Consider the following 49,918-nt stretch of genomic DNA (forward strand, 5'->3'; position numbering starts at 1 on the left):
CGGTCAACCACGCCTGGCGCATCTTCGTGGTCAGCCGCAAGCCGGCCGCCGCACGCAAGTCGGGCCGGGGCGTGCAGGCGCTGTGCGTTGTCATCACCTTCATTGCCGTGCTCATCGCCCAGACCTTCTTCCGCGCCCACGGCGTGGGCGACGCCATGCTGCTGCTCAAGGGCATGGCCGGCCTGCGCGGCGTGGAGGCGCTGGAATCGCTGTCGCACCTGCAGGGCCTGGCCGTGGGCGACGCGCTGCGGCTGGCCATAGGCCACCACATGCAGCTGGCCCTGGTCCTGCTGCTGCTGGCCATTGCCTGGTTCACGCCCAATGCCCACCAGATCCTGGGCCGCTTCTCGCCCGCCATGTTCAAGGTGCAGGAAGCGCCCCGCGCCTGGATGCGCTGGCGCCCCAGCGCAGGCTGGACGGCCGTGACCCTGGTCCTGCTCTTCCTGTGCCTGGTCAACCTGCACAAGGAAACCCGCTTCCTGTATTTCCAGTTCTGAAACACCTGTTGGAGAAAAACCATGTCCCTGAATGACATCGAAACCAAGATTGCCCAGATCATCGGCGCCATCATCCTGACCTCGGTCGAGCCCGATACGCTGCTGCTCGAATCGGGCCTGGTGGACTCGCTGTCCGCCGTGGACGTGGCACTGGCCATCGAAAAGGAGTTCGGTGTCAAGATACCGCCATCGGAGATCGACCTGCACCTGGAATCCGTGCACACGCTGGCGCAGTACGTGGCCGAGCAGCGCAAGGCCTGATGCAGCGCCTGCACGCCGCCGCCCTGTCCCTTTGTCCCTGCGCAACAAGGAGCCCGCATGCGATTCAGTTTTGACCGCTTCGACTTCACCGAGCCCGGCGCCGACACCGCGCGGCCCGCCGTGATCGATGCCGCCGGCACGCTGGACTGGCAGCAACTGGCCCAGGCCGTGGCGCAATGGGAGCAGCAGGCGCTGGCGCGCGGCGCGCGTCGTGACGAGCCGCTGCTGATCACGGGGCACAAGGAGACCGCGTTCCTCGTGGCCATCCTCGGCTGCCTGCGCCTGGGCGTGCCCTTCGTGCCGGTGGACGTGATCAACCCGCCCGAGCGCATGGCGCGCATCGCCACGCTGGTGCAGGCCGGCCTGCACTACGACGCGCAGGCCCGCAGCTTCCTGGACACCGGCATCGCCGCGCAGCCGCTGCAGGAAAAATCGCTGGCCTACATCATGTTCACCTCGGGCAGCACGGGCGATCCCAAGGGCGTGCAGATCGGACGGGAGAGCCTGGGCCTGTTCGCCGGCTGGATACGCGACTGCCTGGCCCTGGGCGAGGCGCCGGTCTTCATGGACCAGATGCTGTTCAGCTTCGACTTTTCGCTGTTCAACTGGATGGGCGCCCTGGTCACGGGCGGTGCCTGCGTGCTGTGCGCGCGCGAGACCATTGCCGACCGCCAGGCCTTTGCCGCCTACCTGGCGGGCACCCATGTGAACGTCTGGGCATCCACGCCCTCCTTCGTGCGCCAGCAGCTGCTGGATGCCGACTTCGACCAGCAGCACCTGCCCGACCTGCGCGTCTTCGTCTTCGGCGCCGAATCGCTCACGCCCACCGTGGCCGAGGCGCTGTGGAGCCGCTTCCCCCAGGCGCGCATCATCAACTCCTACGGCCCCACCGAGGCCACCTGCTCCACCACCTGGGTGGAGATCGACCCCGCGCTGCGCCAGCGCGCGCCGCTGCCCTTTCCCATCGGCCGGGCCAAGCCCTATGCCGATGTGTTCCTGGACGAAGGCGAGATCTGCGTGGCCGGCGACCACGTGATGCGCGGCTACCTGAACCGCCCCGACCTGCACGCCACACGCATGTTCATGCGCAACGGCAAGCGCGGCTACCGCACGGGCGACCTGGGCGAGATCGACGGCGAGGGCCTGGTCACCTTCCACGGCCGGCGCGACGACCAGATCAAGATGCACGGCTACCGCATCGAACTGGCCGAGGTCGATGCCGTGCTGGCCACCCTGCCTGGCGTGCGCGCAGGCGCGGCGGTGGCACTCAAGCGGCCCGATGGCTTCATCGTGCGCATGATCGGCTTCGTGGACCTGGACCGCAGCGGCCCGCCCGGCATGCAGCCCCTGCCCGAAGACCTGGCCGGATGGCGCGAACTGCTGGCCCAGCGCGTGCCGCCCTACATGATTCCGTCGGAACTGCTGGCCTGCCACGGCTTCCCGCTGACGCAGACTGACAAGGCCGACCGCAAGCAACTGGAGCGCATGTACCTTGATGCACGCATGCGCCCCGCCAAGGAAACCAAGGACCCGCAGGCATGACCTCCGCTTTTCCCCCCGTGATGCGTACCGTCGCCCTCGCCCTGGCCGGCCTGGCCGGGCTCTCCTGCCTGCCCGCCGCGCATGCCGAAGGCACGCTGGCCCAGCTCTATGCGGCGCGCCCGCCCGCAGGCTCGTCCTTCGTGCGCGTGGTCCACCCCGACGCGGGCAGCCTGCGCGTGAAGATAGGCGACGGCCCCGAGCAGACGCTGTCCGGCAGCAAGCCGGCCAGCAGCTACGCCATCGTCAAGGGCGACACGCCCTTTGCCATTCAGCTGGACGGCAAGAGCGCCGGCAGCATGAAGGTGGCGCCGGGCAGCTTCACCACCTTGGTGCCGCAGCGCCAGGGCAAGAACGCGGCCGCGCGCTTCACGGCCATCGACGACTCCGGCGGCAGCCAGGACGCGCTCAAGGCCGAGCTGCGCTTCTACAACCTGATCGACGATTGCACCGAAGGCGGGCTCAAGATCGCCGGCACGGGCACGCCGCTGTTCACGGGCGTGGCGCCCGCCAGGTCGGCCAGCCGCTCCATCAACCCGGTCAGCGCCCAGCTCGCCGCCACCTGCGCCACTGCGGCCAGCGCGCCGCTGGCACTGCCCCAGCTGCAGCCGGGCGACCACTACAGCCTGTTCATGACAGGTACGGCCGCCGCCCCCGTGCTGCGCGGCCAGGCCAGCGCCACCGACACCTACCGCCCCTGACCCAGCCCAAGGAGGCCGACACAGACATGCGCACCCGCTCCGTACTGCGTGAAGACCATCTGCTGTTCAAGGAACAGGTGGACCGATTCGTGGCCACCGAGATCCTGCCCCACATCAATGACTGGGAGGCCGAGGGCATCACGCCGCGCGCCCTGTGGCGCAAGGCCGGCGACAGCGGCCTGCTCAACTGCGACCTGCCCCCGCCCTACGGCCAGGGCGGCGACTTCGGCCACGCGGCCGTGGTCATCGAGGCGCTGGCGCGCGCCAACTGCCTGGGCATCGGCTTTTCCATCCATTCCGACATGGTGGCGCCCTATCTCTGGAACTTCGGCACGCAGGTGCAGAAGGACCGCTGGCTGCCGCGCATGGCCACGGGCGAGCTGATCGGTGCCATCGCCCTGACCGAGCCCGGCGCGGGCAGCGACCTCAAGGCCGTGCGCACGCGCGCCCGCCGCAAGAGCGAGGGCGAAGGCGGCGGCTACGTGCTCAACGGACAGAAAACCTTCATCACCAACGGCGTCAACGCCGGCCTGATGGTGGTGCTGGCCAGCACCGAGCCCGACCTGGGCGCGCGCGGCCTGTCGCTGTTCGTGGTGGAAGAAGGCATGAAGGGCCTGGGCAAGGGTGCCGCCCTGCGCAAGATAGGCCAGCACAGCCAGGACACCTGCGAGCTGTTCTTCGACGAACTGCACCTGCCGGCCGACCACCTGCTGGGGCGCGAAAACGCCGCCTTCGAGCATGTGACGCAGGAGCTGGCGCAGGAGCGGCTGGCGATCGCGCTGCGCGCGGCAGCCTCCACCGAAGGCATGCTGGACGAGGCCGCCGAGTTCGTGCGCAACCGCAAGGTCTTCGGGCGCCGCGTGCTCGACTACCAGAACACCCGCTTCAAGTTCGCCGACGCCCTGGCCAAGACCACCATGCTGCGCGTCTTCCTGGACGACTGCCTGGCCCGGCACATGGAAGGCTCACTGGACTCCGTCACCGCCGCCATGGCCAAGCTCAACGCCACCGAGCTGCAGGGCCAGGTGCTGGACGAGCTGCTGCAACTGCACGGCGGCTACGGCTACATGGCCGAATACGGCATTGGCCGCGCCTGGGCCGATGCACGGGCGCTGCGGATCTTCGGGGGCAGCAGCGAAATCCTCAGAGAGATCATCGGCAAGCGCTTCTGACCCGGCAGCCACCGCGCTCAGCGGGCAGCGGCCTTCCACTCGCGCAGCAGTTGCCGGGCCTCCGGCGTGTCGTTCAGCACCCAGGGGTCGATGGCGAAGGCGACGACGCGCTGGGCGCCGTAGTCGCGGGCCACGTCCCACTGGCGGCGCACGCGCTCGAAGCTGGCCGTGCGCGCCTGGAAGTCCGAACCATCGGGCCGCGTGGGCGGCAGTTGCTCGAACAGTTCCACGATGAGGTCGAACGGCGCCCTGCGCTCCAGCAGCATCTGCTGCAGCGGTGCCAGCGCCTCGTAGTTGCGCAGTCCCGCCACGCCCACGCCGTCCTGCACCATGGGGCGCAGGGACACGCGGTCCAGCAGGATGCTCCACAGCGTGGGCAGGCTGCCCAGCGTCTGCAGCTGGCTGAAATAGGTGGAGATGCCGGGCACCTGGCCGGACGTGGCCGCTGCCGCCTGCGCCAGGGGCTGCAGTGCGCTCACCAGCAGCTCGACGCGCTCGGGCGCGGCCCAGTGGTATTGCTCCAGCTCGTAGGGGATGTACCAGCCGCGAAACGCCGCATGGCGCGGCCAGGTGCTGGCGTACATATAGGCGGCGCCCTGCTCGGCAATATGCGCCAGGTAGGGCGCAGGGCCCGCGGCGTTGGAAAGGTTGATCTGCTTCCACCAGCGCTCGTCATAGGGCAGGCCCAGGTGCACGCCCATGCCCAGTTCGGTGCAGATGTCCAGCAGGTCGGCGATCTGCGCGTCGGCCAGCATCCAGCTGTCCGCCTCGGTATCGCCCAGCAGGCCGCTCCATTGCACGAACAGCTCCCGGCAGCCCAGCGCCTGGGTGGCGGCCAGGCGCTGGCGCCATTGATCGCGCGGCATCTCCAGATGGCTGCGCCACGGCTGCAGGAAACTGCCCGACACGGGCGCCGAGGCCGCGCAACCGACCAGCGAGGCACAGGCGGCGGCCGCGCCGGCGCCGAGGAATTCGCGTCTGGACAAATGCATGGTGGGAACGGCCGCAAGGCTGCGTGAAGCGAAGCACCAAGAATACAGCCAAGCGGCGCGGCAGCCGCCTTAAAAAGCAGCAGCCCAGCCAGGCTTGACCTGGCTGGGCTGAGGGTTGTCGCTTTCAGGGGCCGCGCAACATGCGTCGCCCCGGTATGGATCAGGAAACCTTGCCGACAGCGGCAGGTACCGCTGTTCCTGCCGGGGTCACCTCCATGGCGGGAGCACCATCCAGGGCGGCATTGAGCTTGCTGTAGTCCAGCTCGTTTTCCCAGCGCGAGACCACCACGGTGGCCACGGCGTTGCCCATGAAGTTGGTCAGCGAGCGGCACTCGCTCATGAAGCGGTCCACGCCAAGGATCAGGGCCATGCCGGCCACGGGCACTTCGGGCACCACGGCCAGCGTGGCGGCCAGGGTGATGAAGCCCGCGCCGGTCACGCCGGCAGCACCCTTGGAGCTGAGCATGGCCACCAGCAGCAGCGCGATCTCATGGCCCAGGGTCAGGTGGGTGTTGGTGGCCTGGGCGATGAACAGTGCGGCCAGCGTCATGTAGATGTTGGTGCCGTCCAGGTTGAAGGAGTAGCCCGTGGGCACGACCAGGCCCACGACGGACTTGCCGCAGCCGGCGCGCTCCATCTTCTGCATCAGCGAAGGCAGGGCCGATTCCGAGGACGAGGTGCCCAGCACCAGCAGCAGTTCCGCCTTCAGGTAGCGCGCCAGCTTGAGCACCGAGAAGCCGCACAGCCGCGCCACGAAGCCCAGCACCACGACCACGAAGAGCAGCGAGGTGATGTAGAACGAGCCTACCAGCCAGGCCAGGTTCACCAGCGAACCCAGGCCGAACTTGCCGATGGTGAAGGCAATGGCGCCAAAGGCTCCCAGCGGCGCGGCCTTCATCAGGATGCCGACCAGCTTGAACACGGGGGCCGTCAGCGCCTCCAGGAAGTTCAGCACGGGCTTGCCCGCATCACCGACCATGGCCAGCGAGATGCCGAACAGCACGGCCACGAACAGCACCTGCAGGATGTTGTCGCCCACGAAGGGGCTGACCAGCGTCTTGGGGATGATGTCCATGGCAAAGCCGGTGAGCGTCAGCTCGTGCGACTTGGCCACATAGCCCTTGACGGCGGCCTGGTCCAGGTCGGCCGGGTTGATGTTCATGCCCGCGCCCGGCTGCACCACGTGCGCCACCACCATGCCGACCACCAGGGCCAGCGTGGAGAAGAACAGGAAGTAGGCCATGGCCTTGAGGAACACGCGGCCCACGGTGCGCAGGTGCGTCATGCCCGCAATGCCGGTGACGATGGTCAGGAAGATCACCGGCGCAATGATCATCTTCACCAGCTTGATGAAGGCATCGCCCAGCGGCTTGAACTGCTCGGCGTACTGGGGCTCGAAGTGGCCGAGCAGCACGCCTGCCACGATGGCGACCACCACCTGGAAATACAGCTGGCGGTAGAAAGGCAGCCGCTCGGGGCTGGCGGCGTGGGTGGGGACGGCATGCATGGTGCGGCTCCGGCGGGACTGTGTGGGGTGGGCGCACCACCAAGGTGCGGCGAGGTCCAGTTTGTACCGCTGGCGTGCTCCGGCGCCGATAACCTATTGGTATTAGGCGCAGGTGCTCTCCCAGGGAGAATGCACGCAAAATCAGGGTAATCCCCAACCCCTTCCCGCCCCTGGAAGGCACCAAGCTGGCGCCCAATCGGGTCCAGACCACCATGCCCCAACCCGTTCGACGCCCTTCACGCCGTTCCTTCTGGACCCTGCTGCTGCTGTTCGGCGGCATGCTCGCCTGCATGCTGCTGGCCGGTGAGCTGGTCTACCACCGCGCCCTGCGCGGCGAGGCCGAAAGCGTGCAGCGCCAGCTCAGCCTCTACGCCCAGGCCCTGGGCCAGCGCATAGACCGCTACCGCACCCTGCCCGAGGTGCTGGCGCTGGACGCGCAGCTGCGCGCCGCCCTCACCCACCCGCTGTCTCCCGCCGAGGTCGATGCTCTCAACCGCAAGCTGGAGCAGGCCAACGGCGCCAGCCAGTCGTCCACGCTGACCCTGATCGACCGCCACGGCACGGCCCTGGCTGCCAGCAACTGGCGCGAGACGCGCAGCAACGTGGGCGTGGACTACAGCTTCAGGCCCTATGTCCAGCAGGCGCTGTCACGCGGCAGCGGGCGCTTCTACGGCATCGGCCTGACCACGGGCCTGCCGGGCTACTTCCTGTCGCAGGCCATCCTGGACGAACAGAACGCCGTCGCGGGCCTGGTGGTGATCAAGATCGCGCTGCTGGAGCTGGAGCGCGAATGGCTGCAGACGCCCGACGTGGTCATGGCCTCGGACGAGCACGGCGTGGTCTTCCTGGCCAGCCAGCCCGACTGGCGCTACCGCCTGCTGTCACCCCTGAGCCCCGCCGACGAGGCGGACCTGGCCGCCACGCGCCAGTACATCGACCAGGAACTGCACTCCATGCGCTACCGCGTGCGACAGGGCCTGGAGCAAGGCAGCCGCCTGGTGCAGATGCAGGAGCCCGCCCTGCCCGGCACCACGCTGTGGCAGACCCTGCCCCTGCCCGGCAGCGACTGGCAGTTGCACCTGCTGCACGACACGCAGGCCAGCACCGTGGCCAGCCGCTGGGCGGCGGCGGCCGCTGCGGGCGGCTGGCTGGCCCTGGGCCTGCTGGTGCTGTTCGTGCGCCAGCGCAGGCGGCTGGCTGCGCTGCGCCTGCGCAGCCGCCTGGAGCTGGAGACCGTGCTGCGCCAGCATGCCCAGGAGCTGCGCACGGCCCAGGACGGCATCGTCCAGGCCGCGCGCCAGGCCGACACGGGCCTGAGCCGCAGCCTGGAGCACCTGCCCCAGGGCGTGGTGGTGATCGATGCCGACCTCAACCTGGTGGCCTGGAACTCGCGCTACGTGGAGCTGTTCCGGTTTCCCTCCGAGCTGCTGCGCACGGGCCAGCCCATAGAGAACCTGTTCCGCTACAACGCCCGGCGCGGCCTGCTGGGGCCCGGCCCCATCGAGGAGGCCATCCACCGGCGGCTGCAGCATCTGCGCAGCGGCAGCCCGCACCTGCGCGAAAGCACCAAGGACGACGGCACGGTGCTGGAGATCCGCGGCAACCCGCTGCCCGATGGCGGCTTCGTCACCAGCTACGCCGACATCACCAGCTACAAGAATGCCGCGCGCGAGCTGCGCTCGCTGGCCGATGCGCTGGAGCAGCGCATTGCCGAGCGCACGCGCGACCTGGCCGAAGCCAAGCGCGAGGCCGAGCAGGCCAACCGCTACAAGACCCGCTTCGTGGCCGCCGCCGTGCACGACCTGCTGCAGCCGCTGAACGCCGCGCGCATGTTCAGCTCCCTGCTGCGCAGCCATCTGCATGACGACGCGGGCCGCCACGTGGCCGACAGCATCGACGGCGCACTGGCCGCGCAGGATGCCATCCTGGGCAGCCTGCTGGACATCTCGCGCATGGAATCGGGCCAGCTGGAGGTGCGCGTGCGCGACTTCGCGCTGGGGCCGCTGCTGCAGGTCATGCGCCACAACTTCGGCATCCTGGCCGAAAGCCGGGGCCTGCGCCTGAGCGCGGTGGACACGCGCTGCGTGGTGCGCAGCGACGAGGCGCTGCTGCGCCGCATCCTGCAGAACTTCCTGTCCAACGCCATACGCTATACGCGCCAGGGCCGCATCGTCATCGGCTGCCGGCGCCAGGGCCAGCAGTTGCGCATCGAGGTGCACGACCAGGGACCGGGCATTCCCGAAAGCCTGCAGCACGAGATCTTCGAGGAATTCCGCCGCCTGGACGAAGGCCATGGCGACGACCGTGGCGCCGGGCTGGGACTGGCCATCGTCGAGCGCCTGGGCCGCCTGCTGGGCCACGAGATCGGCCTGCGCTCGCACCTGGGCCGGGGCAGCGTGTTCTGGGTCTGCGTGCCGCTGGGCGATCCCGCAGCCGTGCCGCAGATCGCCGCGGCCACGCACTCCGGCGAGGCAGGCCAGGACGCACCGCTGCAGGGCATGAGCGCCTGGTACGTGGAAGACGATGCCCAGTCCTGCACCGCCATGCGCGCCCTGCTGCAGCGCTGGGGCTGCAACGTGCCGCTGGCCGGTGGCCCGGCCGAGGCGCTGGCGCTGGCCGCGCCCGGCGAAGCGCCGCAGCTGGTGCTGCTCGATGTGCGCCTGGGCCAGTTGCACGGCCCCGATGTCTACGCGCAGCTGTGCCAGCGCTGGGGCCAGTCGCCGCCCGTGATCCTGGTCACGGCCGAGCGCGACGGCATGGTGCGCCGCCAGGCGGCCGAGCGCGGCTGGGGCTTTCTGGCCAAGCCCGTGCGCCCGCCCGCGCTGCGCGCGCTCATGAGCCAGATGCTGCTGCGCCACCGATAGACGTGGCACGGCAGGGCCTGGCGCTCAGACCGTGCCGTCGTTCTCCAGGCTCTTGACCAGCACGGCCGCCTGCGTGCGGCTGTAGCACTCCAGCTTCTTGAGAATGGCCGTCACATGCACCTTGACGGTGTTCTCGGCCAGCCCCAGCTCGTGGGCGATCTGTTTGTTGAGCAGGCCGTCGGCCAGGCACAGCAGCACGCGGAACTGCTGGGGCGTGAGCTGGGCCAGCCGCGCGGCCAGCGCGGCGTCGGCCTCGGAGCGCTCGGCGGCCATGGGCGGGAACCAGCTGCCGCCGTCCAGCACCTCCTGCAGCGCCGTGCCTATGGCCTCGGCCGGCGCCGATTTCGGAATGAAGCCCGCGGCACCGAACTGCTGCGCACGGCGGATCACGCGCGGGTGGCCATTGGAAGAAATCACCACCACCGGAACATCGGGGTACTCGCCGCGCACATGCAGCAGCGCCGAAAAGCCGCGCGCGCCCGGCATGGCCAGGTCCAGCAGCACCAGCTCGATCTCGGGGTGCTGCTGCAGCGCCGCGCCCAGCGTGGCAGCGCTTGCGGCCTCCAGCACGGCGAACTGCGGCAGGGCCTCGCGCAGCACATGGATCACCGCGGCGCGGAACAGCGGGTGGTCATCGGCAACGAGCAGGGTGGATTCGGACATGGGCGCGAGTCTGACACGTCTGGAAGCACATGCCCGGCTCATGGGGCCCATGCCTGGTCCATGGCCGGGTTGCAAGCTGGCACGCTGTTTGCAATCAGTTGCAGCCAAAGGCCTGGCAACAGGCACAAATCCACCGCCCAACCGACGAACAAGGAGCCCTGAATTGACCTTTGAGCCCTCTTGCAAGGACCTGCTGCACAGCCCTGGTGCCCCGGCCCCATCCCAGTGCACGGCAGTGTTCAAGCCGCGAGAGTGCAAAACACAAATTAAGTTTCGTCATAACTGTGTCAAAGACACCACTTTATGGCCGGTGCAATGGCTGGGATGCGTTGTAATACGCGGCTTAGCCAGTCAAGACCGCCTTGAACACAGGCCGCAAAGACGTGCCGACGCCAGCCCGCCCCTGATGCGAAAACGCCACTGTCCCAGGTTTGCCACGTAGCCCAGCCCGGGCGATTGGTTCATCGTCTGCCCCGGTCACAGCACTGGCCACCCGTTTCCACTCTCCAACAATGAAAGACTCCTCAACATGAAACGTTCCTTCATCGCACTGGCCGCTGCACTGGCCTGCGCCGGCGCTGCACACGCCCAAAGCTCGGTCCAGCTGACTGGCCTGGTGGACGCCTATGCCGGCTCCATGCGCATGGCTGGCGACGCCAGCGGCAAGGGTGTCGTGGGTTCGGGCGGCATGACCACCTCCTGGTGGGGCATGAAGGGCCAGGAAGACCTGGGCGGCGGCCTGAAGGTCGATTTCCAGCTGACGGCCTTCATGCGTGTGGACACTGGCAGCCCCGGCCGTTTCGATGGTGACCCGTACTTCTCGCGCGATGCCAACGTCGGCCTGTCCGGCGGCTTCGGCACGGTGCGCCTGGGCCGCGGCATGGCGCCCAACTTCCTGCCCACCATCCTGACCAACCCCTTCGGCGACTCCTTCACCATCTCCCCGCTGGTGCTGCACGCCAACGTGGGCACGACAGCCTGGGGCTCGGCCAACCTGACCACGCCGTCCGACACCGGCTGGAGCAACCAGGTCGTCTACACCACGCCCAAGTTCGGCGGCCTGCAGGCCAACGTCCACTACCAGTTCGGTGAAAAGGGCGGCGATTCCGGCAAGAAGAACATCGGCGTGAACGCCATGTACTTCGGCGGCCCCCTGAGCCTGGTGGCCTTCTACGAGCGCGCCCAGATCAGCAACCCCGTGAGCCTGGCCGTGATGCCCACCAAGACCGACTGGATGCTGGGCGGCACCTACAACTTCGAAGTGGCCAAGCTGTACGCAACCTACGGCCAGGCCAAGGTCAAGGATCTGGACCGCAAGAACAGCACCTACTCGCTGGGCCTGGACGTGCCCGTGACCAGCGCCGGCACCATCAAGGCAGCCCTGGCCCGCACCAAGGCCGAGATCGGCGCCGTGGACTCCACGCGCACCACGGCCAGCCTGGGCTACGACCACTACCTGTCCAAGCGCACCGATGTGTACACCGTGCTGATGCACGACCGCATCACGGACCTGAAGTCGGGCACCAGCCTGATCGCGGGTATCCGCCACCGTTTCTAAGGCGACGCCTGGCCTGCCAGCACGGGCCAGGGACTTACGTCCCGAACTTTCAGCGAGGCTCTGCCTCGCTTTTTTTCGGCCTCTTGAAAGTCGATAGAAATTTTCTCTCAGTACTTTTTTATAAACGTCAAGAGAGAAAGCGATTGTCCGACAGCCGCGCTGCGCAATCCGGTGTGCAATGGAGTCCAGGCCCAGCCCAATGCTCTGCCTGCGCTGTCAGACAGGAGGTCCACCATGCGCAGACCCAGCCCCTTCGGACGTCATCCCTTCATCGCCTTCACCGCCACGGTCGTGCTTGCCGTAGCCGCCAGCGTTGCCACCTTCTGGCTGGACAGCGCCGCCCCGGCCGCAGACACCTTGCTGCAAAAAGACCCGGGCGCCCTGCTGTCTTCGATGTGAGCCCCTGCAAACGCCTGCAAATGCCTGCCCAGCGCCATCCCTTTCGGACTGGCGCTGTTTTCATTTGCCGGCCGATGTGCCCCCACCGCTGGCCGTCTTCTCCAGCAGCGACAGCCTGCGCCTGACGGCCTGGGCCTTGTCCACCTCGCCCGCCTGATCATGGGCCCTGGCCTGCAGCAGCAGCCAGGCCATCACCGCACGGCGCCAGCCCTGGGCCGAGGCGGTTTCGGCACCCAGCTCCAGCAACTGCGGCTGCGCCGCACCCGCCCGCAAGGCCGCGCCGGCTGCCACCAGCCGGGGCAGCGGCTCCTTGATGGCGCTCACGGCGGCCAGCGCCGGCGCAGACCCGCCCAGCAGCGCCTGTGCCACGGGGCGCTGTAATTCTGGCAATAGCGCAATGTCCTCGGGCCGGGGCCTGCCTTGCAAATACCGCGCATAGGCGGCCTCGGCCGGCGCAGCGTCAAGCGCCAGCGCCTGGTAGCCGGGGCAGTCATCCCATTCGAGACTGGCCACCTGGGCCGCGCAGCGCATCAGCTCCAGACGTGCGGCCAGGTCGGTGCGGCCCGTGGCGGCCACCTCGGCGCGGGCTTTGTCCCATTCCATGACCTGCACGCGCTGGCGGCCTTCCAGGTAGGCGGTGGATGCGCGCTGGGACGCAGATTCGGCATTCAGCGCCCAGTCCGGCGCGGGCGGGCGGCTGCTGCAGCCGGCCAGCACCAGGGTCAGCACGGCGCCGGCGACGGCATGGCGCGCCAGGAGGGTTGCGGCAGAAAGTTTCTTGGCGGCAGCACTCATGGCAGCTTCAACTCCGGTTGATGGGCAAACGGCCACTTGCGCTGCAGGTCGGCCAGCACGCCCTCGAGGCGGCGCAGGTTGCCCTCGACCTCGGCGCGCAGGGCGCCCAGGTCGGCCGTGGCCTCGCGCGCATTGGAGCCCACGGCCTGGGCCTCGGCCAGCACGGCGTCCACCTTGCCCAGCGTGCGGCGCGTGTCGGCCAGCAGGCCGTTGAGCTGCACCACGGTGGAACGCACCTCGGGCATGACGCCGCCGGCGTCGAACACCTGGCTGTCGGCCCGCGCCACCATGCGCTCCATGCGGGCCAGCGTGGCGTTGGCGCGGTCCAGCAGGGCCGTGACCTTGCGCGCCTCCTGCTCGCTGCCCATGACCACGCCCAGCACGCCGCCCGGCCCCTGGGCCCGGCCGGCCAGGCCGCGCAGCTCGGTCAGCGACCCGCCCAGGGCCGAGTCCGGCGCGGTGAGCTGGGCGATGTTGCCCAGCACTTCCTTGGCCGTGGACATGATCTGCGGCAGCTCGGCCGTGGCATCGCCGCGCAGCACGGGGCGCACGGCCTCGTCGGGCAGCGGCGGATCGCTGAGGATGCCGCTGTAGGCCTTGATGGTGGTGCCGCCCACCAGCCCCTTGACCAGGGTGAAGACGCTGGACTCGCGCAGCCAGTGCGCGTCCTTGCGCGGCACGTCGATGAGGATGCGCACATTGCCGTCCTCGGCCAGCTCGATGCGGCGCACGCGCCCGATCGGAAAGCCCGAGAAGGTCATGTCCATGCCCACGCTCACGCCCTCGGAGTCGTCGGCCGTGAGCACCAGGCGCTGCGTGGCGTCGAACACGCCGCGCGAGTACAGCAGGTACAGGGCCGATCCAAGAATCAGCACCAGCGTGAACAGCAGCAGGCCCGCGGCCTTGGCGCGCAGGTGCGCCACGGGCTTGAGGGCCTCGATTTCCTCGCCGTCCCAGGGATCTGGCGGCGTGCGCCGCGTATCGGTCATGGCATTCCTTGTTCTGGCACGGGCCTTGCCGTGCATGTGGGGTTCGTGGAGTTCAGCGGGCGTGCTCAGTAGTAGTTGCCCATGAGCGAGATCACCTCGATCACCAGCAGCACGGCAAACATGCGCGCAAAGCCGCCCAGCGCCGCGCCGCCCAGCCGGTGGCGCCGCAGCGGCGCATACAGGCCCGAGGCCATGGGCATGATGGCCACGGTGAGGCTGAAGAACCAGGTCTTGAGCACGAAGACCAGGGTCACGGCCGGCGTGAAGATCTGGCCGAAGATGCGCGTGTAGCCGGGCAGGCCCGCCAGCGTGAAGCCATAGACGCTCAGGTAGACGGTGACCAGGGCCACCACGCAGCTGAGCACGGCCAGCGTGACCGAGGCAAACACGCCACCGGCCGCGCGCGGCACCAGGGCCATGCGCAGCGGGTCGGAGCCGCGCTCCTGCCAGGCCTGGAGCTGGCCCCGTGCGCGCAGCTGCGCAATCAGCGTGCCGTTGGGAATGGTGCAGCGCATGGCCACGAACAGCGCGGCCGTCAGCGGGATCAGCTCGATCACCAGCACACGCACCACCATCTCCAGCGCATAGCGCGACAGCCCATAGCTCAGCGCCGTGACGATGACGATGCGCGTGATCACCGCGCACAGCAGGGCCGCAAGCGCCGTGAAACCCAGCAGGATGGGCCCGGTCTGCACATAGATCTGGTGCGCCATGGCACGCCGTGCACCACGCCGGTAGCTGGAAGGGGACATGGCCAGCACCAGCAGCACGGCGCCCAGGTAGACGCTGCGCCACCAGGCCAGCGCATGGTCGCGCAGCGCCGCCCAGATGCGGTCGGGAAGGGACAGGGCTGCGTGGCTGAGGCTCATCGGGCGATGATAGCGAGCCGTACCGGGACGGTCCGTCGGACGCCGGCGCAAGACAGGCAGCTGCGGACGGCGCTACACATGGCGCTTGGCGCCGGAGCTGCCCAGGGCGGGTGCCAGCGGTTCGTCGGCCTGGGCGTGCAGGGCCTCGATCAGATGGCAGTAGCTGTCCGACCCGTCGCACTGGCTGCGCAGCTGCATCAGCTCATGCTCCAGCGCGCGCAGCTCGGCCAGGCGCTCGCGCACATGGCCCAGGTGGGCATCCAGGGTTTCGTTGGCAGCCACGCAGTCGGCCTTGCTGGCACCGTCCAGCGCCAGCAGGGTGCGGACCTCGTCCAGCGACATGTCCATGGCGCGGCACAGGCGGATGAAGCGCAGCCGGTGCACATCGCTGTCGCTGTACAGCCGGTACTGGTTGTCCTCGCGCACGCCTGCACTGAGCAGCCTTTCCTTCTCGTAGTAGCGGATGTTGGCGGCGGCCACGCCGGAACGCTTGGCCGCCTCGCCGATGCGCCAGCGCGCAGATTCATGCTGTGACATGCTTGACCTTGAAGTGACTTCACCGTTTCCAATGCTCGCATGAACTCCAATCGCCTGCCAAGCCCTCAGGGCAACGAGGCCCTGAAAGCCTCCCCTGCCCTTTCCAAGCCCGCCTCGACTTCGCCGTCTTCCGCCTGCGGCACCGATTGCTGCGCTCCCTTCACCATCACCCAGCCCACGCCGGCCCGCAAGAAGGCGCAAGGCCACTCGCATGCGCATGGCGAGGGCCACGATCACGCCCATGACCATGACCATGAACACGGTCACGACGAGAGCGATCCCCATGCCGGCCACGACCACAGCGTGCTGCCCGGCTGGCCGCGCATCACGGCCGCGCTCATTGCAGCCGTGCTGGCCGAAGCCGCCCACTGGTTCAGCGGCTCCCAGGGCGGCGTGCCGGCCCTGCAATACGGCGGCATGGCCGTGGCCGTGCTGGCCATTGCCCTTTCGGGCCTGGGCGTCTACAAGGCCGGCATCCGCGACGTTCTGCGCCTGAAGCTGGGCATCCACGCGCTGATGGCCATTGCCGTCACGGGAGCCTTCGCCATCGGCCAGTGGCCCGAGGCCGCCATGGTCATGGCCCTGTACGCCGCGGCCGAGCGCATCGAGGACCAGGCCATGGACCGCGCGCGCAATGCCATCCGCAGCCTGCTGCAGATGGCGCCCGAGACGGCCGACGTGCTCCAGCCCGACGGCAGCGTGCAGCGCGTGGCCGCCGCCGACGTGGCGCTGGACGCCACCGTGCGCGTGGCCCCCGGCGCGCGCGTGCCCCTGGACGGCGTGGTCCTGCGCGGCGAAAGCTCGGTCAACCAGGCGCCCATCACCGGAGAAAGCGCCCTGGCCGACAAGGCCCCGGGCGACGAGCTCTACGCCGGCAGCATCAACCAGGATGGCGAGCTGCAGATGCGCGTCACCTCGGCGGCCAATGACAGCCTGATTGCGCGCATCGTCCATGCCGTGGAGCAGGCCCAGGCCTCCAAGGCGCCCACCCAGCGCTTCGTCGACCGCTTTGCCGCCGTCTACACGCCCATCGTGCTGGTGCTGGCCATTGCGCTGGCGGTGCTGGCACCGCTGGTCATGGACTGGAGCTGGCATGACGCGGCCTACCAGGCCCTGGCCCTGCTGGTCATCTCCTGCCCCTGCGCCCTGGTGCTGTCCACTCCCGTCACCGTGGTCAGCGCACTCACGGCGGCGGCACGCCGCGGCCTGCTGATCAAGGGCGGCCAGGCGCTGGAATCGGCGCGCAAGCTGCGCGCCATTGCCCTGGACAAGACCGGCACGCTGACCACGGGCAGCCCCAAGCTGGTCGAATGGAAATCCTGGAGCGAAGAAGACGCGGCCCAGGACTCCAGCCAGCCCGCCGCATACGCCCTGGCCCTGGCCGGCCGCTCGGACCACCCGGTCTCGCGCGCCATTGCTTCCGGCCTCCAGGCCGATGCCGCCGTGGCCGCCGATGCCGCACGGGCCTCGGTCAGCAAGCTGCTGGCCCTGCCGGGCCGTGGCGTGCAGGCCGAGATCGACGGCCAGCTCTGGACCCTGGCCAACCTGCGCTGGGTGCAGGAGCAAGGCTGGGACAGCGCCGCGCTGCGCGCCGGCCTGGCCAAGCACGAAGCCCAGGGCCGCACCGTGACCCTGCTGGCCGACAGCAGCGGCGTGCGGGCCCTGTTCGCCGTGGCCGACCCGCTGCGGCCCCAGGCCCGCGAGGCCGTGGCGCGCCTGCAGGCCCTGGGCGTACAGCCCGTGGTGCTCAGCGGCGACAACACGGCCACCGTGCGCTCCATCGCTGCCGAAGCCGGCATCCAGGATGCGCGCGGCGGCCTGCTGCCCCAGGACAAGCTCGACGCACTGGCCGAGCTGCAGCGCACACGCGGCCCCACCGCCATGACGGGCGACGGCATCAACGACGCACCGGCACTGGCCCAGGCCGACATCGGCTTTGCCATGGGCGGCATGCACAGCACGGGCATGGCCATGGAAACCGCCGACGTGGTGCTGATGAACGACGACCTGCGCCGCCTGCCCGAAGTGGTGGAGCTGTCACGCAGCGCCCACGCCGTGCTCTGGCAGAACATTGCCCTGTCGCTGGGCGTCAAGCTGGTGTTCTTCGCACTGGCACTGGCCGGCAACGCCAGCATGTGGCTGGCCGTGCTGGCGGACATGGGCGTGAGCCTGCTGGTGGTCGCCAACGGCCTGCGGCTGCGCCGCTGGGGCAGCGACAGGGAGGCGGCATGACCGACGCCCAGCGCCGTGCCGCCTTCACCCACCTGCTGCACAGCTTCCGTTCAAGCCAGGACCAGGCGCCCGCACAGCGCTGGCTGCTGCTGGAGGCCAGCCATGTGCTGGGCCAGCAGCTGCTGGGCCTGCACTGGCGATCCCACTGCTGGATGCTGCGCCATGCGCTGCAGCTGCGCGATGGCGGGGAGGTGGCAGGCCAGTTGCTGCGCCTGGCCCTGGTGCCTGCAGGCCACCTGCTGGACCGGCTGCCGCGCGGCAACACCGGCCGCGCCACAGTGCCGGCCACCCTGCCCATGGACATGCCGCCCGCCGTATCGGCCCTCATCGCCGAGGCCCTGCGCGCCACGCGCCGCCCGACCGGGCGAAGGGCCCGCACCTGAGGAACTTCGCAGCACCGTCCGGTATCATCCATGCCTATGCGCCGCCCCCTGTCCATTGTCCTGGTCTTGCTGCTGGTCCTTCGTGGCCTGCTGGGCGACGCCATGGCCATGGGGGCTGCGCCGGTCATGCCGGCCCTGGCGCCGGCTGCGGCATCTGCGCCAGCGTTGGCTCCGGCGTCGGCACTTCACCACCACGCGCCCGAAATCGCGCGGGAAGTCGCGCTGGAAATCACGCAATCGCCGGACAGCCCCGAGCAGCATCACGCGGCGCACGTCGCAGATCACGGCCCGGATCACGCATCACACGCCGAGCACAGTGCAGCCTGCGCTCCCCAGGCCAGCGGCCATCCGGGCGGCAGCTGCGGCGAACATGAACATGGGCCCAGTTGCACCCTGTGCGGCATCTGCCATTCGGCCCTTTTCACTCCTGGCCAGATCGGTTCGGACGGCGCAGCGCCGTCCGCCGCACTGCGCCCCCAAGGCAGCGCCCGCTTTGCCAGCGCGGCCAAGCTGCAGGCCATCAAGCCACCCATTTCCTGAAGCCTGACGCCCGAAGTGCGTCCGCGCCATCCCTGCCGCCCCTCCATGGGCAGCCCGCTTGCGGGCATGGCGGGGCGTCTGGCCGCGGATGCGTTGTCCGTTTCGCATTCAGGAGAACACCATGCGCCGTGCGCATTTTCTCGTCCCCCTTATCCAATTCGGGCTGGCGGCCCTTGCCGCGTCCAGCCCCGCTGCCTGGGCCCAAGCCCATGACGGCAGCCACCCCCCGGCCTCTTCCTCCGCAGGCCTGACCGGCGCCATCGATCCGGCTGCGGCCAGCCTGCCGCTGCGCCATGCCGCGCTGCCGGCCAGTGGCGCCGTGGAAACCGAGCTGACCGACTGGCGCCAGGCCAATGCGGCTGTGGCCGAGTTTCCCAACGGCCATATGGACATCCTGCGCTGGGAAGCCGCCCAGGGCGGCCGATCCACGCCTGCGCCGTCCCCGCACGGCTCTCACATGCAGCACGGAGGCCGGCCATGAAGCGCACCCTCTTCGCCCCCACCCGGCTGGTCGGCGCCATGGCTGCCGTGCTGGTCCTGGCCGGCTGCGCCAGCATCTCGCCCGACGGCCTGCGCGGCGCGGTCCAATCCCATACCGCCAGCCGCCTGCCAGACGGCGCCGAACTGCCGCCAACCGATCTGCAGGCCCGCGACGCGGCGCAGCAGCGCATCGACGAGTGGCTGCGCCAGCCGCTGGACATGGACCAGTCCGTGCGCATCGCACTGCTCAACAACCCCGGCCTGCAGGCGCGCCTGGCGCAACTGGGCGTGCAGGATGCCGAACGCGTTCAGGCCCTGACCCTGCCCAACCCCACGCTGGCCCTGGGCCGCATGGTCAACAGCGACGAGCGCGAGATCGAGCGCCAGCTGAGCTTCGGCCTGGTCAGCCTGATCACCCTGCCCTGGCGCAGCCGCTGGCAGGGCATGCAGATGGAACAGGCCACCCTGACCGCCGCGCAGGATGTGCTGCGGCTGGCCGCCGACACGCGCCGCGCCTGGCTGCGAGCCGTGGCCGCACGCCAGCAGCTGGCGTCCAGCGAGCGCATGCACGAAGCGGCCGAGGCCGGTGCCGAGCTGGCGCGGCGCATGGCCCGCGTGGGCAACTTCAGCCGGCTGCAGCAGGCGCGCGAGCTCAGCATCCAGCAGGACACTGCAGCCCAGCTGGCGCGTGCGCGCCTGGCCGCCACGGCCGAGCATGAGCAACTGGCCCGTCTGATGGGCCTGTGGGGACGGCGCATCGATTTCAAGCTGCCCGACCAGCTGCCCGCCATCCCGCAGGCCGCCACGCAGTTGCGCTCCGGGGACGATGCCGAGGCCACCGCGCTGCGCGAGCGCCTGGACCTGCGCGCCCTGCGCCGCGACCTGGACCAGTTGGCCGAGCGCCGTGGCTGGGCACGCCTGGGCGCCATGTTCGGCGACATCGGCCTGGGCTACAACCGCAACACCGCCACGGACCGCGCCACCGGCCACAGCGATGTGACACGCGGCTGGGAGATCGACCTGCCCCTGCCGCTGTTCGACTGGGGTGGCGCCGCCAGCGGCCGCGCGCGCGCCGAGGTCCAGCGCAGCGCGGCCCAGCTGCAGCAAGGCGCCATCCAGGCGCGGGCCGAGGCGCGCAGCAGCTGGATGCGCTACCGCACGGCCTGGGACCTGGCCCACCAGCAGCAGGCCGAGGTGCTGCCGCTGCGCCGCTTCATCCAGGACGAAACCATGCTCCGCTACAACGGCATGTTCGTCAGCGTCTGGGAGTTGCTGGCCGAGGCCCGCAACAGCGCCCAGGCCGTGGCCACCGCCACCGACGCCCAGCGCGACTTCTGGCTGGCCGACACCGACCTGCAGCTGGCTCTGGCCGGAACCTCGCCAGGCACGGCCGAGGCCGCATCCAGCGCCGCCGCACCCACTCCCACGAACACAGCGAGCCACTGACATGAACCGCCGCAACTTCTTCACCGGCGCGGCCGTGGCCGCCGTCTCCAGCGCCGCCGTCAGCCGCGTGGCCCTGGCCGCCCTGCCCGAGGCAGCGACCCAGTCCTCGGCCGAAACCGCCGCCCCGCTGGCACCGCCCAACGGCCGCCCCTACCGCCCCGTGGTCACGCTCAACGGCTGGACCACGCCCTGGCGCATGAACGCAGGCGTCAAGGAATTCCACCTGGTGGCCGAGCCCGTGGTGCGCGAGGTGGCACCGGGCTTCTTCGTCAACATGTGGGGCTACAACGGCCAGAGCCCCGGCCCCACCATCGAGGTCGTGGAAGGCGACAAGGTCCGCATCTTCGTGACCAACCGCCTGCCCGAGCACACCACCGTGCACTGGCACGGCCAGCGCCTGCCCAACGGCATGGACGGCGTGGGCGGCGTGACCCAGCCGCACATCCCGCCCGGCAAGACCTTTGTCTACGAGTTCACGGCGCGCCGTCCCGGCACCTTCATGTACCACCCGCATGCCGACGAGATGGTGCAGATGGCCATGGGCATGATGGGGCTGTGGATCACGCATCCGAAGGCGGCCCACCCGCAGATCGCCGAGGTCCAGCGCGACTACGCCTTCCTGCTGTCGGCCTACGACGTGGAGCCCGGCTCCATGACGCCGCGCGTGGCCGAGATGACGGACTTCAACATCTGGACCTTCAACAGCCGGGTGTTCCCCGCCATCAGCCCCGTCGTCGCCAGGCGCGGCGACCGGGTGCGCCTGCGCGTGGGCAACCTGACCATGACCAACCACCCCATCCACCTGCACGGCCACGAATTCGAGGTCACGGGCACCGACGGCGGCCCCGTGCCCCGGTCCGCGCGCTGGCCCGAGGTGACCACCGACGTGGCCGTGGGCCAGATGCGCCAGGTGGAGTTCATCGCCGACGAGCTGGGCGACTGGGCCCTGCACTGCCACAAGAGCCACCACACCATGGGCGCCATGGGGCATGACACGCCGACCATGATCGGCGTGGACCACCGGGGCCTGGTCGGCAAGATCCAGAAGATCGTGCCCGACTACATGGTCATGGGCGAGCGCGGCATGGGCGACATGGCCTCCATGGAAATGCCCCTGCCCGACAACACCTTCCCGATGATGACGGGCACGGGCCCCTTCGGCCCCATCGAGATGGGCGGCATGTTCACCACCCTCAAGGTGCGCGAGCAGCTGGGCGCCAACGACTACGGCGACCCGGGCTGGTTCAACCACCCCAAGGGCAGCGTGGCCTATGAATGGAAGGGGCCGGCGGCCGAAGCCTCCGCACCGCGCCAGACCACGCCCGGCCAGTCCCCCGGCGCACCCAGCGTGCGCAAGCCCGGTGCGGGCCATGAGCACCACTGATGCCATCCAAGGAGTACCTCATGAACACCTTTGCCCTCCTCCTCGCCACCGCACTGCTCGCCGGCCCCGCTGCCGTCTTCGCCCATGGCAGCGAAGCCCACGATGACGCTCCCAAGGCCGCCGCGGTCAAGGAGCAAAAGCCCTGGGGCATTGCCGGCGATGCCTCGGCCGCCCGGCGCACCATCACCCTGGACATGAGCGACAACATGCGCTTCACGCCAGAGCGCATCAGCGTCAAGCGCGGCGAGACGGTGCGCCTGCGCGTGGCCAACAAGGGCCAGGTCATGCACGAGATCGTGCTGGGCACGCCGGCCTCGCTGGACGAGCACGCGCAGATGATGCTCAAGTTCCCCACCATGGAGCACGGCGAGCCCTACATGGCCCATGTCTCGCCCGGCAAATCCGGCGACCTGGTCTGGAATTTCAACCGCGAAGGCAGCTTCGACTTTGCCTGCCTCATCCCCGGCCACTACCAGGCCGGCATGCGCGGAACCATCACGGTGACGCAATGAGCGCGCCCCGTCTTCCCCCCCCTTCAGGAGCACCCCATGAAACATGAACGCATGGCATCCGCCCACCCGCGCCGCAGTGCGCTGCGCCGCATGGCCCTGGCCTGCACGGCATTCGCCGCCCCTTCGCTGTGGGCGGCTGCACCCACGGTGCCCAAAGAAGCACCCAGCACCCGCATCCCCGTCGAGGTCTGGAAGGACCCCAACTGCGGCTGCTGCCAGGACTGGGTGGTGCACATGGAGCAAAACGGCTTTGCCGTCACCGTGCACGACACCGGCAACAGCGCCGTGCGCGCCAGGCTGGGCATTCCGGCGCGCCTGGGCTCCTGCCACACGGCCCTGGTCGAAGGCTATGCGCTCGAAGGCCATGTGCCTGCGGCCGACGTGCACAAGCTGCTCAAGCAAAAGCCCAAGGCGCTGGGCATTGCCGTGCCCGGCATGCCCGTGGGCAGCCCCGGCATGGACGGCCCCGAGTACGGCGGCCGCAAGGACCCCTACGAGGTGCTGCTGATCACCAAGAACCTCATGAACAGCGACGTTTCCACCCGCACCTTCACCAGCTACCGCTGAACCCCGGAGCACACCATGCACAACACAGCCCTCCTTGTTTCCCGTACGTCCCGTACGTCCAGTACCGCCCTTGCCGTGCGCCTGGCCCTTGCCGCCGCGCTGATCCCGGCCTGGGCCGGTGCCCAGGCCACGGCCCACGACCATGCGGCGCATGGCGCGCAATCTGCAGAAACCGCACCCGCCGCCGCCAGCCAGGACCTCAGCGAAGGCGAGGTCACGCGCTGGGATGCTCGCACCAGCAAGGTCACGCTGCGCCACGGCGAACTCAAGAACCTGGGCATGCCGCCCATGACCATGGTCTTCCAGCTGCGCGTGGCTGCACCCGAGCCCGCCCTCAAGGCCGGCGACAAGGTGCGCTTTCGCGCCGAGCAGGACCAGGGCGCCTTCGTGGTCACGCAGCTGGAAGTGCTGCGCTGAAGACCGGGTGCAGGGCTGCCGTTTCGGCTAAGGTGGAGGCCTGTCCATCACCGAGCAGAGCAGCGCATGCCAAGCACCGACTCAGACCCCGGCTCCATCACCCGCGTACAGGGCATCGAGGTAGGCCACCACACCGATGCCCGCCGCCCCACGGGCTGCACCGTCGTGCTGGCGCGCGGCGGTGCCGTGGGGGGCTGCGATGTGCGTGGCGCCGCCCCCGGCACGCGCGAGACCGACCTGCTGCATCCTTCCAACCTGGTGCAGCAGGTGCATGCCGTCATGCTCTCGGGCGGCAGCGCATGGGGGCTGGACGCGGCCAGCGGCGCCATGCGCTGGCTCGATGAGCAAGGCATAGGGCTGGATGTGGGCGTGGGCCGCGTGCCCATCGTGCCGGCCGCCGTGCTGTTCGACCTGGCGGTGGGCGACAGCCGCATCCGCCCGGGTGCCGATGCCGGCCATGCGGCCTGCCAGGCCGCCAGCGCCGCGCGGCCTGCCGAGGGCAATGTGGGCGCCGGCATGGGCGCCTGCGTGGGCAAGGTCTTCGGCATGGATCGCGCCATGAAGGGCGGCATCGGCACGGCCTCGCTGACCGTGCGCGGCGTCACCGTGGGCGCGCTGATCGCCTGCAATGCCGTGGGCGATGTGGTCGACCCCCACAGCGGCGCCCTGCTGGCCGGCGCGCGCAGCCCCGATGGCCGCCAGCTGCACGACACCTGCCGTGCCCTGCTGCGCGGCGAAGAGCCCCGGCCGCTGCTGGCAGGCACCAACACCACCATCGGCGTGATTGCCACCGATGCACGCATCACCAAGGTCCAGGCCCAGCGCCTGGCCGTGGTATCCCATGACGGCCTGGCACGCGCCATACGCCCCGTGCACACCATGAGCGATGGCGACACATTGTTGGCCCTGGGCACGGGCCTGGCCGAGCACTCGCTGGGCATGCTGACCCTGTCCGCCATGGCCGCCGAGGCCGTGGCCCTGGCCACGGTGCGCGCCGTGCTGGCCGCGCAGTCGCTGACCACGGCCGAAGGGCTGGAGCTGCCCTGTGCCAGGGAGCTGGCCGCCTGCCGGCCCTGACCGGGCTCAGGCCTGCAGCGCAACCGCCCAGGCGTCGTAGCCGTAGACGCCATCGGCATTGCCACCGGCGCGCAGCCAGTTGTTGCCGCGCGAGCCGATCTGGATCTCGCTGGTGCGCTGCATGCGCATGGCCTGGTAGCGCGCCAGGACCTCGGGCACCTGCTGCGGACCCGGGGCAGCATCCAGGTTGCGGGCCAGCACCACGGCATCTTCGATGGCCATGCCTGCGCCCTGGGCCATGAAGGGCATCATCGGGTGGCAGGCATCGCCCAGCAGCGTGATGCGGTCCTGCGACCAGGCCGACAGGGGATCGCGCTCGTACAGCGCGGTCTTGAGCACGCCATCGCAGGCGTCGAGCAGCGCCCGGGCATCGGGATGGAAATCGGCGTAGAAGCCGCGCAACTCCTCGACGCTGCCGGGCGTGGTCCACGATTCCTCGTGCCAGGAATCCTGGGCCGTGGTGGCGAAGATGAAGGTGTCGCGCCCCTGGTTCAGAGGAAAGGTCACGATCTGGCTTTGCGGCGTGGCGCCCCACCATTTGGTGAAGGCCTGGATGTCGGGCACATGGCGCACGCGCTCGGTGGGCACCACCGCGCGGAAGGCCACCACACCCGTGAAGCGCGGGCTCTCGGCGCCGAACAGGGCCGCGCGCACCACGGAGTGGATGCCGTCCGCGCCAATGAGTGCGTCCAGCCCGGCCACTTCGCTGCCATCTGTGAACGCGATGTCCACGCCTTGCCCCGTCTGCGTGATCTGGCTGGCACGCTTGCCCAACTGCACCTGGTCCAGCGGAAAGGCATCGGCCAGCGCGGCCAGCAGATCGGCGCGGTGGATGGTCAACTGCGGGGCGCCGTACTTGCGCTCGGCCTCGTCACCCATGGTCAGGCGCGAGGTTTCCTCGCCCGTGTCCCAGTTGCGGCTGATGCGGTGCGTGGGCCGTGCGGCGCTGGCGCGCACGGCGGCGGCAATGTCGGCGCCCAGGCCATCGAGGGCGCGCACGGCATTGGGCGTGAGGTTGATGTCCGCGCCCACGCGCAGGAACTGCCGGCTTTGCTCGAACACCAATACTTCATGCCCTGCCTGGTGCAGCGCATTGGCTGCCGCCAGTCCGCCAATGCCTGCTCCGACGATGCCTATCCTCAAACGCGCCATGGTTCCTGTCTCCTGCTGGTGGGGTCTATTCGGTGATGCGCCCCGTGATCCGGAGCGCACCGATGCAGGACATTGTCTTTTTGACAGGCCTCAGGCCTCAACCTCCGCAAGGCCCGAATTGGGCACGATTCGTACCCATCGGCGCCGGCGCATGTGCGGCAGGCGCCTCAGTCCACGCGCCGCAGTTGCCCTTGCGCCAGCAGCTTGTCGCGCATGCGGCGCGTCATGGACTGGGTGCTGCCATCGGTGGCTGTGAACAGGAACAGCGTCTGCTGCGGGCTGACCCAGGTCAGCTGGGTGCGGATGCACTGCCGGGCGTTGGACAGTTCCACCCAGGTGCCCAGCGCCCAGTCTTCGGACACCACGGGAGCCACCGGCGGCGGTGGCTCCAGGGGCAGCGCAGGCTCGGCAGGCATCGGGGCGGCTTCGCCACCGGCCAACGCAGCCTGCGCGGTAAGCCCAGCAAGCCCCGTAAGCCCCGCAAAGGCCTGCGGCGCTTGTGCAGCCTGGGTGGCCGGCAGCTCATCCTGCAGTGCCTCGGGCAGTTCCAGGTCCTGCTCGGTCAGCGCGCCGATATCGTCCCCCATCGGCTGCCGCACATCGAGCGGCACCGGCAGGGAGGCTGCCACGCCAAACAACGACTGCGGCAGGCGGGCCGCCAGGGAGCCGGGCGTTGTCTGGCCAAGCGTTGCCGCACCAGTGGAGGAAGACAGGGACGCCAGCACCGAGTCCGACCCGTAGATGGTCGGCGGTATGGAGTCCAGATAAATGTCCACGCTCTCTATGGGCTGGCGGACCACACCGGCATCCAGCGCGTCCTGGTGCAGGCCGGCCAGGCGCGCGGCAAAGGCCTGGATTTCCTCTTCCGTACGCCCCACGCTGCGCAGGCCGGCGCGCAGCCGGGCCTGCAGCCGGGGTGCCAGCGCCACCAGGCGGTCGGTATCGCGGCCCGCGTGCGCCGACACGCTCCACAGCAGGCTGGGCACCAGGGCCAGATAGCCGCCGGGGTCCCGGGCCTCGCTGCCGTCCACGGGCTCCTGAACGCTGGCGATCACTTCGGCCCAAGGTCCCGTGGCGAATTCCAGAATGTCATCGGGCACGCCCTGGGCGCTGGGCAGGCGCCGGATGGCGGCTGCAATCTGCTCGGCCCTGGGCATGGCGGTTTCGGGCCAGCGCGGGTCCACGCCCCGCCTTTCCACATGCCTGAGCGCAGCCGAGACAGGCCCGGTCACCGTGCCGCCTTCCGGCATTTCGCCAGGACCCACGGGCTGCATGCCGCTGCCGCCCCAACCGTCGCGCAGCTGCTGCAGCACCGTGGCAAAGGCCGACGCATCGGCACGCTGCAGGGCCGCCAGCCGCATGGCGGCGGAATCGGCCACCTGCAGGAATTGACTGTAGCCCGGCGCGGATTCACTGTCGAACCACAGGCTGCGCGCCGTCAGCTCATCGAGCAGTTGGCGCGCGGGGTGGCTGCGGTCTTCAAAAAAGCGCGCGTCCTGGACCACCAGCTGCTGCAGCAGCGGCTCCAGACGGCCCACGGTGCGCTGCACGGAAGGCAGCAGGCGCGTGTCGGCCGCCATGAAACGCATCATGCGCTGCAGGGTGTGCAGCGCGGCGCCGTCGTCGGCACGCACGCCGGGTGCGGGCTCCTGCTGCTCGGGCGGCTGCAGCGCCTGCATCAGTTGCTCCAGCTGGGCCGAGTGGTGCTGCACGGACTCCAGCGCCATGCAGCTCAGAGAAGTCCAGCCTTCGGGCAGCGCCGCCAGCACGGTGGGTGCCGTCTCGCTGCCCTGCCAGGCGGTGGTCTGCAGGCGGCTTGCGCCGTCCATGGCCGGCGCAAACTGCCCGGGCACGGAATAGGCGGATGTGTGGGCCAGCGCCAACATGGAAGAAGGCGCCGCAGCGGGCGCCTCGCGGTGCGAATCCATCCAGCGTGGATCGGACAGCAGGGCCGCCACCAGGCGCCGCGTCAGCTCATCTTCCTGGGCCTGCTGGCCAAAGGAGCCATAGGCACGGCTCTGGGCCACGGCATCGCCATAGTGGGAAGGTGCCCGCCAGCGGCTTTGCCCCGGCAGGTCGGAATGGCGGCGCCCCGCCTCGGGCGAAGGGGCCTGTGCCGGCGCCAGGCCATAGGCCGCAGGCTGCACCCCCTTGTCACGCAGGGATTGGGCGATATGGCCGTACTCGGACACCAGCAGCGCACCCAGGTGCTCGCGCATGAAGCCCAGCCAGCAGGCGGCGGAGCCGGGGTCCACCCCGGTGTCGTCGATCACGCGCTGCAGCGCCTGCACATAGCTGTGGGGCCGCAGCGGATTGCGTTCGGGCTGGACACGGTCCAGGCCCTGGACGGCGCTGACCAGGGCATCGAGCTCGGCCAGCGCGATCTCCACCTGCGGCGCCACATGCTGCAGCAGGCGCTGGTGGGCCAGCTGGGACTGCAGCACGGAGTCGTCCAGGAGGGAGAGGGAAGCGAAATCGGTGGTGCCGGGCACACCGGACGCACCGGACATGCCAGGCACAGGGGGCCAGACCGCAGCGCCGCCGGATTGACCAAAGCATTCCAGCAGCGCCCGCCCATAGCCCTTGAGCATGGGCGCCCGGTGGCGGGCCAGCAGCTCCAGTGCCTCGGGGATTTCAGCGCGGCGCGGCAGGCCGGAGCCCGGCTGGTCGGCCTGCTCCATGGCATGCGCCGTGCGCTGCAGCAGCCGCAGGATCAGCGCCTCCGAGCCGCGAACAGCCTGCACCAGGCAGGCTTGCAACGCCGCAACAGAAACGGGTGGAGGATTCATGGCCCGAAGAATACAGGCTCCAGCCCGTGCCGGAGGCGCTTTGAGGCTTGCCTTTGATGCTTACTTCAGTGCCTTGTAGCGCATGCGCTTGGGCTTGGCACCCTCCTCGCCCAGACGCTTTTTCTTATCGGCTTCGTACTCCTGGTAGTTGCCGTCGAAGTACACCCATTGCGAATCGCCTTCGGCGGCCAGAATGTGCGTGGCGATACGGTCGAGGAACCAGCGATCGTGGGAGATCACCAGCACCGTGCCCGCGTACTCCAGCAGCGCATCTTCCAGCGCGCGCAGCGTTTCCACGTCCAGGTCGTTGGAGGGCTCGTCCAGCAGCAGCACGTTGCCGCCCTGGATCAGCGTCTTGGCCAGGTGCAGGCGGCCGCGCTCGCCGCCGGAGAGGTTGCCGACCTTCTTTTGCTGGTCCTGGCCGTTGAAGTTGAAGCGGCCCGCGTAGGCACGCGAAGCCATCTGGAACTTGCCGACATTGATGATGTCCAGCCCGCCCGAGATGTCTTCCCACACCGTCTTGTCGTTGGCCAGCGCGTCACGCGTCTGCTCCACATAGGCCATCTTGACCGTCTGGCCCACGATGACTTCGCCGGAGTCGGCCTGCTCGCGCCCCGCGATCAGCTTGAACAGCGTGGACTTGCCGGCACCGTTGGGGCCGATGATGCCGACGATGGCGCCAGCGGGGATGTTCATGGTCAGGTTGTCGATGAGCACGCGGTCGCCAAAGCTCTTGGTGACGTTGTTGAACTCGATGACCTGGGTGCCCAGGCGCTCGGCCACAGGAATGAAGATTTCCTGGGTTTCGTTGCGCTTTTGGTATTCGAAATCGCTCAGCTCCTCGAAGCGCGCGATACGGGCCTTGGACTTGGTCTGGCGGCCCTTGGCGTTCTGGCGAACCCACTCCAGTTCCTTCTTCAGGGCCTTGGCGCGGGCTTCCTCGCCCTTTTGCTCGGACTCCAGGCGGCTTTGCTTCTGGAACAGCCATTCGGAGTAGTTGCCCTTGTAGGGAATGCCGTGGCCACGGTCCAGTTCCAGAATCCACTCGGCAGCGTTGTCCAGGAAGTAGCGATCGTGGGTGATGGCCACCACGGTGCCGGTGAAGCGGTGCAGGAACTGCTCCAGCCATTCCACGGACTCGGCGTCCAAGTGGTTGGTGGGCTCGTCCAGCAGCAGCATGTCGGGCTTGGACAGCAGCAGCTTGCACAGGGCCACGCGGCGCTTTTCGCCACCGGACAGCTTGCCGATCACGGCATCCCAGGCCGGCAGGCGCAGGGCGTCGGCAGCGATCTCCAGCTGGTGCTCGGAGTCGGTGCCGGCAGCGGCGATCTTGGCTTCGAGCTCGCCTTGCTCGGCGGCCAGCGCGTCGAAGTCGGCGTCGGGCTCGGCATAGGCGGCGTAGATTTCATCGAGGCGCGAACGGGCCGCGTTGACTTCGGCCATGGCCTCTTCCACGGCCTGGCGCACCGTGTGCTCTGGATTGAGCTGAGGCTCCTGCGGCAGATAGCCGATGGACAGGCCCTGCATGGGCAGCGCCTCGCCTTCGAATTCCTTGTCCACCCCGGCCATGATCTTGAGCAGCGAGGACTTGCCAGAGCCGTTCAGACCCAGCACGCCGATCTTGGCGCCCGGGAAAAAGCTGAGAGAGATGTCCTTCAAGATCTGCCGCTTGGGCGGCACGGTCTTGGTGAGGTGGTTCATCGAAAAAACGTATTGAGCCATTCTGGTCCGAGTACTTGAATCGTTGATTTCTGCAAAAACCGGGCAACAAATCGGTTGCACGCCAGCCGTGATTATCGGCGCATGCGACAATACCCTGCGTCACGGGTTCCAGTTGCCCGTGACATCAGCATTCCAGCTGGGGACGATGGACGCTGTTTTCCAGGCTCCCGACATTGAACTACATCCGCCTACGACTGGTCCGGCAACCGCCCTGGTTGCCTCGACAGGCAGATACCCAGCGCCCCGGACGGGCGCATCTTTGATCACATGACATTTGAAGAACTGAATCTGGCTCCCGCCATTCTGAAGGCCGTGCTTGAGGAGGGTTACGAGAACCCGACTCCCATCCAGGCACAGGCCATCCCTGCGGTGCTCGCCGGCCACGACCTGCTGGCAGGTGCCCAGACCGGCACTGGCAAGACCGCTGCCTTCACCCTGCCCATGCTGCAACGCCTCTCGCAAGGCCAGGTGCCGCGCAACAAGTTCGGCGGCAAGGGCATCCGCGCCCTGGTGCTGACGCCCACGCGTGAACTCGCCGCACAGGTCGAGGAATCGGTGCGCAGCTACGCCAAGTACCTGGACATCAACTCCACCGTCATCTTCGGCGGCGTGGGCATGAAGCCCCAGATCGACCGCATCAAGAAGGGCGTGGACATCCTGGTCGCCACGCCGGGCCGCCTGCTGGATCTGCAGCAGCAAGGCTTCATGGACCTGTCCACCGTCGAAGTCCTGGTGCTCGACGAAGCCGACCGCATGCTGGACATGGGCTTCATCCATGACGTCAAGAAGGTGCTGGCCCTGGTGCCCAAGGACAAGCAAAGCCTGCTGTTCTCGGCCACCTTCAGCGACGAGATCCGCGACCTGGCCAACGGTCTGCTGCGCAACCCGCAGTCCATCCAGGTCACGCCCAGCAACACCACGGTCCAGCGTATCACCCAGGTGATCCACCCCGTGGGCCGCGGCAAGAAAAAGCAGGTGCTGCTGCACATCATCAACGAGAACAACTGGAGCCAGGTTCTGGTGTTCACGCGCACCAAGTTCGGCGCCAACAACGTTGCCGAATTCCTGACCAAGAACAACATCAGCGCCATGGCGCTGCACGGCAACAAGAGCCAGAGCGCCCGCACCCAGGCCCTGGCCGGCTTCAAGACCGGCGAGCTGCGCGCCCTGGTCGCCACCGACATCGCTGCACGCGGCATCGATATCGATGAGCTGCCGCACGTCGTGAACTACGAGATCCCCAACGTGTCCGAGGACTACGTGCACCGCATCGGCCGCACGGGCCGTGCCGGTCGCGAAGGCCACGCCGTCAGCCTGGTCTGCATGGACGAGGAAGGCTTCATGATGGACATCGAGCGCTTCACCAAGCAGGAAATCCCTGTGCAGGTGCTCGAAGGCTTCGGCCCGGAAGAAGGCGAAGTGGCCGAACCCATCGCCATGGGCCGCCAGACCATCTGGGGCGGCGCGGGCAAGCCGCCCAGCCGTGACGTCATGCAGGCCGCCGCCAAGGCTGCGCGCCAGGAAATGATGGACCGCATCCGCACCACCAAGGCCACCCAGCCCGACCGTGGCGGCCGCGCAGGCGGCCGTGGTCAGGCTCCCAAGGCCGGCTCGGACGAAGGCCGCTCCGAAGGCAACGCCGGCGGCCAGGGCCGTGGCCGCAACCACGCCGGTGCAAGCGCCAACAACAAGCCGCGCCGCGATCGCTTCGATGGCCCGGGCAATGGCTCCGGCGCCGCCCACCGCCCCAAGGCAGCCCCCCAGAACGCCCCCAGGCGCGGCCCGCGCCCTGACGGCGAAGGCGGCGGCGGTGTCCGTCGCTTCGATGACCAACCCCCGCGCGCTGATGCCCACCTGGGCACGCAGCTGGGCCATGCACGCAGCAGCGGCCCCCGTGGCAGCGCAGGTGGCGGCCAGCCCGATCCGATGCGCACCAGCGTGGACACCATGGCCGAACGCGGCCGCCGTGGCGGCTTCAACCGCGGCGGCAATGGCGGCGGCGGCGGTGGTGGCGGCTTCGGCGGCGGCGGCCGTGGCGGCCCCTCGCGCGGCGGCTACGGTCGCTGACCTGCACCACGGCTCCTTGGCATGCCCTGCGGCAAGCCGAGGAATCCGCCAGCAAAAAAGGGCTGCATCTCTCCGGGGCTGCAGCCCTTTTCACATGGCGCAGATTGCGCATTCAGCCGACAGCGCGCCGCAAGCCTGCATGGCTATCATCCCGATAGCATTGCGGCCTGCGGCGATTGAAGGCCGCGCCCTTTTCCCGGATTTCCAAAGACTCCCCCGACTGGTTCCTCAAGGCCACGCCATGACACTGCAGACCCCACACGCCACCCCCTCCAGCCAGCGCCCCGATTCGGAGCTGCCACAGGACAGGTTGCGGTGGTCGGCCCTGGCGTGCGCAGCCCTGCTTTCCGCCTGCGCCAGCACCCCGCTGCCGCCATGGCCCACCACCTCCAAGCCCCAGGCGCCCGCCCCCGCCCGGCCGGCCCCAGCCACCCCGGTGGTGCCGCAGGCGACCACGCAGCCCATTGCGCCGGCCAACAACCTGGTCCCGCTGCCCTACAACGCGGCCGTGGCTGCGCGCTTTCCCGATCCAGCCACCCGCTACGACACACCGGGCCTGGCGCCGCAGCGCAACCAGTTCACCACGGCCAGCGAACTGTCTTCCTGGCTGAACAGCCAGGCCAGCAAATCCCTGGGCCGCGACACGCGCCTGGGTATCGTGCAGCCCGGCAGCTCGCAGCGCGGCAGCCCCATCCAGGCCCTGGTGGCCACGCGCGCACCCGGCATTCAGCCGTCGGCGCTCTATGACAGTCGCCGTCCCACGGTCATGCTCGTGGCCGGCCAGCACGGCGACGAACCTGCGGGCACGGAGGCCTTGCTCATCATCGCCCGCGAGCTCGCGCCCGGCGGCCTGCTGGAGCCGCTGCTGCAGCAGATCAACGTGATCCTCGTGCCGCGCGCCAACCCCGATGCCGTGGAAGCCGGCACGCGCAATGCAGCCGATGGCACCGACATCGCCCATGACCACCTGCTCCTGAACACGCCCGAGGCCAAGGCCCTGGCCACCCTGGCACGCGACTACCGCCCCGTCGCCGTGGTGGACCTGCAGGAATTCCCCGCCGCCAGCATCTTCCTGCAGAAGTACCAGGCCATACAGCGCTACGACGCCCTGCTGCAGTACTCGGCCACGGCCAACCAGAATGAATTCGTGACCAAGGCTGCGCGCGAGTGGTACACGGCGCCGCTGCGCACCGCGCTGTCGCAGGCCGGGCTGAGCAGCGACTGGTACTACACCACCAGCCAGGATCTGCAGGACAAGTCCATCTCCATGGGCAGCCTGGCGCCCGATTCGCTGCGCAACGTCAGCGGGCTCAAGAACTCGGTGGGCTACCTGGTCAGCAGCCGTGGCTCGGACCTGGGCCGCGCCCACATCCAGCGGCGCGTGCACACCCTGGTCACCGCGTCCACACGCATGCTGCATTCCAGCGCCGAGCGCGCCAAGGACCTCACCCAGGTGCAGGCCTTCGTGGCCCGCGAGACCGCCTCCCTTGCCTGCCATCAGCAACTGGCCGTACTGGCCGAGCAGACCCCCGAGCAGCGCACCCTCACCATGATCCAGCCCGACACGGGCGCCGACCAGCAGGTGCGCGTGGACTGGAACGCTTCGCTGCAGCCGCGCACCACGCTGTCGCGCCCGCGCTCCTGCGGCTACTGGCTGTCCGCCAGCGCCCAGCCCGCCGTGGACAGGCTGCGCCTGTTGGGCCTGCAGGTGCTCAAGGTGGCCGAGCCCGGCCAGCTGCTGGCCGACTCGTACAACGAGGCCCGCTCGGCCACGCCCGCCAGCGGCGCCTATGCGCTCACGCGCGGCGCCGTCGAAGCACCCGTGGGCAGCTACTACCTGACGATGAACCAGCCCATGGCCAATCTTGCCGCTGCGGCGCTGGAGCCCGACACGCCCTACAGCTACCTCGCACGCGGCCTGGTTCCCACGATGACCGACATGGCGCGCGTGATGGCGCCTCCTTCGGTGGTTTTCGAGGAAGAAGACGACGCCGAATGACGGCCAGGGCGCCAGGGCACGCCGCCAAGCCCTGAGCGCCCACCCATTGCGGGTATGATCCGCGCTGGCCCGTCAGCGGCCATACCTGCCCGTAGCTCAACCGGATAGAGCAATTGCCTTCTAAGCAATAGGTCGGGGGTTCGAGTCCCTCCGGGCAGGCCATCCTGGCATCCCAAGAAATCCCAACAAGTCCAAAGAAGTCCAGGAGCCCGCGCTGGTCTCGGGCTTCAGGTACATCCAGCTTCCGACCTCGTCCATCGGCCAGCGATGAAGATGGAGTTCCAGGTGGTAGCCAGCCAGGCAGGCAGGATTGCTGCCGTGCATTGAAAAGCGGGAAAGGCTGTAGCTGCGGGCGATGCGTTGATGGTGCTGGAAGCGTCGCAACAGGGCCGGATCTGCATCCGCCATTGCGCAAGAAGGTTGCTGTCGGTCCGATATCGCCGCCATAATCGCGGGCTATGCACACCCTTCGCACATCGTCATTCTGGAAGCGCCTCGCCCTGGCGTGGTTCCTGCTGACGCTGGGTGTTGCGGGCGCTTCGCCCTTCGTGAACCCCAAGACCATGGAGCTCATCTGCTCCAGCGGCGGAGCCATCACCATGGTGGTTCTTGACGACGATGGCCAGGCCCAGGCGCCAGGTCAGCACACCCTCGACTGCTCGATGTGCCTGGCCCCTGCATTGCCTCTGCCTCCCGTCAGCCTGGCGGTGGCACAACCCCATCCTCTGGCGGCAGCCCTGCATCCGTTTGCAGCGGCCCATATCGCAGCCCTGGTCGGCGCGCCGCTTCCGCCCCGCGGGCCTCCCGCACAGGCCTGATTCCCTCGCATCGATAGCGCGGCTGCCTTGGCCGCGACACCATGGCAAGGCCTTGCGCCACGCCAGTTGCGAGGTCATTTCCTGCCCTGCCCCAAGCCCCCATTGCGCCCGCCTGTGACCAGGCCGTATGTGGCGGCGATGGGCTCAAGGCCCTCCAGATGCCGGCAATGGCTGGCCTGTCTGCATCGGCCGCGCGCAGCCTGGCCAGCAAGGTCGTACCGGCCGAGTCCGCCATGCCCGCGCAGCCCTGCACCGCGCCGCACCCTGCTGTCCCTGTTCGACGGCATGGTCCATAGGGACGCGCAGGGCCAGCATCCCCATCCGCACATCCGGCCCATTGAGCCGATCGCATCCTCCGCACCATCCACCGTCCGCCTCACGTGATGTCTGTCTCCCTCTCCTTCTCGCGCAGCCCCCTGGCCCTGTCCATCACCCTGGCACTGGCCTCGGTGGCCCATGCCCAGGGCCTGGTCGCCCCCCAACCGTTGAGCCAGGACGACTCCGCCCTGACGCTGGGTACCATCAGCATCACCTCCAAGGCCTCCGGCCCGCTGTCCACGCGCAGCGTGTTCAGCTCCGTGGACATCGTGGGCGCGGACATCCTCGAAAACGAACATGTGGACTACAGCTGGGAGCTGCTGTCCAAGGCGCCCGGCGTGCAGGTCACGCAGTTCAAGCAGGGCACGGATGCCGGGCGCTTCTCCTTCCGAGGCTTCAACGGCGAAGGCCGCATCAATGCGGTCAAGCTGCTGATCGATGGCATCCCCAGCAATGACAACGCCGGGGGCATGCCCTTTCTGGACGCGGTCTTCCCGCTGGACATCGAGGCCATCGAGATCGTGCGCGGCACCAATGACGCGCGCTACGGCCTCAACAACATCGCCGGCAATGCCAACGTGATCACCCGCACCGGCGGCAACGAGGGCCGTGCCAGCGTGACCGTGGGCAGCTTCGGGACCAAGGAGTTTCAGGTGTCCAAGGGCATCGAAAGCGGCAACTGGAGCCAGAACTATTTCCTGGCCTGGCGCGATTCGGACGGCTACCGGGACCATGCCGATGCCCGCAAGCTGTCCCTGTCCGGCAAATGGTTCTACACCTCGGACGATGGCCGCTGGCGCACCGGCGTGATCGCGCGCTACTACCGCAACAAGGCGCTGGAGTCGGGCTACCTCAGCTACGAAGAAGCCATCAAGGCGCCGCGCAGCTCCCCGGCCTACGCGGCGGCCGACCGTGGCGAGCGGGAAACCGGCCAGCTCAGCGCCCACCTGGATGGCGAACTGACGCCCGAGCTGTCGCTGTCTGCCAAGGTCTACGCCAACCAGTACGAGAACCAGCGCTGGGTACGCTTCTCGGCAGCGGGATCGCAGCAGGAGCGCTACAACGACGAGCAGCAGCAAGGCGCCATCACCACCCTGACCTGGCGCCCCAAGGTGGCCTGGGCGCATGAATTCACGCTCGAAGGCGGTCTGGACGCCCAGCGGCAAAGCAACCTGGGCCAGCGCTACCGCACCACGGAGCGCGTGCGGACCTCGCAGTTCCGCGACTGGGACTTCGACCTCAATACGCAGGGCGCCTACGTGCAGGCCGTGATCCGCCCCATCGAAGCCCTGCGGATCATCCCGGCGCTGCGCGTCGACAATGTCGATGGCCACTTCATCGACCGCCTGGCCGGCACGCGCGCCCCCGTGCATGACTATGGCCTGATCAAGCAGCCCAAGATCAGCATCGCCTACACCCTGAGCCAGCAGGCCAGCGTCTACGCGAACTGGGGCCGGACCTTCCAGATCGGCTCGGGCATCGACGCCTACCGCACGCAGGATCGCAACCTCAGGCCCTCCATCAATGATGGCTGGGAAGCGGGCGTCAAGTTCTCTCCCCTGCCCTGGCTCAACGGCCGCGTGGCCTACTGGGAGCAGCGCGCCTCGGGCGAGGTGGCCCGGGTGCTGGGCGTGGACGGCCTGCCCGACCCCGGCGGCCTGGGCAACGTGGGCAAGACGCTGCGCAAGGGCTACGACATCCAGATCAACATGAAGCCCCATGCCCGCACCACCGCCTGGATCGCCTACTCCCATCAGGTGGCGCGCATCACCGCGCCCGACCCCAGCGCACCCGCCACCCTGGGCAAGGAAATCGAGAACGTGCCGCACTACCTGGTCTCGGCCGGCGTGGACTGGCAGGCCACGGACCGGCTGAAGCTGTCGGCCTGGGGCAATGCCCAGGGCGACTACTACCTGGAGCGCACCAATACCCAGGGCCGAGCAGGCAAGTTCGCCGTGCTGAACCTGGGCGCCAGCTACCGCCTCTCGGAAACCATGGACCTGGGCCTGCAGGTCAAGAACGTCACCAACCGCAAGTACGTCTACGCCTGGTATGACAGCGGCTCCTCGGGCTACTCGCCCGCCGACGGGCGCGGCGTCTATGCCAGCATGAACCTGCGCTTCTGATGGACACCCTCCAGCCGTCCACCGCACCAGTCACGTACCAGGCACGCACCAGGCACACACGACATTTTTGCCAACGAAGGAGAACCCCATGAAACGCCACGTCCGTTTGCTTGCCCTCGCCGCCGCCATGATCAGCGGATTCGCCAATGCCCAGGTCAGCGTCAGTGATGCCTGGGTGCGCGCCACCGTGCCGCAGCAAAAGGCCACCGGCGCGTTCCTGAAACTGCAGGCCGCACAGGACAGCAAGCTCGTCGCAGCGACTTCGCCCCTGACGCCGGTCGTCGAAGTCCATGAGATGGCCATGCAGGACAACGTGATGAAGATGCGCCAGGTGCCGTCCATCGCGCTGCCGGCAGGCAAGACCGTGGAACTCAAGCCCGGCGGCTACCACGTGATGCTGCTGGACCTCAAGCAGCAGGTGCAGGAAGGCCAGACCGTGCCGCTGACCCTCATCATCGAAGGCAAGGACGGCAAGCGTGAATCCGTGCAGGTGCAGGCACCCGTACGCCCGCTGGCCACCAAGGCGGCGCCCTCGGGCCACGATCACAAGCACTGACACAGGGCCCATGCGCTGCACCAGCCTCCGCATCAAGCGCCTGGTGGCCTTCGGGCCACCCGACTGGCCGTGGGCGTTGCCGGGCGCACGACAGCGGCGCGACCAGGGTCGGCGCTTTGCCGCCTGGATGGCTGCGGCGCTGCTGTTCGCCTTTGTGCACCCTGCCCTGGCGATGGTGCTGGCATCGGGCCAGGGCAGTGGCGACCCGCTGGCGCGGCTGGCCATGGAAGTCTGCACGCCCCTGGGCCTGCAGCAGGCGCAACCGGTGTCTGCTGCAGGCGAGCCCGAAGCCGATGGTCAAACCACGGCCGCTGGCCAGGCGCATTGCCCCCTGTGCCGGGTCGTGGGCGATGCACCTCCTGATTTGTCCCGCGCGGACCTGCGCTTTGCCGCGCCGCCGCCTCCCACCCCGCTGCCGCCCCAGGCCCTGCGCCCGCGGGACACCGTGCTGCGCGTGGTGCTGAGCACTCCCCCCAGGGCGCCTCCCCTTTCCTGAAGCCCGAAAGGGCCGCACGGGCGGCATGCCGTCGCCCATTCCCGAATTCCTCTTCCATGCCAAGCCGCGACCCGTGTCGCAGCCTGCAGGGTTACCCACGCCTGCGCGCCGCCATGGCCCCAGCGCAGGCACCAAGAAACCGTTTACCCATGCGTACCACTTACTTTGACAACTCCCGCTTTCCCCTCGCCCTGATCGCCACCGCGCTGCCGCTGCTGCTGGCCGCCTGCGGTGGCGGCGGAGGCGGTGACAACGGCCAGCCCACCACGCCCACCACACCCACAGGCCCCCAGGCCGTGGCCATCGAGTTCGCCGCCAAGGCCGGCAACCTGCCCGCCAAATGCGGCACGCCCATCGCCGGCATGGGAACCACCCAGGCCACGGTGGACCTGCATGACCTGCGCTTTTACGTCAGCGGCGTCTCGCTGATCAATGACAAGGGCGAGGCCGTGGCCGTCACCCTGGACGTCAACGACTGGCAGACCAAGGAGGTGACGCTGATCGACCTGGAGGACGGCACCGGCGCATGCGCCGACGCAGGCACGCAGGCGCAGAACACGCAGGTCAGGGGCACGGTGCCCGCAGGCACGTACAAGGGCATCAGGATGACCGTGGGCGTGCCCTCCTCGGTCAACCATACCGACTATGCCGTCGCGCCCAAGCCGCTCGATGTGCAGGCCCTGGCCTGGTCCTGGCAGGCCGGCCGCAAGTTCGCCCAGATCGAGGTCAACCCCGTGGGCGGCGTGGCCCGCCCCGCGCCGGCCGCCCCCGGCAAGACGTTTTACGTGCACCTGGGCTCCACCGGCTGCACGGGCAACCCCGTGACCGGCGAGACGGTCAGCTGCGCGCGTGCGGACCGCATGGATTTCGGGTTCGGCGATTTCAATGCCGGCACCCAGAAGGTGGTGCTGGACATTGCGCAGCTGCTGCAGGGCTCGAACATCAAGGAAGACCTGGGCGGCGCCGCCGGCTGCATGTCCGGGGCCACCGATCCGGAGTGCGTGCCCATCTTCAGCGCACTCAAGATCGATCTGACCACGGGCCGCTCCATCAATGAAGGCAGCGGCCAGACCGTGTTCCGTACCGAGGCCAAGTAATGCACAAGCCCCATTCGCTTCGGCGGGTGGCGGCATGGACCGCCGCCCTGTGCGGCCTTGCCGGGGCCATCGCCCTGGCGGGCTGCGGGGGCGGCGACACCGCCGTCCACGATGACTCCGGCAGCAGCACGGGCTGGTCCTGGGTGCTGCCCTCCTTTTTCCCCACGCCCAAGGTGCCCGACTCCAACCCCATGACGGCGGAGAAGGCCGAGCTCGGCCGCTTTCTGTTCTACGACAGGCGCCTGTCGGGCAATGGCACGCAGGCCTGCGCGAGCTGCCACATACAGTCCAAGGCCTTCACCGATGGCCTGACGACATCACTGGGCTCCACGGGGCACGCACATCCGCGCAACGCCCAGAGTCTGGCCAACGTGGTCTACAACGCCACGCTGACCTGGGCCAACCCCTCGCTGGTCACGCTTGAAAAGCAGATGGAGACGCCGCTGTTCGGCACGGACCCGGTGGAGATGGGCGTCAACGACAACAACAAGGAGGAAATCCTCGCGCGGCTGGCTGCCGACACCGGCTACGGCCCGCGCTTCGCCAGGGCCTACCCGGGCCAGGCAGCGCCCATCACCTGGGGCAATGTGATCCACGCCATCTCGGCATTCCAGCGCACCATTCTTTCGGGCAACAGCAAATATGACCAGTACCTCAAGGGCAGCACGGCACTGAACCCGGCCGAGCAGCGCGGCATGAACCTGTTCTTCGGCGAAAAGGCCGAATGCTTCCACTGCCACAGCAGCTTCAACTTCAACGACCAGATCGTGCACGCGGGCAGCCGCATCGTCGAGACCCCGTTCCACAACACGGGTCTCTACAACATCGGCGGCACCGGCGCCTTCCCCGAGCCCAACCGGGGCGTCTACGAACTGACCCAGCTCTTCAAGGACATGGGCAAGTTCCGCGCGCCCAGCCTGCGCAATGTGGAGGTCACCGGCCCCTACATGCATGACGGCAGCATCGCGACGCTGGAGGAAGTGCTGCAGTTCTATGCGGCCGGGGGCCGCAACATCACATCCGGCCCGCATGCCGGCGACGGTCGCGCCAACCCCAACAAGAACGACTTCATCAACCAGATCGCACTGACGGCCGACGACCGCGCCGACCTGCTGGCCTTTCTCAAAACCCTCACGGACCATGAGCTGCTCACCAACCCCAGGCTCGCCGATCCCTTTGCACGGCAGGCAGGCCAATAGCATGCAACGCACCTTCCTCGCGCAATGCACACCGCTGGCAGCGGCCATCGCCGTCGTCATCGCCTTGGCGGCAGGCAGCGCCGCCGCGCACACCCTGGATGACGGCATACCGCAGACCAACGGCCTGCGCATCGACATGGCTGCGGTGGCCGCCTATCTCCATGGCGATTCCACCTTGCCGGCGCCCAGGCTGGCCGGCACGCTGGGCCTGGGCGACACGCCTGACGACCAGCGCGGCTGGCGGCTGGAGCATGGCACCCTGGGCGCCGGCCTGCGCGTATCTCCCCAACTGGGGGCCAACATCGTGATGGGCTGGCACGACAGCGACCCAGCCCACGTGGAGGCCGCCTGGATGGAGGCGCGCAGCGGCTCAGACGCCGAGCTGACCCTGGGCGCAGGCCGCAACCGCGTGCCCATGGGACAGGTGCTCACGCGTGCCGGGCACTTCGACCGCTACGGCCAGATGCCGCTGGCCAAGCGGGCGGCCTTCAACGGCGACTGGATCGAGGATGGCGTCAACGCCGCCTGGCGTCCCCACCTGCAAGGCGCCATGTCCTGGCTGCAGGGCATTGACCTGGGGCTTTGGCGCGCCCGGCGCTTTCCCGGCAGCGACAACGCCGCCTGGGCGCCCGTCGTGCATGCCAGCGCCGCCTGGACCTCGGTGGAGGCAGACGTCTTCTACAGCCGGATGCAGCCCAAGGGCCGCGGCGCCTATGTACAGCGCTCCAACAGCGGCCACATCCATACGGCGCCACAGTGCAACGCCAGCCTGCGCGACATCACCTGCTTCGACGGCACCGTGGACCTGGCCGGGGCCAGCGCTACCTGGACCACGCCGCTGCAGGGCGTCAAGCTCACCGCAGCAGGCATCTGGCGGCGCGAAAGCGGAAACCTCTATTCCCAGAACGGCGACACCAGCTACCAGGGCCGCACGCTGGGCGGCTGGCTGGAGGTGCTCTGGCAGCCGCGCGCACGCTGGGAATTCGGCGCCCGCCAGGAATGGCTCAGAAGCACCAATCGCGTCAGCGGGCCGGGCGCCCTGCTGGTGGCCACGGACGCCAACCTGCTGCCCAACAACCCATCGCGCCGCTTCACGGCCATGGCCGGCTGGCGCCCTGTCAAAAGCGTTCTGATCGCGCTTGAAGCCGGGCGCGAGCACATCGCTGGCAAAGGCCATACGGTGGCAGGCCTGCGGCTGATCTGGACCCCCGATGCCCTGTTGGAAAGGAACTGGAAATGACCACAATGCTTCGCCGCCCGGCGCTTGGAATGCTGCTGGGCATGGGCTGTGCCCTGACACTGCCGCTGACGGCACGGGCCCATGACTTCCGGGCGGGAGACCTGGTCATAGACCACCCCTACGCCACGCCCTCCATCGCCGGCTCCAGCAACGGGGCGGCGTATTTGCGGGGGATCAGGAACAAGGGAAAGAACGCCGACCGGCTCATCGGGGCCAGCACGCCAGCGGCCGCACGCGTGGAACTGCATGAGATGAAGATGGAGGGCGACATCATGCGCATGCGCGAAGTGCCCTTCATCGAACTACCCGCAGGCCAGGAGGTGCAGTTGCGCCATGGCCAGTCACACCACCTCATGCTGATCGATCTCAAGCAGCCCCTGCGCGAGGGTGATCGCTTCGATCTGACGCTGCAGTTCGAAAAGGCTGGCGAATACAAGGTCAAGGTCTGGGTGCAGCAACCCAAGCGCATGCCATCCGGACACCAACACCCGCATTGAACGGACATGCGAAGAGCCGTGCCCCACAAGGCGAGATGCAGCCATGAACTGCTGCAATCGCCACCATGGGGCCTGCCGGCAGCTCAGTCTTCGTCCAGCGCCTCAAACCGCTCTGCCAGGAAATCCAGCAGCGCCCGCACGGCCGGCAGCAGCCCGCGCCGTGAGGCGAACACCGCATGGATGATCTCGCGCCGTGGCGCCCAGCCCGGGATGACGTGGACCAGTTCACCGCGCGCGATCTGCTCGCGCACCATCATCGAGGGCAGTTGCACCACGCCCACCCCCGCCAAGGCCGCCGCGCGCAGCGCCAGCATGCCGCGCGTGACCAGGCGCGGCCGGTGGCGGATGGCCGCCTGCGTGCCGTCCGGGCCGATCAGGTGCCACACATGCTCGTGCTGCGGCAGGCCCAGGTCCATGCTCGGCAGGCCTGCCAGATCGGCGGGCACCTGGGGGATGCCGCCTGTCAGCAGCTGCGGGCAGGCCACCAGGCATTGCCCGCGCTCGGCGAGCATGCGCATCACCAGGTCGCTGTCTTCCAGCGGCGGCGGGCGCACGCGGATGGCAACGTCGATTCCTTCGCCCACCACGTCCACGCGGCGGTTGGTTTCCTCGAGGTGGATCTCCACGCGCGGATACGCGGCCATGAAGGCCGCCAGCATGTCGGCGATGCGCGCATCGAGCAGCGCCACCGGGCAGGTCATGCGCACGATGCCGCGCGGCTCGGCGTGGGTCAGCGCGATGGCCTCGTCGGCGGCGTCGGCTTCCACCAGCATCGCCTTGCAGTGGCCGTAGTAGGTCTGGCCGATCTCGGTGACGGCAAATCGCCGCGTGGAGCGCTGGATCAGGCGCGTGCCGAGACGCTCCTCAAGCTGCGCGATGCGCCGGCTCAGCTTGGATTTGGGCATCCCCAGCGCGCGGCCCGCGGGCGCAAAGCCGCCGTGGTCCACCACCTGCACGTAGTAGTAGAGGTCGTTCAGGTCTTTCATTGCACACCGCCTTCATCGTTCCTCAGATAGGACTCTGATGGCAAATATTAACGGCTACCGCGTTCATCGTTCGAATCCTATTCTCTATCCGTCAGCCAAGACCTTTGTCTGGGCGACCCAAGGAGATTCACCATGACCAAGCCCTACGTCCGCCTGGACAAGGACAACGCCGCCGTGCTGCTGGTAGACCACCAGACCGGCCTGCTATCCCTTGTACGCGACATCGACCCGGACAAGTTCAAGAACAACGTGCTGGCGCTGGCCGACATCGCCAGCTATTTCAAGCTGCCCACCATCCTGACGACCAGCTTCGAGAACGGTCCCAACGGACCGCTGGTGCCGGAGCTCAAGAGCCAGTTTCCCCAGGCGCCCTACATCGCCCGGCCCGGCAACATCAACGCCTGGGACAACGAGGACTTCGTCAAGGCCGTGAAGGCCACGGGCAAGAAGCAACTCATCATCGCCGGCGTGGTGACCGAGGTGTGCGTGGCCTTCCCCGCACTGTCGGCCATCGAGGAAGGCTTCGACGTCTTCGTGATCACTGACGCCTCCGGCACCTTCAACTCCATCACCCGCGATGCGGCGTGGAATCGCATGTCGCAGGCCGGCGTGCAACTGATGAGCTGGTTCGGCGCTGCCTGCGAACTGCACCGCGACTGGCGCAACGACGTGCAGGGACTGGGCACTCTGTTTTCCAACCACATCCCCGACTACCGCAACCTGATCACGAGCCACACCACGTTCACCCAGGGCAATTGAGGAGAAGACCGTGAGCACACCCCAAACCATCGCCAACTTCAACGGCGCCCGCCCGGTCATCGATCCCGACAATGTGGCGATGCTGCTGATCGACCATCAAAGCGGCCTGTTCCAGACCATCAAGGACATGCCCTTCACCGAGGTGCGTGCCAATGCCACCACACTCGCCAAGGTAGCGACACTGGCGAAGATCCCGGTCATCACCACCGCATCGGTGCCGCAGGGTCCGAACGGCCCCTTGATCCCCGAGATCCACCAGTACGCCCCGCATGCCCGGTACGTTGCGCGCAAGGGCGAGATCAACGCCTGGGACAACCCGGAGTTCGTCGCTGCCGTCAAGGCCACTGGGCGCAGGCAGCTCATCATCGCGGGGACGATCACCAGCGTCTGCATGGCCTTCCCCAGCATCGCCGCAGTGCACGAGGGCTACCAGGTCTTCGCGGTGATCGACGCCTCGGGGACCTACTCGAAAATGGCGCAGGAAATCACGCTGGCGCGCATCGTGCAGGCTGGCGTCGTGCCGATGGACACGGCGGCGGTGTGCTCGGAGGTGCAAAAGACCTGGAACCGTGAGGACGCGTTGCAGTGGGCGCAGGCCTACAGCGCAGTCTTCCCGCCGTACCAGTTGCTGATCGAAAGCTATTCCAGGGCGCAGGAAGTGGCCAGGAACGGTGAGGAACTGGATTCGCAACGCACCTGACTGCGGTAGTACGGCACGGGTACGAGGCCGCTTGCCCAAGGTGTCGGCGGCCATGGTGGAATTTGTGGATGAGGCGCAGGACTGAGGCCCCGGCCCCGGTGGCGCTCAGCGCCAGCAGTCTCCCACCGTTCCCAAGGGCGAGATGCCCTTCACGCCCAGGGCGTTCAGGGTGTAGTCGCCGCAGCGCCTGTCCGATGCCTGGCGGCCGGTGCGCGTGGCCTTGAGCGTGTAGCCGCCGTCATTGGCGGCCGTGGCCATCGTCAGGGTGTAGTGGCCGTTCTCGGACTTGTCCCCCCAGGGCAGTCTGAGGTTGGCGACGGAGCTTGTGTAGCCCCCGTTCTGCGCCCGCCAGCGCTCCTGCCGGGCGGCGGCCTCGCCCAGCAGGCTTTGCGCTTCCACGCGCCGCGATCGCAGCACGTATTCCTGGTAGGAGGGGTAGGCGATCGCCGAAAGGATGGCGACCACCGCCACCGTGATCATCAGCTCGATCAGCGTGAATCCATGTAGCTTGCTGCGCACGCATTTCTCCTCGGGGGCCCGCAGGGCCAGCCAGACGGCCGGGGCCGGCAGGCCCCTGTGTGTAGTGGATGGGTGTGTAGTGGATGGGATGGCGGTCACGGGTTCGCTGGCTGGCGGCGCCAGCTCTGTCGCCCCCGGTCCACTCCACTGTTGATATCGTCGCCCCCGCTCTTGCCTGCGCCTCCTGCCCCGCTTTGCTTTCCGCTGGAGTCGAAGATCTTCGCGCCGCTGATGGTGGGCTTGCCCGGCCCCACCTCGTAGCCGTTGACCTGCTGGCCTGCCAGGTTGTCAGCGGCGTTGAAGATGCCGTCGCCGTTCACATCGAAGGCGACATAGTCGGTCTTGCCCCCGGTGTCGGGATCGATGGCGTAGATCGTGCTGGCCAGGCCTGCGGAGCAGGGGTCGCCCAGCGGTGGCCGGATGGAGGTGAACACCAGTCCCCGCCCGTACAGGCTCATGTCGTAGACCAGTCTTTCTCCATCGCGCGGCAGATCGACGTACCAGCCCCAGCTGTGCACATTGGAGTCGGCGGTGCTGGTGGCGTCCTTGTACCAGGTGACCGGGTTGGCCGACAGGGCGAACTTGCCCGGAAAGCCGCTCACCTGGGTGAACTGCTGGGCCTGCAGATCCCCGCGCCCCTTGCCGGCGGTAGGCAGCGGCTGCGGCGCCGCCGTGGCGGGTGTGCCGTAGCGATCCCAGATACCGAACACCGATTGCCGGCGCATGTCCAGCTTGTCGTCATCCGTCATGAAGCGGCCCGTGCCGAAGGCCACCACATCGCCCTTGCCGCTGGAGTGCCGCACCACGTAGGGTGCGGTGGTGATGGACAGCCGCTTGCCGCCGCTGCGTTCGGACTCGCGTGCCACAAAGAACAGTTGCGCATTCCACGAGCCGCTGGCACCACTGGCCAGGTCCACGCGCCAAACATTGCCCGCAAGATCACCGGCATAGGCCACGTCCACCTTGCCATCGCCGTTGTTGTCCACCACGGCGGCACGCGACAGGCCGTTTTTCGGCGCAGGCAGCGCGTTCAGCTCCGCGGCCGTCATGCCTGCCGCGAAATCAAAGCGCCGGATGACCTCGCCACTGGAGACATCCAGCACAAACAGGCTGGACTCGCCGGAGGTGCTGTTCGACGCCTGGTAGCCATTGGACAGGAATACCACCCACCTGCCCTTGGACCGGCCGGCGTCGTTGAGCCGCGCCACGACAGGCGCGGGCATCGAGTAACCCATGCGTTCGTCCTGTTCAACCCCGAACTCCCACAGCAACCGGGGGGAGGTGGGGTCCGTGACGTCCAGCGCGAAGACCTGCCGCCCGCCCGCGCCCAGGCTGCCGACCAGCACCCTGTGCCAGGCGTTGCCGAAGTAGACATCCGAGACCACGGGCGTCCCGTCCACGAAGTAGCGGTGAGGAGCGCCGCCCGCGCCATACCGGGATGCCAGGACATTGAGCGAATCCTTCACGCCCGATGGAATGAAGGCGAACTCCTCCTTGCCCGATGCCGCGTCGAAGGCGTGCAGCATGCCGTCGTTGGCGCCCACATACAGCATCTCCTTGGCAGCCTGTTTCGCGGCAAAGACGGCATAGGCGGTGCTGCCCTCCAGCTTGTCCGCGGCAGAGGCGCGGTACAGGCCGCCCTTGACCCGCACCAGCGAGGAATTGACGATATCGCCCAGCACATTGGGCTTTCCGCTGGCCAGGGGCTTGCGCACGCGCAAGTCATCGCGCACCTCGCCACGAAGGAACTCGATGCGCTTTTTTGCCTGGCCATCGGCGGAGTTCGTGGCCGGGTCCGTGTTGAGCACGGCCAGCCAGGACGCATCGGAGCGCTGCCCGCTGAGACTGGAGTACGTGAAAGGGCTCAGCGACACGGCACTGCCGGTCCTGCTGGGGTAGTAGATCTTGCGGTCATCGGCGGACCGCGCCGACAGGAGTTCCGCCGCGCTCCAGACCAGCGTTCTGTCGCTGGTGGTGAGCTTCTCGCGGATGACGTCGCCGCTCCAGTACTGGACCTCGAACGTGGTGCGATACAGGTCGGCGCCTTCGCCCAGTGTCGCAGTGGGCATGTCCACGCTGACCGCCGTCACGGAACTGATGCTCTGCAGGATGTCGTTGAACGCCTTGGTCAATTGCTCCTTGAGCGTGCCGGCATTGGTCACCAGAAAATAGTTGTCCGGATCTCCCGTGATCTTGGAGGGGTCGCGGTCCGGCACACCGTACTTGGCGGCATACCACAGCGGTCCCTTCAGGAAGCTGCCCGCGTCGGTCGCATTGCCGGGAGTGAAGCTGCGGGTGGCCGTGAGCCCCAGGTTCGAGCATTCGGTGCGCTGCTGTGCCGAGATGCTGCCCCGGCAGTAGCCCGGATCGCGATTGGGGGGCGTGTTGTAGGCGTAGTAGGCCGAGGCCGTGTCCTTGTCACGCACCTCCAGGTACATGCCGTCCTTGGTGGTGCCCGAGATCACATAGCCCATGTGCTGTCCCAGGCCGCCAGCGGCGTATTCGGACACCATGTCGATCTTCACCGTGCCATCGGCCTGCAGCGCGACCGTGTAGCGCGCGATGGCGTCCATGTCATGGTCGGCGCCCTGCTCCACGTCCTCGTAGTTGATGCGGAACTCCGCATAGGGCCGCCCGCCATTGACCGAGGCATCGATGTCCGCCTTGCCCGTGTTGGCAATGTTGACCACGTAGTAGTCGACGATCTGGTTGGTCGGCGTGAAGACCGCATTGTTCACGGTGCTGCCGCCGGCACTGCCGGAGACGGTCTTGGCAAACGGCGCAATGGTCACAAAGCGTTTGCCGCCGATCGGAAAGCGTATTTCCGGCAGCGGTGACGCAATGGCCACGGAGTAGGTCCTCAACGCATTCTTGCCCTGGCTGTTGCCGAAGATGGCATTCCTGGCGCCGAAACGGGCCACACCGGCGGCATAGTAGGTGCCTTCCTTGCTGGGCTCCTCGGGAGACAGGCCGCGCGCCCAGGACAGGTCTGCAATGGTCTTGACCGAAGGAGCCTGGTCGGCATTGGCCGATGTTGACTGGCCGATGAAGAAGTTCTTCCCGTCTATGCGCTCGGCCGAGCCGATGGCCGCCACCTCGTCAGAGACATTGAAGCCATTGAGGGCGCTGGCGCCGACGCTCGCGTAGCGGCTGCCGGGCAGCTTGCCGTCGTAGGAGGGATTGATGTCGCTGAGCACCGTCATGACGGGACGGGAGCAGTACTGGTAGCCGCCCCCGCCTTCGGCCTTGGCCCTGTAGGGCGTTTCCCAGGCGGGCTTGGACAGGCCCAGGGACGCATCCTTGGAGGAGCCGCCGGCGTAGTCATAGATGTCGAGGGCCTGGGACGCGCCGCCGAAATAGCGCATGGCCTCGAACATCATTTCGCTGATGGGATTGCCCCACATGGCGCACTTCGAAGGCTTGTCCAGCGAACTGATGGGGCCGGACGTGATCCAGCCGCATTCCACGTATTTGCCGCCGGTGTAGCCGATCAGCCGCTGGCGGTCTATGTTGGCGACCACGCCATTGACACCCGTCCTGAACTGGCCCGTCTGAGGGTCGACTTCCTCTGCGAAATTGCTGATATTGCGACGCAGCACGCCGCCGGCGATGTTTTTCTCGTACGAGCCTGTGAGCAGGCCGAAGTACATCTTCCCGTTCTCTCCGAAGTCGTGCAGCAGCCCCGTGGGCTTGTAGATGGTCTTGCCGCCGTTGGGATAGGCCTTGCAGCTGGCCTCGAGCAACTGGACATTGCTGCTGGAGCAGGCCTCCACAAGCAGGTTGTAGTCGGTGATCCTGCTGCTGCCTCGCGCGCACGAATTGCTGCCTGCACAGTTGCTCTGCCCTGCAAAGCCCTCCTGGGACACCCAATCCCAGATCTGGAACGACGAGTCATTGAGCACGCGCAACTGCGTGATGACGCCAGCGGCCTCCCCCAGCGTGGTGACGGCAAACAGATGGCGCGTGCCGGCCGCCGGCTGGCGCAGCGGCGCATAGTCCGAAATGCTGTAGACCCCGAGATCCCGCGCAGGGTCATAGGCCTTGCCCCAGCTGTGCGCATCCCTGGGAATGTAGGCGGTCTGCAAAACGGTGCGCGAAGCCGTGTCCTCCGCACGCATGCCGCCATAAAGCACGCGGCGTATGGCGTCCATGCGCGATGTGGCCAGATAGTTCAGGAAGTCGCCACTCCAGTTGTTCGAGCACTTTTTCCTGTTGCTTCCGGTCGCTGCCTGCGAGGGCACGAAAACACCCTTGGAATAGCTGTAGCAGACGTTGTTGTTGAAGTAGCCGTAGTAGTCGATCTGGTCTGGCTTGTACCCGACATCGATCACACCGTCGCCGTTGAGGTCGGAGGCATCGTTGTAGGCCTCGTAGTACAGCTTGTGGTCACGCCCCATCACCAGCATGTTCAAGGGCGCCAACGCCTGGTTCACGAACAGCGGCATCTGGGACAGCACGGTGTCCGCGCGCCCCTGGGCCTGTCTCTTATACACATCT

General features: G+C 68.2%; 43 protein-coding genes and 1 tRNA gene (1 of these 44 only partly in view). 31 read left to right on the forward strand and 13 right to left on the reverse strand.

Going from position 1 to position 49,918, the window contains the following annotated elements; all coding sequences use genetic code 11:
• The 5 genes in view from JHD82_RS05355 to JHD82_RS05375 are tightly spaced (at most 57 nt apart) and all read left to right on the forward strand, a layout consistent with a single transcriptional unit that may run on beyond the window.
• A protein-coding gene (locus tag JHD82_RS05355) for an MBOAT family protein (RefSeq protein ID WP_043823599.1) crosses the window boundary here: on the forward strand, positions 1–497 show its end. Its footprint begins 1,084 nt before the window's first position; 497 of the gene's 1,581 nt are visible here — the last part of the coding sequence; its start codon lies off the left edge, out of view; its stop codon occupies positions 495–497.
• 21 nt (positions 498–518) lie between these two features.
• The gene (locus JHD82_RS05360) at positions 519–758 is read left to right on the forward strand and encodes an acyl carrier protein (protein WP_012204786.1); all 240 of its coding nucleotides are present in this window, start codon (positions 519–521) and stop codon (positions 756–758) included.
• Positions 759–815: 57 nt separating this feature from the next.
• The gene (locus tag JHD82_RS05365; protein WP_012204785.1) at positions 816–2,300 is read left to right on the forward strand and encodes an AMP-binding protein; all 1,485 of its coding nucleotides are present in this window, start codon (positions 816–818) and stop codon (positions 2,298–2,300) included.
• Positions 2,297–2,998, forward strand: coding sequence for an alginate O-acetyltransferase AlgF (locus JHD82_RS05370; RefSeq protein ID WP_199135644.1), 702 nt, complete (start codon positions 2,297–2,299; stop codon positions 2,996–2,998). The genes JHD82_RS05365 and JHD82_RS05370 overlap by 4 nt, the downstream gene beginning before the upstream one ends.
• Positions 2,999–3,024: 26 nt before the next feature.
• Positions 3,025–4,170, forward strand: a complete 1,146-nt coding sequence (locus JHD82_RS05375) for an acyl-CoA dehydrogenase family protein (RefSeq protein WP_199135645.1) — start codon at positions 3,025–3,027, stop codon at positions 4,168–4,170.
• Positions 4,171–4,187: 17 nt separating this feature from the next.
• Here JHD82_RS05375 and JHD82_RS05380 read toward each other — a convergent pair whose 3' ends face one another.
• Positions 4,188–5,162 carry a DUF4434 domain-containing protein gene (locus JHD82_RS05380; protein WP_199135646.1) on the reverse strand — a complete coding sequence of 325 codons (975 nt, stop codon included), beginning with the start codon at positions 5,160–5,162 and terminating at the stop codon, positions 4,188–4,190.
• Positions 5,163–5,322: 160 nt separating this feature from the next.
• The gene (locus JHD82_RS05385) at positions 5,323–6,669 is read right to left on the reverse strand and encodes a dicarboxylate/amino acid:cation symporter (RefSeq protein WP_013803082.1); all 1,347 of its coding nucleotides are present in this window, start codon (positions 6,667–6,669) and stop codon (positions 5,323–5,325) included.
• A gap of 212 nt (positions 6,670–6,881) precedes the next feature.
• On the opposite strand from JHD82_RS05385, the gene JHD82_RS05390 reads away from it, so the two are divergent.
• Positions 6,882–9,533: a PAS-domain containing protein gene (locus tag JHD82_RS05390; RefSeq protein WP_199135647.1), complete on the forward strand. Its 2,652-nt coding sequence runs from the start codon at positions 6,882–6,884 to the stop codon at positions 9,531–9,533.
• A gap of 24 nt (positions 9,534–9,557) precedes the next feature.
• Here JHD82_RS05390 and JHD82_RS05395 read toward each other — a convergent pair whose 3' ends face one another.
• Positions 9,558–10,196 carry a response regulator transcription factor gene (locus tag JHD82_RS05395; RefSeq protein ID WP_199135648.1) on the reverse strand — a complete coding sequence of 213 codons (639 nt, stop codon included), beginning with the start codon at positions 10,194–10,196 and terminating at the stop codon, positions 9,558–9,560.
• 529 nt (positions 10,197–10,725) lie between these two features.
• Between JHD82_RS05395 and JHD82_RS05400 the strand changes: the two genes are divergently transcribed.
• Together JHD82_RS05400 and JHD82_RS05405 are read left to right on the forward strand one after the other, a co-directional pair.
• Positions 10,726–11,754 carry a porin gene (locus tag JHD82_RS05400; RefSeq protein WP_013803085.1) on the forward strand — a complete coding sequence of 343 codons (1,029 nt, stop codon included), beginning with the start codon at positions 10,726–10,728 and terminating at the stop codon, positions 11,752–11,754.
• Positions 11,755–11,988: 234 nt separating this feature from the next.
• On the forward strand, positions 11,989–12,153 hold the full coding sequence (locus JHD82_RS05405; RefSeq protein WP_013803086.1) for a hypothetical protein: 165 nt from the start codon (positions 11,989–11,991) through the stop codon (positions 12,151–12,153).
• Between the two features lie 60 nt (positions 12,154–12,213).
• Here JHD82_RS05405 and JHD82_RS05410 read toward each other — a convergent pair whose 3' ends face one another.
• The 4 genes from JHD82_RS05410 to JHD82_RS05425 all read right to left on the reverse strand — a co-directional run bounded on the left by JHD82_RS05410 (position 12,214) and on the right by JHD82_RS05425 (position 15,343).
• The gene (locus tag JHD82_RS05410) at positions 12,214–12,948 is read right to left on the reverse strand and encodes a hypothetical protein (RefSeq protein WP_199135649.1); all 735 of its coding nucleotides are present in this window, start codon (positions 12,946–12,948) and stop codon (positions 12,214–12,216) included.
• Positions 12,945–13,937, reverse strand: a complete 993-nt coding sequence (locus tag JHD82_RS05415; RefSeq protein WP_013803088.1) for an MlaD family protein — start codon at positions 13,935–13,937, stop codon at positions 12,945–12,947. The genes JHD82_RS05410 and JHD82_RS05415 overlap by 4 nt, the downstream gene beginning before the upstream one ends.
• 65 nt (positions 13,938–14,002) lie before the next feature.
• Positions 14,003–14,806, reverse strand: a complete 804-nt coding sequence (locus JHD82_RS05420) for an ABC transporter permease (RefSeq protein ID WP_012204765.1) — start codon at positions 14,804–14,806, stop codon at positions 14,003–14,005.
• 72 nt (positions 14,807–14,878) lie between these two features.
• The gene (locus JHD82_RS05425) at positions 14,879–15,343 is read right to left on the reverse strand and encodes a Cd(II)/Pb(II)-responsive transcriptional regulator (protein ID WP_013803089.1); all 465 of its coding nucleotides are present in this window, start codon (positions 15,341–15,343) and stop codon (positions 14,879–14,881) included.
• Positions 15,344–15,382: 39 nt separating this feature from the next.
• Here JHD82_RS05425 and JHD82_RS05430 point away from each other — a divergent pair, with 39 nt between their 5' ends.
• From JHD82_RS05430 to JHD82_RS05475, 10 genes are all read left to right on the forward strand, one after another.
• Positions 15,383–17,575 carry a cation-translocating P-type ATPase gene (locus tag JHD82_RS05430; RefSeq protein ID WP_199135650.1) on the forward strand — a complete coding sequence of 731 codons (2,193 nt, stop codon included), beginning with the start codon at positions 15,383–15,385 and terminating at the stop codon, positions 17,573–17,575.
• Complete coding sequence (locus JHD82_RS05435; RefSeq protein ID WP_071955008.1) at positions 17,572–17,958, forward strand: DUF3703 domain-containing protein; 387 nt, start codon at positions 17,572–17,574, stop codon at positions 17,956–17,958. Before JHD82_RS05430 ends, JHD82_RS05435 begins: the two co-directional genes overlap by 4 nt.
• Before the next feature lie 30 nt (positions 17,959–17,988).
• The gene (locus tag JHD82_RS05440; protein WP_199135651.1) at positions 17,989–18,498 is read left to right on the forward strand and encodes a hypothetical protein; all 510 of its coding nucleotides are present in this window, start codon (positions 17,989–17,991) and stop codon (positions 18,496–18,498) included.
• Between the two features lie 121 nt (positions 18,499–18,619).
• Entirely contained in the window at positions 18,620–18,979 is a 360-nt protein-coding gene (locus tag JHD82_RS05445; RefSeq protein ID WP_013803092.1) for a hypothetical protein, read from the forward strand.
• The gene (locus JHD82_RS05450; RefSeq protein WP_199135652.1) at positions 18,976–20,424 is read left to right on the forward strand and encodes a TolC family protein; all 1,449 of its coding nucleotides are present in this window, start codon (positions 18,976–18,978) and stop codon (positions 20,422–20,424) included. Before JHD82_RS05445 ends, JHD82_RS05450 begins: the two co-directional genes overlap by 4 nt.
• Position 20,425: 1 nt before the next feature.
• Complete coding sequence (locus JHD82_RS05455; RefSeq protein ID WP_012204758.1) at positions 20,426–21,808, forward strand: multicopper oxidase family protein; 1,383 nt, start codon at positions 20,426–20,428, stop codon at positions 21,806–21,808.
• A gap of 20 nt (positions 21,809–21,828) precedes the next feature.
• Positions 21,829–22,320 carry a plastocyanin/azurin family copper-binding protein gene (locus JHD82_RS05460; protein ID WP_013803095.1) on the forward strand — a complete coding sequence of 164 codons (492 nt, stop codon included), beginning with the start codon at positions 21,829–21,831 and terminating at the stop codon, positions 22,318–22,320.
• A gap of 36 nt (positions 22,321–22,356) precedes the next feature.
• The gene (locus JHD82_RS05465) at positions 22,357–22,887 is read left to right on the forward strand and encodes a DUF411 domain-containing protein (protein ID WP_043824841.1); all 531 of its coding nucleotides are present in this window, start codon (positions 22,357–22,359) and stop codon (positions 22,885–22,887) included.
• Between the two features lie 15 nt (positions 22,888–22,902).
• Positions 22,903–23,304 carry a copper-binding protein gene (locus tag JHD82_RS05470; RefSeq protein ID WP_063326564.1) on the forward strand — a complete coding sequence of 134 codons (402 nt, stop codon included), beginning with the start codon at positions 22,903–22,905 and terminating at the stop codon, positions 23,302–23,304.
• 66 nt (positions 23,305–23,370) lie between these two features.
• Complete coding sequence (locus JHD82_RS05475) at positions 23,371–24,381, forward strand: P1 family peptidase (RefSeq protein WP_199135653.1); 1,011 nt, start codon at positions 23,371–23,373, stop codon at positions 24,379–24,381.
• 6 nt (positions 24,382–24,387) lie between these two features.
• On the opposite strand, the gene JHD82_RS05480 is transcribed toward JHD82_RS05475, so the two are convergent.
• The 3 genes from JHD82_RS05480 to ettA all read right to left on the reverse strand — a co-directional run bounded on the left by JHD82_RS05480 (position 24,388) and on the right by ettA (position 30,044).
• Entirely contained in the window at positions 24,388–25,533 is a 1,146-nt protein-coding gene (locus tag JHD82_RS05480; RefSeq protein ID WP_199135654.1) for an FAD-dependent monooxygenase, read from the reverse strand.
• A 167-nt stretch (positions 25,534–25,700) separates the two neighbouring features.
• Complete coding sequence (locus JHD82_RS05485) at positions 25,701–28,322, reverse strand: DUF1631 family protein (RefSeq protein WP_199135655.1); 2,622 nt, start codon at positions 28,320–28,322, stop codon at positions 25,701–25,703.
• Between the two features lie 60 nt (positions 28,323–28,382).
• Complete coding sequence (gene ettA, locus JHD82_RS05490; protein ID WP_012204751.1) at positions 28,383–30,044, reverse strand: energy-dependent translational throttle protein EttA; 1,662 nt, start codon at positions 30,042–30,044, stop codon at positions 28,383–28,385.
• A gap of 267 nt (positions 30,045–30,311) precedes the next feature.
• On the opposite strand from ettA, the gene JHD82_RS05495 reads away from it, so the two are divergent.
• From JHD82_RS05495 to JHD82_RS05545, 11 genes are all read left to right on the forward strand, one after another.
• On the forward strand, positions 30,312–32,111 hold the full coding sequence (locus JHD82_RS05495; RefSeq protein WP_199135656.1) for a DEAD/DEAH box helicase: 1,800 nt from the start codon (positions 30,312–30,314) through the stop codon (positions 32,109–32,111).
• 241 nt (positions 32,112–32,352) lie between these two features.
• On the forward strand, positions 32,353–34,110 hold the full coding sequence (locus JHD82_RS05500) for a M14 family metallocarboxypeptidase (RefSeq protein WP_088165233.1): 1,758 nt from the start codon (positions 32,353–32,355) through the stop codon (positions 34,108–34,110).
• Positions 34,111–34,195: 85 nt separating this feature from the next.
• Positions 34,196–34,272 (forward strand) — tRNA-Arg (locus tag JHD82_RS05505).
• A 296-nt stretch (positions 34,273–34,568) separates the two neighbouring features.
• Positions 34,569–34,928, forward strand: a complete 360-nt coding sequence (locus JHD82_RS05510; RefSeq protein WP_199135657.1) for a DUF2946 domain-containing protein — start codon at positions 34,569–34,571, stop codon at positions 34,926–34,928.
• A gap of 383 nt (positions 34,929–35,311) precedes the next feature.
• Positions 35,312–37,372: a TonB-dependent receptor gene (locus JHD82_RS05515; RefSeq protein WP_199135658.1), complete on the forward strand. Its 2,061-nt coding sequence runs from the start codon at positions 35,312–35,314 to the stop codon at positions 37,370–37,372.
• A gap of 88 nt (positions 37,373–37,460) precedes the next feature.
• Positions 37,461–37,928 (forward strand): copper chaperone PCu(A)C, encoded by a 468-nt coding sequence (locus JHD82_RS05520; RefSeq protein WP_013803107.1) that lies wholly within the window; start codon positions 37,461–37,463, stop codon positions 37,926–37,928.
• A gap of 10 nt (positions 37,929–37,938) precedes the next feature.
• A complete protein-coding gene (locus tag JHD82_RS05525) occupies positions 37,939–38,424 on the forward strand; it encodes a DUF2946 family protein (RefSeq protein ID WP_199135659.1) in 486 nt (161 codons plus the stop codon).
• Between the two features lie 149 nt (positions 38,425–38,573).
• Positions 38,574–39,521 (forward strand): MbnP family copper-binding protein, encoded by a 948-nt coding sequence (locus JHD82_RS05530; RefSeq protein ID WP_199135660.1) that lies wholly within the window; start codon positions 38,574–38,576, stop codon positions 39,519–39,521.
• Positions 39,521–40,720, forward strand: coding sequence for a methanobactin export MATE transporter MbnM (locus JHD82_RS05535; RefSeq protein ID WP_012204740.1), 1,200 nt, complete (start codon positions 39,521–39,523; stop codon positions 40,718–40,720). Before JHD82_RS05530 ends, JHD82_RS05535 begins: the two co-directional genes overlap by 1 nt.
• A 1-nt stretch (position 40,721) precedes the next feature.
• Positions 40,722–41,960 carry a hypothetical protein gene (locus tag JHD82_RS05540; protein ID WP_199135661.1) on the forward strand — a complete coding sequence of 413 codons (1,239 nt, stop codon included), beginning with the start codon at positions 40,722–40,724 and terminating at the stop codon, positions 41,958–41,960.
• Positions 41,957–42,457 carry a copper chaperone PCu(A)C gene (locus tag JHD82_RS05545; protein WP_199135662.1) on the forward strand — a complete coding sequence of 167 codons (501 nt, stop codon included), beginning with the start codon at positions 41,957–41,959 and terminating at the stop codon, positions 42,455–42,457. Before JHD82_RS05540 ends, JHD82_RS05545 begins: the two co-directional genes overlap by 4 nt.
• Positions 42,458–42,540: 83 nt before the next feature.
• On the opposite strand, the gene JHD82_RS05550 is transcribed toward JHD82_RS05545, so the two are convergent.
• Positions 42,541–43,443, reverse strand: a complete 903-nt coding sequence (locus tag JHD82_RS05550) for a LysR family transcriptional regulator (protein ID WP_097202785.1) — start codon at positions 43,441–43,443, stop codon at positions 42,541–42,543.
• A 132-nt stretch (positions 43,444–43,575) separates the two neighbouring features.
• Between JHD82_RS05550 and ycaC the strand changes: the two genes are divergently transcribed.
• Both ycaC and JHD82_RS05560 read left to right on the forward strand, forming a co-directional pair.
• On the forward strand, positions 43,576–44,202 hold the full coding sequence (gene ycaC, locus JHD82_RS05555) for an isochorismate family cysteine hydrolase YcaC (protein ID WP_016445411.1): 627 nt from the start codon (positions 43,576–43,578) through the stop codon (positions 44,200–44,202).
• Positions 44,203–44,212: 10 nt separating this feature from the next.
• Positions 44,213–44,902, forward strand: coding sequence for a hydrolase (locus tag JHD82_RS05560; protein WP_199135663.1), 690 nt, complete (start codon positions 44,213–44,215; stop codon positions 44,900–44,902).
• A gap of 105 nt (positions 44,903–45,007) precedes the next feature.
• On the opposite strand, the gene JHD82_RS05565 is transcribed toward JHD82_RS05560, so the two are convergent.
• Positions 45,008–45,421: a type IV pilin protein gene (locus tag JHD82_RS05565; RefSeq protein ID WP_185070527.1), complete on the reverse strand. Its 414-nt coding sequence runs from the start codon at positions 45,419–45,421 to the stop codon at positions 45,008–45,010.
• A gap of 95 nt (positions 45,422–45,516) precedes the next feature.
• Entirely contained in the window at positions 45,517–49,827 is a 4,311-nt protein-coding gene (locus JHD82_RS05570; RefSeq protein ID WP_233174633.1) for a pilus assembly protein, read from the reverse strand.
• Positions 49,828–49,918: the final 91 nt, after the last annotated feature.

The organism is Delftia sp. ASV31 (assembly GCF_016428765.1).
Taxonomy (GTDB): Bacteria; Pseudomonadota; Gammaproteobacteria; order Burkholderiales; family Burkholderiaceae_C; genus Comamonas; species Comamonas acidovorans.

Excerpts from the sequence above, each read along its gene's own strand:
- JHD82_RS05360 (WP_012204786.1), top strand. The coding sequence starts at position 519 with ATGTCCCTGAATGACATCGAAACCAAGATTGCCCAGATCATCGGCGCC.
- JHD82_RS05365 (WP_012204785.1), top strand. The coding sequence starts at position 816 with ATGCGATTCAGTTTTGACCGCTTCGACTTCACCGAGCCCGGCGCCGAC.
- JHD82_RS05370 (WP_199135644.1), top strand. The coding sequence starts at position 2,297 with ATGACCTCCGCTTTTCCCCCCGTGATGCGTACCGTCGCCCTCGCCCTG.
- JHD82_RS05375 (WP_199135645.1), top strand. The coding sequence starts at position 3,025 with ATGCGCACCCGCTCCGTACTGCGTGAAGACCATCTGCTGTTCAAGGAA.
- JHD82_RS05380 (WP_199135646.1), bottom strand. The coding sequence starts at position 5,162 with ATGCATTTGTCCAGACGCGAATTCCTCGGCGCCGGCGCGGCCGCCGCC.
- JHD82_RS05385 (WP_013803082.1), bottom strand. The coding sequence starts at position 6,669 with ATGCATGCCGTCCCCACCCACGCCGCCAGCCCCGAGCGGCTGCCTTTC.
- JHD82_RS05390 (WP_199135647.1), top strand. The coding sequence starts at position 6,882 with ATGCCCCAACCCGTTCGACGCCCTTCACGCCGTTCCTTCTGGACCCTG.
- JHD82_RS05395 (WP_199135648.1), bottom strand. The coding sequence starts at position 10,196 with ATGTCCGAATCCACCCTGCTCGTTGCCGATGACCACCCGCTGTTCCGC.
- JHD82_RS05400 (WP_013803085.1), top strand. The coding sequence starts at position 10,726 with ATGAAACGTTCCTTCATCGCACTGGCCGCTGCACTGGCCTGCGCCGGC.
- JHD82_RS05405 (WP_013803086.1), top strand. The coding sequence starts at position 11,989 with ATGCGCAGACCCAGCCCCTTCGGACGTCATCCCTTCATCGCCTTCACC.
- JHD82_RS05410 (WP_199135649.1), bottom strand. The coding sequence starts at position 12,948 with ATGAGTGCTGCCGCCAAGAAACTTTCTGCCGCAACCCTCCTGGCGCGC.
- JHD82_RS05415 (WP_013803088.1), bottom strand. The coding sequence starts at position 13,937 with ATGACCGATACGCGGCGCACGCCGCCAGATCCCTGGGACGGCGAGGAA.
- JHD82_RS05420 (WP_012204765.1), bottom strand. The coding sequence starts at position 14,806 with ATGAGCCTCAGCCACGCAGCCCTGTCCCTTCCCGACCGCATCTGGGCG.
- JHD82_RS05425 (WP_013803089.1), bottom strand. The coding sequence starts at position 15,343 with ATGTCACAGCATGAATCTGCGCGCTGGCGCATCGGCGAGGCGGCCAAG.
- JHD82_RS05430 (WP_199135650.1), top strand. The coding sequence starts at position 15,383 with ATGAACTCCAATCGCCTGCCAAGCCCTCAGGGCAACGAGGCCCTGAAA.
- JHD82_RS05435 (WP_071955008.1), top strand. The coding sequence starts at position 17,572 with ATGACCGACGCCCAGCGCCGTGCCGCCTTCACCCACCTGCTGCACAGC.
- JHD82_RS05440 (WP_199135651.1), top strand. The coding sequence starts at position 17,989 with ATGCCTATGCGCCGCCCCCTGTCCATTGTCCTGGTCTTGCTGCTGGTC.
- JHD82_RS05445 (WP_013803092.1), top strand. The coding sequence starts at position 18,620 with ATGCGCCGTGCGCATTTTCTCGTCCCCCTTATCCAATTCGGGCTGGCG.
- JHD82_RS05450 (WP_199135652.1), top strand. The coding sequence starts at position 18,976 with ATGAAGCGCACCCTCTTCGCCCCCACCCGGCTGGTCGGCGCCATGGCT.
- JHD82_RS05455 (WP_012204758.1), top strand. The coding sequence starts at position 20,426 with ATGAACCGCCGCAACTTCTTCACCGGCGCGGCCGTGGCCGCCGTCTCC.
- JHD82_RS05460 (WP_013803095.1), top strand. The coding sequence starts at position 21,829 with ATGAACACCTTTGCCCTCCTCCTCGCCACCGCACTGCTCGCCGGCCCC.
- JHD82_RS05465 (WP_043824841.1), top strand. The coding sequence starts at position 22,357 with ATGAAACATGAACGCATGGCATCCGCCCACCCGCGCCGCAGTGCGCTG.
- JHD82_RS05470 (WP_063326564.1), top strand. The coding sequence starts at position 22,903 with ATGCACAACACAGCCCTCCTTGTTTCCCGTACGTCCCGTACGTCCAGT.
- JHD82_RS05475 (WP_199135653.1), top strand. The coding sequence starts at position 23,371 with ATGCCAAGCACCGACTCAGACCCCGGCTCCATCACCCGCGTACAGGGC.
- JHD82_RS05480 (WP_199135654.1), bottom strand. The coding sequence starts at position 25,533 with ATGGCGCGTTTGAGGATAGGCATCGTCGGAGCAGGCATTGGCGGACTG.
- JHD82_RS05485 (WP_199135655.1), bottom strand. The coding sequence starts at position 28,322 with ATGAATCCTCCACCCGTTTCTGTTGCGGCGTTGCAAGCCTGCCTGGTG.
- ettA (WP_012204751.1), bottom strand. The coding sequence starts at position 30,044 with ATGGCTCAATACGTTTTTTCGATGAACCACCTCACCAAGACCGTGCCG.
- JHD82_RS05495 (WP_199135656.1), top strand. The coding sequence starts at position 30,312 with ATGACATTTGAAGAACTGAATCTGGCTCCCGCCATTCTGAAGGCCGTG.
- JHD82_RS05500 (WP_088165233.1), top strand. The coding sequence starts at position 32,353 with ATGACACTGCAGACCCCACACGCCACCCCCTCCAGCCAGCGCCCCGAT.
- JHD82_RS05510 (WP_199135657.1), top strand. The coding sequence starts at position 34,569 with ATGCACACCCTTCGCACATCGTCATTCTGGAAGCGCCTCGCCCTGGCG.
- JHD82_RS05515 (WP_199135658.1), top strand. The coding sequence starts at position 35,312 with ATGTCTGTCTCCCTCTCCTTCTCGCGCAGCCCCCTGGCCCTGTCCATC.
- JHD82_RS05520 (WP_013803107.1), top strand. The coding sequence starts at position 37,461 with ATGAAACGCCACGTCCGTTTGCTTGCCCTCGCCGCCGCCATGATCAGC.
- JHD82_RS05525 (WP_199135659.1), top strand. The coding sequence starts at position 37,939 with ATGCGCTGCACCAGCCTCCGCATCAAGCGCCTGGTGGCCTTCGGGCCA.
- JHD82_RS05530 (WP_199135660.1), top strand. The coding sequence starts at position 38,574 with ATGCGTACCACTTACTTTGACAACTCCCGCTTTCCCCTCGCCCTGATC.
- JHD82_RS05535 (WP_012204740.1), top strand. The coding sequence starts at position 39,521 with ATGCACAAGCCCCATTCGCTTCGGCGGGTGGCGGCATGGACCGCCGCC.
- JHD82_RS05540 (WP_199135661.1), top strand. The coding sequence starts at position 40,722 with ATGCAACGCACCTTCCTCGCGCAATGCACACCGCTGGCAGCGGCCATC.
- JHD82_RS05545 (WP_199135662.1), top strand. The coding sequence starts at position 41,957 with ATGACCACAATGCTTCGCCGCCCGGCGCTTGGAATGCTGCTGGGCATG.
- JHD82_RS05550 (WP_097202785.1), bottom strand. The coding sequence starts at position 43,443 with ATGAAAGACCTGAACGACCTCTACTACTACGTGCAGGTGGTGGACCAC.
- ycaC (WP_016445411.1), top strand. The coding sequence starts at position 43,576 with ATGACCAAGCCCTACGTCCGCCTGGACAAGGACAACGCCGCCGTGCTG.
- JHD82_RS05570 (WP_233174633.1), bottom strand. The coding sequence starts at position 49,827 with ATGCTGGTGATGGGGCGTGACCACAAGCTGTACTACGAGGCCTACAAC.